Annotated in this window: 56 protein-coding genes (1 of these 56 running past the window's edge); 40 read left to right on the top strand and 16 right to left on the bottom strand. The window is 72.4% G+C overall.

What is annotated here, in order from left to right:
- The first annotated feature begins 754 nt into the window (after positions 1-754).
- The 7 genes from OG294_RS39610 (at position 755) to OG294_RS39640 (ending at position 9,549) form a co-directional block, all read left to right on the top strand.
- Positions 755-961, top strand: a complete 207-nt coding sequence (locus OG294_RS39610) for a hypothetical protein (protein ID WP_327071824.1) — start codon at positions 755-757, stop codon at positions 959-961.
- A gap of 174 nt (positions 962-1,135) precedes the next feature.
- A complete protein-coding gene (locus OG294_RS39615; protein WP_327071825.1) occupies positions 1,136-3,616 on the top strand; it encodes a DEAD/DEAH box helicase in 2,481 nt (826 codons plus the stop codon).
- 224 nt (positions 3,617-3,840) lie between these two features.
- Complete coding sequence (locus OG294_RS39620; RefSeq protein WP_327071826.1) at positions 3,841-4,644, top strand: hypothetical protein; 804 nt, start codon at positions 3,841-3,843, stop codon at positions 4,642-4,644.
- Between the two features lie 597 nt (positions 4,645-5,241).
- On the top strand, positions 5,242-5,751 hold the full coding sequence (locus tag OG294_RS39625; protein ID WP_327071827.1) for a hypothetical protein: 510 nt from the start codon (positions 5,242-5,244) through the stop codon (positions 5,749-5,751).
- The gene (locus OG294_RS39630; RefSeq protein WP_327071828.1) at positions 5,748-6,182 is read left to right on the top strand and encodes a hypothetical protein; all 435 of its coding nucleotides are present in this window, start codon (positions 5,748-5,750) and stop codon (positions 6,180-6,182) included. The genes OG294_RS39625 and OG294_RS39630 overlap by 4 nt, the downstream gene beginning before the upstream one ends.
- Positions 6,183-6,646: 464 nt before the next feature.
- Positions 6,647-7,138 (top strand): hypothetical protein, encoded by a 492-nt coding sequence (locus tag OG294_RS39635; RefSeq protein WP_327071829.1) that lies wholly within the window; start codon positions 6,647-6,649, stop codon positions 7,136-7,138.
- A gap of 50 nt (positions 7,139-7,188) precedes the next feature.
- Positions 7,189-9,549, top strand: coding sequence for an ATP-binding protein (locus OG294_RS39640; protein ID WP_327071830.1), 2,361 nt, complete (start codon positions 7,189-7,191; stop codon positions 9,547-9,549).
- Positions 9,550-9,641: 92 nt separating this feature from the next.
- Here the strand turns inward: OG294_RS39640 and OG294_RS39645 are convergent, their stop codons facing one another.
- Positions 9,642-9,860, bottom strand: a complete 219-nt coding sequence (locus OG294_RS39645; protein WP_327071831.1) for a DUF397 domain-containing protein — start codon at positions 9,858-9,860, stop codon at positions 9,642-9,644.
- Positions 9,861-10,004: 144 nt separating this feature from the next.
- On the opposite strand from OG294_RS39645, the gene OG294_RS39650 reads away from it, so the two are divergent.
- Positions 10,005-10,613 carry a helix-turn-helix domain-containing protein gene (locus tag OG294_RS39650; RefSeq protein WP_327071832.1) on the top strand — a complete coding sequence of 203 codons (609 nt, stop codon included), beginning with the start codon at positions 10,005-10,007 and terminating at the stop codon, positions 10,611-10,613.
- A 196-nt stretch (positions 10,614-10,809) separates the two neighbouring features.
- On the opposite strand, the gene OG294_RS39655 is transcribed toward OG294_RS39650, so the two are convergent.
- The 4 genes from OG294_RS39655 to OG294_RS39670 form a co-directional block, all read right to left on the bottom strand.
- A complete protein-coding gene (locus OG294_RS39655) occupies positions 10,810-11,088 on the bottom strand; it encodes a hypothetical protein (RefSeq protein WP_327071833.1) in 279 nt (92 codons plus the stop codon).
- A gap of 1,737 nt (positions 11,089-12,825) precedes the next feature.
- On the bottom strand, positions 12,826-13,197 hold the full coding sequence (locus OG294_RS39660) for a hypothetical protein (protein ID WP_327071834.1): 372 nt from the start codon (positions 13,195-13,197) through the stop codon (positions 12,826-12,828).
- Positions 13,198-13,515: 318 nt separating this feature from the next.
- Positions 13,516-14,772, bottom strand: coding sequence for a hypothetical protein (locus OG294_RS39665; protein WP_327071835.1), 1,257 nt, complete (start codon positions 14,770-14,772; stop codon positions 13,516-13,518).
- A gap of 80 nt (positions 14,773-14,852) precedes the next feature.
- Positions 14,853-15,050: a hypothetical protein gene (locus OG294_RS39670; protein WP_327071836.1), complete on the bottom strand. Its 198-nt coding sequence runs from the start codon at positions 15,048-15,050 to the stop codon at positions 14,853-14,855.
- A gap of 399 nt (positions 15,051-15,449) precedes the next feature.
- On the opposite strand from OG294_RS39670, the gene OG294_RS39675 reads away from it, so the two are divergent.
- Together OG294_RS39675 and OG294_RS39680 are read left to right on the top strand one after the other, a co-directional pair.
- Positions 15,450-15,698 (top strand): hypothetical protein, encoded by a 249-nt coding sequence (locus OG294_RS39675; protein WP_327071837.1) that lies wholly within the window; start codon positions 15,450-15,452, stop codon positions 15,696-15,698.
- Positions 15,699-15,817: 119 nt separating this feature from the next.
- On the top strand, positions 15,818-16,075 hold the full coding sequence (locus OG294_RS39680; RefSeq protein ID WP_327071838.1) for a hypothetical protein: 258 nt from the start codon (positions 15,818-15,820) through the stop codon (positions 16,073-16,075).
- 354 nt (positions 16,076-16,429) lie between these two features.
- Here OG294_RS39680 and OG294_RS39685 read toward each other — a convergent pair whose 3' ends face one another.
- Positions 16,430-17,719, bottom strand: coding sequence for a replication-relaxation family protein (locus OG294_RS39685; protein ID WP_327071839.1), 1,290 nt, complete (start codon positions 17,717-17,719; stop codon positions 16,430-16,432).
- A 683-nt stretch (positions 17,720-18,402) separates the two neighbouring features.
- On the opposite strand from OG294_RS39685, the gene OG294_RS39690 reads away from it, so the two are divergent.
- The 12 genes from OG294_RS39690 to OG294_RS39745 all read left to right on the top strand — a co-directional run bounded on the left by OG294_RS39690 (position 18,403) and on the right by OG294_RS39745 (position 31,957).
- Entirely contained in the window at positions 18,403-18,603 is a 201-nt protein-coding gene (locus OG294_RS39690) for a hypothetical protein (RefSeq protein ID WP_327071840.1), read from the top strand.
- A gap of 459 nt (positions 18,604-19,062) precedes the next feature.
- Complete coding sequence (locus tag OG294_RS39695) at positions 19,063-19,671, top strand: hypothetical protein (RefSeq protein WP_327071841.1); 609 nt, start codon at positions 19,063-19,065, stop codon at positions 19,669-19,671.
- A gap of 16 nt (positions 19,672-19,687) precedes the next feature.
- Positions 19,688-20,725, top strand: coding sequence for a conjugal transfer protein (locus OG294_RS39700; RefSeq protein WP_327071842.1), 1,038 nt, complete (start codon positions 19,688-19,690; stop codon positions 20,723-20,725).
- A gap of 18 nt (positions 20,726-20,743) precedes the next feature.
- The gene (locus tag OG294_RS39705) at positions 20,744-21,049 is read left to right on the top strand and encodes a hypothetical protein (RefSeq protein ID WP_327071843.1); all 306 of its coding nucleotides are present in this window, start codon (positions 20,744-20,746) and stop codon (positions 21,047-21,049) included.
- Positions 21,046-21,582 carry a hypothetical protein gene (locus OG294_RS39710; RefSeq protein WP_327071844.1) on the top strand — a complete coding sequence of 179 codons (537 nt, stop codon included), beginning with the start codon at positions 21,046-21,048 and terminating at the stop codon, positions 21,580-21,582. Before OG294_RS39705 ends, OG294_RS39710 begins: the two co-directional genes overlap by 4 nt.
- Positions 21,579-24,113: an ATP-binding protein gene (locus OG294_RS39715; RefSeq protein ID WP_327071845.1), complete on the top strand. Its 2,535-nt coding sequence runs from the start codon at positions 21,579-21,581 to the stop codon at positions 24,111-24,113. Before OG294_RS39710 ends, OG294_RS39715 begins: the two co-directional genes overlap by 4 nt.
- Positions 24,110-26,647, top strand: a complete 2,538-nt coding sequence (locus tag OG294_RS39720) for a hypothetical protein (protein WP_327071846.1) — start codon at positions 24,110-24,112, stop codon at positions 26,645-26,647. The genes OG294_RS39715 and OG294_RS39720 overlap by 4 nt, the downstream gene beginning before the upstream one ends.
- Positions 26,644-27,867 carry a C40 family peptidase gene (locus OG294_RS39725; protein ID WP_327071847.1) on the top strand — a complete coding sequence of 408 codons (1,224 nt, stop codon included), beginning with the start codon at positions 26,644-26,646 and terminating at the stop codon, positions 27,865-27,867. The genes OG294_RS39720 and OG294_RS39725 overlap by 4 nt, the downstream gene beginning before the upstream one ends.
- Positions 27,868-27,926: 59 nt before the next feature.
- The gene (locus OG294_RS39730) at positions 27,927-28,388 is read left to right on the top strand and encodes a hypothetical protein (RefSeq protein WP_327071848.1); all 462 of its coding nucleotides are present in this window, start codon (positions 27,927-27,929) and stop codon (positions 28,386-28,388) included.
- Complete coding sequence (locus OG294_RS39735) at positions 28,385-30,565, top strand: ATP/GTP-binding protein (protein ID WP_327071849.1); 2,181 nt, start codon at positions 28,385-28,387, stop codon at positions 30,563-30,565. The genes OG294_RS39730 and OG294_RS39735 overlap by 4 nt, the downstream gene beginning before the upstream one ends.
- Positions 30,566-31,463: 898 nt before the next feature.
- A complete protein-coding gene (locus OG294_RS39740; RefSeq protein ID WP_327071850.1) occupies positions 31,464-31,622 on the top strand; it encodes a hypothetical protein in 159 nt (52 codons plus the stop codon).
- On the top strand, positions 31,619-31,957 hold the full coding sequence (locus OG294_RS39745) for a hypothetical protein (RefSeq protein ID WP_327071851.1): 339 nt from the start codon (positions 31,619-31,621) through the stop codon (positions 31,955-31,957). The genes OG294_RS39740 and OG294_RS39745 overlap by 4 nt, the downstream gene beginning before the upstream one ends.
- Before the next feature lie 370 nt (positions 31,958-32,327).
- Here OG294_RS39745 and OG294_RS39750 read toward each other — a convergent pair whose 3' ends face one another.
- A complete protein-coding gene (locus tag OG294_RS39750; RefSeq protein WP_327071852.1) occupies positions 32,328-32,633 on the bottom strand; it encodes a hypothetical protein in 306 nt (101 codons plus the stop codon).
- A gap of 7 nt (positions 32,634-32,640) precedes the next feature.
- Between OG294_RS39750 and OG294_RS39755 the strand changes: the two genes are divergently transcribed.
- The 12 genes from OG294_RS39755 to OG294_RS39810 all read left to right on the top strand — a co-directional run bounded on the left by OG294_RS39755 (position 32,641) and on the right by OG294_RS39810 (position 44,420).
- Positions 32,641-33,036, top strand: coding sequence for a hypothetical protein (locus OG294_RS39755; protein ID WP_327071853.1), 396 nt, complete (start codon positions 32,641-32,643; stop codon positions 33,034-33,036).
- Entirely contained in the window at positions 33,030-33,992 is a 963-nt protein-coding gene (locus OG294_RS39760; RefSeq protein ID WP_327071854.1) for an ATP/GTP-binding protein, read from the top strand. Before OG294_RS39755 ends, OG294_RS39760 begins: the two co-directional genes overlap by 7 nt.
- A 76-nt stretch (positions 33,993-34,068) precedes the next feature.
- Entirely contained in the window at positions 34,069-34,758 is a 690-nt protein-coding gene (locus tag OG294_RS39765; protein ID WP_327071855.1) for an SAF domain-containing protein, read from the top strand.
- Complete coding sequence (locus OG294_RS39770) at positions 34,758-35,582, top strand: hypothetical protein (protein WP_327071856.1); 825 nt, start codon at positions 34,758-34,760, stop codon at positions 35,580-35,582. Before OG294_RS39765 ends, OG294_RS39770 begins: the two co-directional genes overlap by 1 nt.
- Positions 35,575-37,158 (top strand): CpaF family protein, encoded by a 1,584-nt coding sequence (locus tag OG294_RS39775; RefSeq protein ID WP_327071857.1) that lies wholly within the window; start codon positions 35,575-35,577, stop codon positions 37,156-37,158. The genes OG294_RS39770 and OG294_RS39775 overlap by 8 nt, the downstream gene beginning before the upstream one ends.
- A 2-nt stretch (positions 37,159-37,160) precedes the next feature.
- Entirely contained in the window at positions 37,161-38,078 is a 918-nt protein-coding gene (locus OG294_RS39780; protein WP_327071858.1) for a type II secretion system F family protein, read from the top strand.
- Positions 38,075-38,974, top strand: a complete 900-nt coding sequence (locus tag OG294_RS39785) for a type II secretion system F family protein (protein WP_327071859.1) — start codon at positions 38,075-38,077, stop codon at positions 38,972-38,974. The genes OG294_RS39780 and OG294_RS39785 overlap by 4 nt, the downstream gene beginning before the upstream one ends.
- A 25-nt stretch (positions 38,975-38,999) precedes the next feature.
- On the top strand, positions 39,000-39,203 hold the full coding sequence (locus OG294_RS39790) for a hypothetical protein (RefSeq protein ID WP_327071860.1): 204 nt from the start codon (positions 39,000-39,002) through the stop codon (positions 39,201-39,203).
- A gap of 74 nt (positions 39,204-39,277) precedes the next feature.
- Positions 39,278-39,697, top strand: coding sequence for a TadE family protein (locus tag OG294_RS39795; RefSeq protein ID WP_327071861.1), 420 nt, complete (start codon positions 39,278-39,280; stop codon positions 39,695-39,697).
- Positions 39,694-40,155 (top strand): TadE/TadG family type IV pilus assembly protein, encoded by a 462-nt coding sequence (locus OG294_RS39800; RefSeq protein ID WP_327071862.1) that lies wholly within the window; start codon positions 39,694-39,696, stop codon positions 40,153-40,155. Before OG294_RS39795 ends, OG294_RS39800 begins: the two co-directional genes overlap by 4 nt.
- Positions 40,152-40,649, top strand: a complete 498-nt coding sequence (locus tag OG294_RS39805; protein ID WP_327071863.1) for a hypothetical protein — start codon at positions 40,152-40,154, stop codon at positions 40,647-40,649. The genes OG294_RS39800 and OG294_RS39805 overlap by 4 nt, the downstream gene beginning before the upstream one ends.
- Positions 40,650-40,652: 3 nt before the next feature.
- Positions 40,653-44,420, top strand: a complete 3,768-nt coding sequence (locus OG294_RS39810; protein WP_327071864.1) for a LysM peptidoglycan-binding domain-containing protein — start codon at positions 40,653-40,655, stop codon at positions 44,418-44,420.
- A 304-nt stretch (positions 44,421-44,724) separates the two neighbouring features.
- Here OG294_RS39810 and OG294_RS39815 read toward each other — a convergent pair whose 3' ends face one another.
- Complete coding sequence (locus OG294_RS39815; RefSeq protein ID WP_327071865.1) at positions 44,725-45,366, bottom strand: hypothetical protein; 642 nt, start codon at positions 45,364-45,366, stop codon at positions 44,725-44,727.
- Positions 45,367-45,531: 165 nt separating this feature from the next.
- Between OG294_RS39815 and OG294_RS39820 the strand changes: the two genes are divergently transcribed.
- The gene (locus OG294_RS39820; RefSeq protein ID WP_327071866.1) at positions 45,532-45,957 is read left to right on the top strand and encodes a hypothetical protein; all 426 of its coding nucleotides are present in this window, start codon (positions 45,532-45,534) and stop codon (positions 45,955-45,957) included.
- Positions 45,950-47,785, top strand: coding sequence for a zeta toxin family protein (locus OG294_RS39825; RefSeq protein ID WP_327071867.1), 1,836 nt, complete (start codon positions 45,950-45,952; stop codon positions 47,783-47,785). Before OG294_RS39820 ends, OG294_RS39825 begins: the two co-directional genes overlap by 8 nt.
- Here OG294_RS39825 and OG294_RS39830 read toward each other — a convergent pair.
- Positions 47,749-48,048 carry a hypothetical protein gene (locus tag OG294_RS39830; RefSeq protein ID WP_327071868.1) on the bottom strand — a complete coding sequence of 100 codons (300 nt, stop codon included), beginning with the start codon at positions 48,046-48,048 and terminating at the stop codon, positions 47,749-47,751. The two genes, OG294_RS39825 and OG294_RS39830, sit on opposite strands and share 37 nt — an antisense overlap.
- 216 nt (positions 48,049-48,264) lie before the next feature.
- Here OG294_RS39830 and OG294_RS39835 point away from each other — a divergent pair, with 216 nt between their 5' ends.
- The 4 genes from OG294_RS39835 to OG294_RS39850 all read left to right on the top strand — a co-directional run bounded on the left by OG294_RS39835 (position 48,265) and on the right by OG294_RS39850 (position 51,916).
- Positions 48,265-50,931 carry an ATP/GTP-binding protein gene (locus tag OG294_RS39835; RefSeq protein WP_327071869.1) on the top strand — a complete coding sequence of 889 codons (2,667 nt, stop codon included), beginning with the start codon at positions 48,265-48,267 and terminating at the stop codon, positions 50,929-50,931.
- Between the two features lie 135 nt (positions 50,932-51,066).
- Positions 51,067-51,366, top strand: coding sequence for a hypothetical protein (locus OG294_RS39840; protein ID WP_327071870.1), 300 nt, complete (start codon positions 51,067-51,069; stop codon positions 51,364-51,366).
- Positions 51,359-51,634 carry a hypothetical protein gene (locus OG294_RS39845; protein ID WP_327071871.1) on the top strand — a complete coding sequence of 92 codons (276 nt, stop codon included), beginning with the start codon at positions 51,359-51,361 and terminating at the stop codon, positions 51,632-51,634. Before OG294_RS39840 ends, OG294_RS39845 begins: the two co-directional genes overlap by 8 nt.
- A gap of 78 nt (positions 51,635-51,712) precedes the next feature.
- Positions 51,713-51,916, top strand: coding sequence for a hypothetical protein (locus OG294_RS39850; RefSeq protein WP_327071872.1), 204 nt, complete (start codon positions 51,713-51,715; stop codon positions 51,914-51,916).
- A gap of 60 nt (positions 51,917-51,976) precedes the next feature.
- On the opposite strand, the gene OG294_RS39855 is transcribed toward OG294_RS39850, so the two are convergent.
- The 7 genes from OG294_RS39855 to OG294_RS39885 all read right to left on the bottom strand — a co-directional run.
- The gene (locus tag OG294_RS39855) at positions 51,977-52,195 is read right to left on the bottom strand and encodes a hypothetical protein (protein ID WP_327071873.1); all 219 of its coding nucleotides are present in this window, start codon (positions 52,193-52,195) and stop codon (positions 51,977-51,979) included.
- A gap of 308 nt (positions 52,196-52,503) precedes the next feature.
- Positions 52,504-52,908, bottom strand: a complete 405-nt coding sequence (locus OG294_RS39860) for a helix-turn-helix domain-containing protein (RefSeq protein ID WP_327071874.1) — start codon at positions 52,906-52,908, stop codon at positions 52,504-52,506.
- 61 nt (positions 52,909-52,969) lie between these two features.
- Entirely contained in the window at positions 52,970-53,626 is a 657-nt protein-coding gene (locus tag OG294_RS39865; RefSeq protein WP_327071875.1) for a hypothetical protein, read from the bottom strand.
- Between the two features lie 1,291 nt (positions 53,627-54,917).
- Positions 54,918-55,205 (bottom strand): hypothetical protein, encoded by a 288-nt coding sequence (locus OG294_RS39870; RefSeq protein WP_327071876.1) that lies wholly within the window; start codon positions 55,203-55,205, stop codon positions 54,918-54,920.
- Complete coding sequence (locus OG294_RS39875; RefSeq protein WP_327071877.1) at positions 55,202-55,519, bottom strand: hypothetical protein; 318 nt, start codon at positions 55,517-55,519, stop codon at positions 55,202-55,204. The genes OG294_RS39870 and OG294_RS39875 overlap by 4 nt, the downstream gene beginning before the upstream one ends.
- 63 nt (positions 55,520-55,582) lie before the next feature.
- Positions 55,583-57,010, bottom strand: coding sequence for a replicative DNA helicase (gene dnaB / locus OG294_RS39880; protein ID WP_442789396.1), 1,428 nt, complete (start codon positions 57,008-57,010; stop codon positions 55,583-55,585).
- A 122-nt stretch (positions 57,011-57,132) separates the two neighbouring features.
- Positions 57,133-57,671 carry the 3' portion of a DUF721 domain-containing protein gene (locus OG294_RS39885; RefSeq protein WP_327071879.1) on the bottom strand. Its footprint extends 283 nt past the window's final position, so 539 of the gene's 822 nt are visible here — the last part of the coding sequence; its start codon lies off the right edge, out of view; it ends in the stop codon at positions 57,133-57,135.

A 57,671-nucleotide genomic window follows, 5' to 3' on the forward strand; every position in this document is an offset into this window, starting at 1 on the left:
GGTAACCACGGGCCTTCGGCCCGGGTTGCTTGCGCCTTCGGCGCTGCGCGGGCTTCGCCGCCAAAACTGCCCCGGCCTTCGGCCGGGGGCCACGGGCTCCGCCCGTGGCTGGCCCGCACTGCGTACGGGCGGCCGGCTTCGCCGGCGGATCGGGCTTTGCCCGATCGGTGGGGCGGGGCGCTGCGCGCCCCTGATGGTGGGTCAGTTGCTTCGCTTCACTTCTGAGGTGGTTGTGAAGTACGGGGGCTTGCGGCCCCTGGACAAGTGAGGCCCGGGCGGGGGTTGGCCCGCACTGCGTGCGGGCGGGGCCGGCTGCGCCGGCCGGATCGGGCTGCGCCCGATCGGAAAGGAGAGGCGGGCACTGCGCACCTCTGGGTAGCGGTAAGTCAACTCCGCGCTTCGCCGCGAAGTTGGTTGAGTGTCAGGGTGGAGGGCGGGAGTGGATGCCGGGCTTCGCCCGGGCTGACTGGGGTGGGGCGCTTCGTGCTTGGGGGTGGGTGATGGGTTGTCATGGGCTGGGGTCACTCATTGGGGTGGTGGATAGGCGGGCTTCGCCCGTTCCTTGTGCATCAAAGATAACAGCCCGCTAGACTCTGTGCTGTCAGATGGGCTTTGGTAAAGCCTTCAGCTCGCTGGAATGCACGGTTTCAGTAGAGGATAAATACGGTGGATAAAATATCCTACGGATTCCATCGCGCTCGATCCGCTATACACCGTAAGGTCCAAAAAATCTCCGAAGTATCTCGCCAACCAGGTGGGACAGGCTCGCTGGTGGCAGCGGGAGACCAGTCTGCTGGACTACGGCGCCTTGGCGCAGGAGGAGGCCGACGAGTGGGAGCGAATTGCCGAGCTCGTCCGCGCCGAGGGGCTGGCTGCCTACGACGAGCAGGCCCAGAGTACCAGGACCTTGCAGCGGCGCAGCGGGAGGAAACACGGCGGCTTCGCCGCACCCGCCAGGTAGAGGCCGGACAGCAGCTGGCGGTCGAGGCGGAGCGGCGCTTGGTGACGGTGGCGGCTGATTGGAGGTGGATCCGGAGCGGGTACCGGATTTCCCTTTCGCCGTGAATAGATGAAATATCCCGTACTGGTCCTACTCCCCGGCCACCAGAATTCCAGCTGGAAGGAATTGCCCGTCATGTCTAAGAAGCTTCGTCCTAATCAGGAAGAGGCGTGTGACGCTTCGGTACGACTTCTGACGCTTCCGGCATCGGGTCTGGTGCCGCCGGAGGGGCTGCGGTGTCAGGTCCGGGCCGCGACGGGCTCGGGCAAGTCGCTGACGGCCGTGCACGTGGCCGGGCGGCTGCGCTCGGAGCGGACGCTGGTGCTGGTGCCGTCGTTGCCGCTGCTGCAGCAGACGGTCCAGGTGTGGAAGCGGGAGGGGCACGGCGGGCGGATGGTGGGGCTCTGCTCCCTCAAGGGCAGCGAGCAGCCGGGGATCGCGTGCACCACCGATCCGGTGGAGTTGATCCGCTGGACGGCCGGGCCGGAGCGGGTGACGGTGTTCGCCACATACGCCAGCCTGGGCCTCGGCCACTTGGAGAAGGCGCACCAGGAGGGCTTGGAGCCGTTCTCGCTCGCGATCGTGGACGAAGCCCACAGGGTCAGTGGCCAAGCTGGTCGGCCGTGGGCGGCGATCCTCGACAACACCCGGATCCCCTGTGACCGGCGGCTGTTCATGACGGCCACGCCAAGGCTGTGGGCCGTCAAGGAGCGGGATCGGGAGCGGGCGGCGGCGGCCGACATTGGGTCGGCCGAGCTGATCGCGAGCATGGACGACGAGAGCCTGTCCGCCTTCGGCCCCATCGCCCATGACTATCCGCTCGGGCAGGCGATCTCCGACGGCGTGATCGCCCCCTACCGCATCGTCTGCGTCGACGTCTCGGACCCGGTCCTCCAGGGCCTGGAGCAGCGCGGTGCGCACGAGATGTCCGTGGAGTACCGGGGCGCGCGGCTGGCGGCCCTGCAGACGGCTCTGCTGACCGCTGCCGCCGAGTGGGACCTGGCCCGGGTGCTGTCGTTCCATCTCATGGTTGCGGAGGCGCGGGCGCTCAGCACCGGGCTCCGGGATGTGGCGAAGGTGCTGTGGGAGCAGGACCCGGCGCTGCACGCGGCCCCGGAGCTGATCGGCACGAGCTGGCTGGAGTCCGAGCACACCACCGCCGAGCGGCGCAAGGCACTCGGCGACTTCTCCTCGCTGCTCGCCGACGACGGGCTGCGGCTGCTGCGCTACGTGCTCTCCTCGGTCAAGGTCTTGAGCGAGGGCGTCGATACGTTCGACTGCGACTCGGTCTTCTTTGCGGACGTGCGCGGCTCGATGGTCGACCTGGTGCAGGCCGTCGGCCGGGCGCTGCGGATGCACCCCGGCAGCGGGAAGGTCGCCACCATCGTCGTGCCGGTCATCCTGGGGCCCGGGGAGAGCGGCGCGGAGCTGCTCAGTTCGAAGGCGTTCGACGGGCTCGCCAAGCTGTTGATGGCGCTGCGCTCGCACGACTCCGCCGCCGTGGAGCGCCTGGCGATGCCGCAGTCCGAGACCCGGCCTCCCCGGGAGCCGAGGCACGCCGGCGACCCGGACGAGCGCCGCTCAGGCGAAGCCGGGGAGCAGCTGCTGCAGTTCTCCACCCAGCGCGACCCGGCGCTGATCGCGGCGTTCGTGCGGACCCGGGTGCTGGAGCCGGAGCGGGCCGAGTTCCGGCGGGGCCTGGAGGAACTGCTCGCCTACAAGAAGGCGTTCGGGGACGTGAAGGTCGCCTACGCCTACGTCGCGCCGTCCGGGCACCGGCTCGGGGCGTGGGTGGCCGACCAGCGCCGCTACAAGGCCGCCGGAGTCCTCGACGACGAGCGGGTGACGGAGCTGAACGCGCTCGGGTTCGTCTGGTCCGCATTCGACTCGGCGTTCACCGACAACCTGGCCGCGGTCGCCGGGTACGCGGCCGAGCACGGGCACGCCTGCCCCCCCAATGAGGCCGTGTGGAACGGCCGGCCGGTCGGGACCATCATGAAGAACCTGCGCACCGCCCAGCGGCGCACCGAAGCCCTCCAGCGCCGGGCCGAGGCCGGAGAGACCGGCCTGGACTGGACGGGGGCGCTGACCGCTGACCGCAAGGCCGCACTCGATGAGATCGACCCGGCGTGGTGCCCGGCCTGGTCGGTGGAGTGGCAGCGCTGCTTCGCCCTGGCCTGGCGTCACGTCAAGGACGGCGGCACGCTCGCCGGTGCCGCGCCGGGCAGCGTCGTCGTCCAGGGCGAGGACCTGGCCGGGTGGGCCCGGGCGCAGCAGGTCGGCTGGGACAAGCTCGGCCCGGCCCAGCAGTGGGTGCTGGAGCACGTCCTCGGGATCGCGCCGCTGACCGCCGAGCAGAAGCCAGCGGGGAAGGTCTCGCACGCGGAGAAGGAGGCTCGCAACCTCGCGGCCGCCGCCCAGTACCGGGTCCGCGAGGGGCACCTGAATGTGCCTCGCAAGCACAAGGAGCCCCTGGTCGTGGACGACGGCACCGACGACGGCGCCACCGTGCTGATCAGCCTGGGCCTGTTCATCGCCAACAGCCGCACCAGGCGTGCCGACATCCCCGCCGAACGCGCCGCACGGCTCACCGAGCTGGGCATGCGCTGGGAGTAGGCGGGCGCCGGGGCCGGGCCGTTCAGGGTGCAACACGCCCACTGCAACACGGCCCGGCTGCCCTCCAGAGGTGGCAAAGGCCCAGGCCAGGGGCGCAACACGGCTGCGTTGCACCCCTGTGTTGCAGCCGGGTCCCAGGCGGGGCGGTGCCTGAGCCACCGGCAGGTGCGAAAGCTCGCGCATGGCACCGGAAAACGTCGGAACCTGGTGGGATGATTATCCGCATGAGTGAACAGCGGTCGCTGGATGACATGTTGAGCTCGGCGGAAGGGATGAGCGACGTCGAGCTTCATCGTCTCAAGTGTGAGCGGATTCTCGGGGCCACGGCCATCATGTTGCACGAACGCGGACATACAGATGCCTCGGGTCTGTTGGCCGAAGTGACCTCCTTGGACCTGGACTACCTGGGTGAGGACTGGAACATCACACAGCTCGAAGCCGTCTTCGATGTCGAGCAGCTCCTGGGTGACCGGTTCACTGAGGAGCTGCTAGACCAGATCCGGACCGCCATGGGTGCCGTCGTGGAACGCGGTGGGGAGGCCATTCAGCGTGTCCGGGTCCGGCCGCTGATCCCTCCCGTGAGTGCTGACTGGCGGGCGGATCTGAAGGCGGCTCAGAGCGGTCGGCAGTCCAACCACGCGCGCCGGGTCAGGATCGAGCCTCAGCACCCGATCGAGGATGCATTGCATTTCTCGAACGAGTGGGAGCAGAGGGTCTATCAGGTGCTCAAGGAGCAGCAGGAAGCGCTCCCTGACAACGAGACGCTGGGGATCTTGCCGCTTGCGGCGATGAGGGTGCTTGGGCACACCTACGAGCCGGACCTGCTCATCACCTACCGTGGGCGCGCAGGGATCATCGAGATCGATGGGCCCCACCACAAGGGCCGCCGTTCAGATGACGCCAGCAGGGAGCGGCTGCTTCGCAACGCCGGCGTGAAGCACATTGACCGCCTGGACGTACGGGACAGCACCCAAAAGCCAGAAGTCGAAAAGTTCGTCGCCGACTTTCTAAAGCACTTGGGTGCTTAGACAGCTCGGCACGCACCGCGACGGCCACTGTCGCGCGCAGCTGTCGCGCCCAACCTCACACGCGGGTAAGCGCCCATCCGCGCAGGTCACAGGGCGCGACAGCTCCCAATGCGACAGGGGATCGCGACAGCCCCCGCGACAGCCGCGCTGCACGCCCTGTTCCACCACAATCACGAGTACGGCCTTCGCGTCAAGTCCGGTTTCTCTTGGTCGAGTTCAGGATTACGCGAAGGCCGCTCCCGCGTCCCGTGAACACCCGGACGAGTGATCACCGAGGCCGCTTGTTCGAGCCCGGTGCATAAATCACAAGCTTAATGCGGCTTGCCCGGCACAGAGATGCCGGTGAAGGCCGTGGCCGGCGGCTTGCCCGCTGCTCGTCGAGGGCTTGCCCGGGACCGTCGTAGGGCTTGCCCAGGCGGCGCGGCAACGGCGTGAACCAGGCCCCGGGTGCGCCCCAGCCGACGAATTGCTGTTCGCCTCGGGCGCGAAACTCACCGACGCCACGCACGTTCTCACCGAGCACCGCACCGGTGCGGTGCGCCTTCTTCGCACCGCCGGCGCCCGTGACCGATCCGAGGCGAGCTCTGTTCACCCGGTATGACGATCTCCCGCCTTCCGGCTGCGGCCGGCAGGCCCGACCAGGCCGAGCCCGAGCAACAGGAGCCGGACGACGCTCTGAGCGCAGCCGAGCGCGACGCCCTCGCCCAGGCCGCTGTCACCGGCCAGCACGCCGCCGACTGGATCCGCACCCTCGCCGCCCGTCAGCAGCACGCGGACAACCGGCGGATCCTGGAGCGGTACGCCGATGCCGTCGAGCAGGTGCTGCGCCGCGAGATCATCCCCGGCAGTGAGGGCGAACTGACGGAGGAGCTGCGTTACACCCTGGACGCCTATGTACTGTGTGGCAGCGTCCTGGCCGAGCACCGCCCGGAGCTGACCGCAGCCGAGCGCATCGCGCTGCTCGCGGTCGGCTTCAGTGCCGCGTCCGCTCCGCGGGTCGTCCTCAATGACCTCGCCGGCGACCTGGCGCTGCTGTGCGAGGCCATCGACCAGGCCCTCGCCATCGCCACCATGGCGCAGCCAGCCACCTCCGAGGTGCGGGCGTGAGCCAGGCGGAGGCGGAGGCCAGAACTGAGACGGCGTCGGCGCCGGATGACCTGGTCCGCAAGTACGCCGTCGACCAGCTCGTCCGCTGCCTGCAGGAGAGGCGGCCTGTGCCGGGTGAGGACGCTGGGTGGTGGAGGCGGCACCGTCACGAGCGGTCCCTCAGGCGGCTGCGCCGGGCCACCGATCGCGCGTTCAGGTTCGAGGGCGCGGTGGACGAGGCGTTCCTGCGCTATCTGAAGATTGAGTTGGCGATCCACGTGCTGACCGCCCGCACCGCCGACCAGGCCACGATGTGGCAGCGCACCGAGGGCATTCTGTCGGCCCGCACCCTGGTGGAGCTGCGGGACTTCGTCCGCCGCTCCAGCGGTCGCCCGGACTGGGACTTCACCACCGACCGACAGCGCCCTACGCCGCCGCAGAGCGATGCGTGAATCGGCGGCGGGGCCGGACCACAGACCCCGCCACCGTCACAGCTCCAACACGGTACGGGAGCCGGTGACGTGCCGGACGCGGCCGGAGCGCGGTGGGGGGCTTGCCCACCGTGTATGACTTGAACGGATACTTTGCGAGTCTGGCTTGTGTGACCTGGGGTTGCGACTAATAGTTCGCGAGCCGTTGCGAGCGTTACTTTGCGAGGAGCTGTTCGGCTACAGTAACTCTCTGTGACATCGATCTGTCGCGGTAGTAGTCGTCAGCAGTTTGCTCGACGGCCGACCTGCGGACTCCCGGAGCATGGGCATCACCAGTGAGGGCGAGGAACTGTTCGACCGGTCGACTGTCAGTCAGGACACCGACTGTCAAAGGCCACGGGCTCTCACTCGGTCGCGGTGTGTTCGCGGAGTCGCCCCACGGGGCGCCGCGGCGGGGCTATGGTCGAAGGGGTAGCGCATCGGACGTGACCTTGGGGGCGGGGATGCTGGAGGACGCGCTGGTGGCGTTGGCCACGGCGGGTGGAACGGCTGTGGTCCAGGCGGCGGGGACGCAGGCGTGGGAGGGGCTGCGGGCGCGGGTGGCCCGGTTGCTGGGTCGTGGGGACGGTGAGCGCGAGCTCGTGGAGCTGGAGCGGCTGGACCGCACGGCTGGCGCGCTGCAGGCAACGGAGTCGTCGCAGGCCGAGCGGGTGCGGCTGCGTCAGGAGGCCTCGTGGCAGACCAGGTTCGAGAGCCTGCTCGAGGACCTGGCTGGCGTGGAGCGTGAGCGGGTGGCGGGCGAGTTGCGCGCCCTGGTCCAGGAGCAGGCCGCCAGCGGCGGGGTGACTGCGGGCGACCACGGCGTGGCGGTGGGCGGGAGCGTGGACGTGCGGGCCGATCACGGGTCGGTGGCCGCCCTTCGGGTGGGGGATGTGACGCTGGGAAACCCTTCCCAGCCGGGTCCGCCCCAGGGCTGAGCGCACCCGGCGCCACACCGCCCCAATCCGCCGCCGTTCACCCGGCCGTCTTGGCCGAGCATGGCGGCTTTGCCGTCGGCCACGCCCAGCAGGTCGTCCACTACCACGCAGCATCCCTGGCATCGGATGCCTGGCCGGCGCATGGGCCCGAGGTGCTGGTGCCGCGTCAGCTGCCCGGCGACGTGCCCGGCTTCGTGGGACGCGGGCAGGAGCTTCAGCAGCTGGAGGCGCTGGAGGCCGCCGTACCGGGCAGCGGTGTACGGCTGGTGGTGGTGGCGGGCACCGCCGGAGCGGGCAAGACCTCACTCGCGGTGCGCTTCGCACACACGGTGCGCGCACGCTTCCCCGACGGGCAGCTGTTCGTCAACCTGCGCGGCTACGACCCGGGCCCGCCGGTTGCCCCCGAGGCCGCGCTGGAGCGCTTCCTGCACGCCCTGGGCATCGCGGCAGACGCGATCCCCACCGACGGGGAGGAACGCGCAGAGCTGTACCGCTCATTGCTGGCCGAGCGCCGGGTCCTGGTGGTGCTGGACAACGCCGCAACCGTCGGCCAGGTCCGCCCCCTGCTGCCGGGCGACGCCGGTTGCCTAGTGGTGGCCACCAGCCGCGGACGCCTGTCCGGCCTGTCCGCCCGCGACGGCGCCCACCGCCTCACCCTGGGCCTGCTTACCCAGACCGAAGCCGTCGACCTGCTCACCGTCGCCACCGCCGGCTACCGCCACCGCGACGAGCCCGCCCAACTGGCCGAACTCGCCCGCCTGTGCGCCCGCCTGCCGCTGGCGCTGCGGATCGCGGCCGAGCGCGCCGCCGCCCGCCCCCACATGCCCCTGACCGACCTGATCGCCGACCTGCGCGGGGAATCCTCCCTGTGGGACGCCCTGACCGCCGACGACGACGCGGAGGCAGACGCGGTGCGCTCGGTCTTTGCCTGGTCCTACCGCGCCCTGCCCGCACCCGCCGCACGCGTCTTCCGTCTCCTGGGTCTACACCCCGGACCCGAGTTCAGCACCGCCGCGGCCGCCGCCCTCACCGGCCACACCCTGCGCCAGGCCCGCAACCACCTCGACCTGCTGGCCGGCGCCCACCTGCTGGAGCAGACCGGCCCCACCCGCTACCAGTTCCACGACCTGCTGCGCGCCTACGCCGCGGACCAGGCCCACCAGGACGAGAACCCCGAACAGCAGCACGCGGCCCTGACCTGCCTCGCCCACTGGTACCTGCACACTGCGGATGCCGCTGCCGGCACCGCCCAGACTCGCTTCTCCTCGAAGCTCACCGGGCCGACCGACCCCGCGATCGAGCCGCTCATCTTCTCCGACTACGCGCAGGCGACGCACTGGTACACCACTGAGCGGGCCAACCTGCTGGCCCTCGCGCGGGCCACGGCCGCCGCTGGCCTAGACGAGATCACCTGGCAACTGCCCGCGGCGCTGGACCCGCTGCACGACGCGCACAGCGCACTGGACGACCAACTGGAGACAGCTGAGCTCGGGCTCGCCGCAGCGCGACACCTGGGCGACCGCCGAGCCGAGGCGGCGATGCAGCAGATCCTGGGCTACGCCCACCGCACGAGCGGCCACCTGGAGCTGGCCACCGAGTGCTTCCGCGCGGCCTTTAAGCTCCAACGCGAGCTCGGCGAGCAACTCGGCCTGCTGGAGGCCACCAACGACCTAGGCCAAGCCCACATGGGGCAGCGCGAACTTGACCAAGCCATCGAGTACTTCGAGCAGACCCTCGCGCTGGCCCGCGAACAAGGCCAACAGGGCTGGTGCGCCCTCGCACTGGACAACCTGGCCGCAGCCTACGCCGAGATGGGCCGGCTCGAACGATCGGCCGAACTCGCCGGGCAGGCCTTGGCCCTATGCCGAAGTGCCGGCATCGAACCGTGGCAGCACCTCGACCCACTTCTCAGCCTCGCCCGCGCCTTCCGGGAGACCGGTCAGCTCTCACAGGCCGAGCAGCACCTGAACACGGCTGCCGGCATCCTCGCCGACGGCGTGATGTATCGCTCGCTGGAACTCGCAATGCTGCGCGAACAAGCAGCCCTGGCCCTGGCCCGCGGCGAGAGCGAGCAGGCCCTGGAGACCTACCAGCAGTGCGTGAGCCTCGCCCGGCTCACGGGCACCAAGCGGTACGAGGCGCTGATCTACGACGGAATCGGACAGGCCTTGCAGGATCTCGACCGCGTCGGCGAGGCCGCGGACTTCTACAGGACGGCAGTCGCCCTCGCCCGTCGGCACGCCAACCCCGTCACCGTCGCCACGGCTCTGGCCCACCTGAGCCACGCACTGGAACGAGCCGGGCAGGCCGAGCGGGCACTGGCCACCCGCGCCGAGGCCGAAGCACTGCTCGCCTCGTACACCGACCCGCGGGCCGACGCTCTGCGCGAGAGCCTGCGCCCGCCGCACTGACTGACCGCCAGATCGGGGTCGGGCACGGCGAGGCCCGCCCCTCCTTGGGAGAGGCGGGCTCCAGGAACCCGCTGATCGGGTTGCGCCACTACCTAAAAGGGCATCGCGAACTCGCCGCTGAACATGCCGAGTTCGAACGCCTCCCACTCGCCGCGGGTGAACACCAGCACCGGCCCCTCCTCCTCCCGACTGTTGCGCACCAGTGCGATGCCGCCCACGAACCGGACCTCGACGCAGTTGCTCCCCCCCTTGCAGAAGCTGCTCTTGAACCAGTCCCCACCGTCCTGGGGGAAGGTCTGGGCGATCGTCATCCCGGTCGTCCTCCCGACGTTGGCCGCTCTCTTTTCGCGACCGCCGGAGCAAGCGCACCGCTGAGGAGTATCGTGACGTCAGGGTGATCCTTGGTCACTCACGGTTCACTCATGACTCAGTCGACCCCGGGCAGGGGGACTTGCGTGGACGAGCACAGCGACAGGAACCACGACCAGCGCAAAGACCAGATCCGCATCCGCCAGCGAGGCGAGCCGGGTATCACCCTCGGCCACGAGCCAGAACCCGTCGACGGCCGTGAAACGCCGTTCGGCGCCCCGGACGCGGTGCCCGCCGGGGGCGTAGATCCACTGGCGGCGGCCGCGGCGGCGTTCGCCGCCGAACTGACCTACCGGCGCGCCGACCGCGGGTTGTCGATCCGGGCGCTGGCGAAGGCGATGGGCTTCGACCCGTCCTACGTTAGCCACATCGAGTCCCAACGCCTCGCCCCCACTGAGGAGTTCGCCCGCCGTGCCGACCAGGCACTGGACGCCGCCGACATCTTCTGGCGCCGCTGGCTCGACTACGCCAGGGCCCGGATCCTCACCCGCCCACCACGCTCACTGCCGCCCGTTCACCCGCCACTGGCACTCGGGCAGCCAACCATCTCTCCCGATACGCCGCTCACGTCCAACGCCGCGCCGCAAGCCGAGGCCGGCGACTGCTCAACAGCCGGCCCTGGGCACGAGGTGGACCTGCGTGAGGCTAAGGGCGTGCAGGTCGGCGACAACAACACCCAGCACAACACGTTCTGACAACCCGTCGCGATCGCGAGCAGTGTCGGCTCCTGCCTGGGACATCCGAGTACCGCAGCGGCAGGTCACGGCCGATCAACTTTGGTCTCCCGATCCTGCAATCGAGTGGCTTCGCCCGCCTGGGGATCGCTTCTGGCAGTGCAAATGATCAACCTCGATCACCATTCCGTTGATCTACGAATAACGATGGAGGATATCAAGTGGACATGAAGAATGCCCGGGGCGCGCAGGTGGGAAACAATAACACCCAGAACAACACGTACCCCTCGAAGCCCGCATACCTGCCGGCTATAGCATCAGAGGATTCCTCGGCGACATCGATTGCCACCGGTGACCACTCGATCGTTGCGAACGCGCAGAAGAAGACGAACTTCAAGTTCTCGATACCCTTCTTCGGCCCGCTGCTTGCCACTGCGGCCAGGCATCCGATGATCGCAGGAATCGCAGCTGCCGTCTTCGTCAGCGGAGCCAGCATTGGCGGGACCGTACTTGCCCGACCCGACACGTCACACGCCAGCCAGCCAGGAGCCGCTCTACCCGCCAGTCAGTCTGCGGTCGTGCCACTGAACGCCCGAAGTGCCGAACCATCGACAAGCCCGGCGGCAGCCGTCCCACTGCAAACCGGGCCCGCGTCGCCAACTGCAAGCCGGGCAGCGACCGCGAACGCGCCAGGACTCGGGTTCAGGATGCTAAGCCACAGTCACGGGGGCCCACAATTCGGATACGACTTTTCGCAAATGCCGCCCGTGGCGGCTAGATCTGAGGCAACTGGAATTTCCGTCAGCGGCGGAATGTTTTTATTTGAACTCATCTCATCAAATTCGAGAATCACGCGCTATGAGGGCCGCGAACTCCCCACTGCAGATGATTGCAAGAATTCAGTCAAAGACACCCCCATGAGCTGGGCCTATGCCAGTCCCGGAAATTTGTATTGCTATACTGACCAGTTTGGAAATCCGGGATATATCCTAGTTCGCGATATGGATAGTGAAAGCCTCACAGTTGACACCGTCCGCTTGTCTGACCCTGACCAGGCATCGCGCTCCAGTAGCTCTTCTCCCACCAGTGCTGTGGCCAGATAACAGCAATCTGAGCACCTTGACCGCAGCCCAGGTGGGCGACGGCGTACCTGGCCTGATACTCGCATAGCTACGGCAGGAGGACATATATCTCAGGGTGACGATTGCAATGCTCGGTGATCAGATTTCTGGGATCAAAACAGTCTGACCATCGATGCGGTGCGGCCACTTCGTTTCTCACCTGGCGGCCCATCAGACTGCTGTCGCGGTAAATACCGGATTTACCGCGACAGAGCCCCAAAGCTCCGACCAGCACCCCCACGATGGCCTCGTACGTTCGACCGGGGAGGTGAGGTGTACACATTTACCGCGACAGTGGTGAAGGGGTGGGCCAGAGTGGTGATCGAACAGGCGGCCGCGCCGGAGAGCGGGGGCGTGCTTCGGCTTCCGCGCGCCCGTGTCGTGCCCCTTGCTGCCGGACCGGCAACGTGCCCCGCTGCGATGGACCGATACCTGACCGCGGCCGGCATCTCGAAGGGATCCGCGCGGGTCCACCGGATCCCGCTGAGGAACTGGTGCTGGATGCTGGCCAGCGAGTGGACCCCGACCGGAGTAGCGCATCCGGGCAGCCTAGAGGCCGGGGAGGCATCGCGCTCCAGCTGAGCCGGTGGGTGAGGTGACAGATACCGAGCCGAGCGTGCTTTGTCACCGTGACGGGTTCGTCTGGTGCCAGGCTGTCAGCAGTTTGTCGGCATGGCGGGCCAGTGCTGGCAGGAGGACCGAGTAGGGCGAGCGGGGCTTGTCTCGTCTGAGCCGGTTGGCGAGGTGGATGGTTGCTGACCGCCCCGAAGCAGCAGCCGGTACCCGCCGGTTCTGGCGAGCGCACGGACGAACTTCGCGAAAGCCTTCACCGACTCGCCGACCACCTCGCCGCCATCCCCGCGGCGGACCACGACGACTACCGGCAGCGCCGTCGGCAACACGAGTCCTGGCACCTCAGTGACGACGAGTTCGCCAAACTCGTCGAGCGCTTCGTCACGGCCAACAACCGAAAGCCAACAGCCCCGGCAGACCAACTACACGAGGCCCTCTCCGCACTCATCTGGTCACAGGTCACAGGCAGCGAGCCCAGCCTCGCCCCCCTGCTTCCGCCCGCCCTTCGCGCCACCGGGCCGCAGCACCACCAGAACCGATCAGTCGGTGCCGGGTGGGAACCCGAGGAACTCGGCTGCTTGCTGGGCGTTCATGTCGCCGGCGGCGGCCTGGGCGAGCAAGATCGCGGCCGTACGCCGGAACCTACGCGAGTGGGGTGGGAACGGGCAGTCCGCGTCCGTCCAGAAGATCCGGAACCACTGGTCGGGTAGTTCCTGGGGGATGTTCTCGGGGGCGAAACCGTGGCGTCGTTCGATGTTGAGTTCGAGGAGCGAGGGGATGACCTGGCGCCGTGTCCAGGCTGTGGACGGGTTGCGCGGCTGGGGGCGCCTGCGCAGGGATTGCTGGACGATTGCGCGGCGGGCGAGTGTGGTGTCCCTGTCCAGGACACCGCACACATCGGACCCGATCAAAGCCCCAGCCGAAGAACCCACCCGACCACAGCACCACGGCCACACGCCCCAGCACCGCCAGAGACTGCACATGGCCACTACTCAACGTGACTCGACCGACACCCGGACCGCCACTCGCAAACTACAGCTCACATTCGCAAAGTATCGATCGCAGTCACACCGTGGACCAGGCTTGCCCAGTGGGCTACGCGAGGGGCTTGCCCAGCTCACGGCAGGCTTGCCCGGATCGGTGGCGGGCTTGCCCAGCCGGTGGCTGCCACCGTCCCGGCCCCTGCCGCGCGGGGAGAGTCAGCCTCCGTAGCAGCAGGTTCCGGCCCGCTACGGTGCCAGGCGCTGCGCGAGTGCAAGGCGCAGGAGGGTGAGGGCGTCGGTGGGGTTGGCGGAGAGCAGTGGCTGGTCGTCGGCGGCGTCCACGACGGGGTGGCCGGCGATGAAGGCGATCCAGGCGCCCTGGCCGTCGTGCGCCTCGATCCACCCGGCGGGGCGTCCGTATTGCTCGAGGGCTTGGATGCTCGGGTGGTGGGGCCAGGTGAGGTGGACCAGGCCCTGGCCGAGGGTGTAGGAGCGCTGGGGTGTACCGAGGCCGCGTTCGGTAGGCGGCATCCAGCCGGTGGCCCGGCCCAGCGCGAGGTCCGGGCCGTCGGCGTAGTCCCGGTCCTGGTGCACGTCGGTGTCCGGCAAGCCGTCCGGTCTGGGGGCGTCGGCGAGCACCGTGGCGGTCCGGGTGGGTGGGTTCGGGGCCATGGGGGCAGCGACCGTGGTGGTGAGGAGCGCGGCCTGGTGGACGAGGTGGCCGGCTGGGCCGCGGGGCGCCTGCGGATCGCCAGCTGGGGTGAGGATTTCTCCCCGGGGAGTTACAGGTGTGGCGGCGGGGGGCGTGCCGGTGGGCGCGGTTTCTCCCCGGGGCGGAACGTGGGCCTGGGCGGGCTCTGTAGCGGCCGGGTCGGCGGGCTCGGCCGCGGTCGTTTCTCCCCGGGGCGCAGCGAGCCGCGGTTCGCTGTCGGCTGGGGCCGGGTGGGGTGCGTGTGGCACCGGCTGGGCCCCGGCTGGATCGGTGCCGGGCGCGGGCTCTATTTCCCTTCGGGGAGAAATGGCGGGTTTCTGGGGGGCGGCGTCGGCCGCAGCCGGCTTCGTGAGGCGGCTGTCCAACAGCCTCTCGGCGGCTTCGCGGTGGCGAATGGTCACGAGGTAGGCGACGTGCAGGAGGTCGTCCAGGGCTTGCCGAGCCAGGGCTGCGTCGCCGTGGCGGGCTGCGCGGTCGAGCTGGAGCAGGAAGCGCACGTCGTGCTGGCGGAGCGCCGCGCCGAATTCCAGCAGCTCGGCCGCTTCTTTGTCGGCGGCGAGGTCGGCGGGCAGCGGAGTTTCACCCCGGGGGTTTTCGGTCGCTACGGCGGCCGTCGCGAGCGCGGCTTCCAAGCGCTCGCGCTCCCGCTGGCGGTCGGCCTTCGAGGAGCATGCCTTCGAGCAGTACTTCGGCCGGCGCCCCTTCCCTCTGAGCTCCAGCGGTGTCCCGCACATGGTGCAGGGCGTCGGGGCAGCGAACAGCGTCCCATTTTCACCCGGGGAGAAAGTCATGATCGGGATCGTATCCGGGGGAGAACATCAGTTCTCCCCCGGGGGGAAATATCGTGCCCCGGCGCAGTCCTGGCACCTGGTCAGGTCCTCAGGCCGCCGAGGGCAGTGACGGTCGGCTCCGGTGCCGGGCGCAGCCGGGTGGACGGTGGTGCGGGTGTGCGGGCAGCGGCGAGGTAGGGCGGGATGACCGCGGCCAGGCCGGCTGCGGCCTCCCGCAGGAGCGGGTCCTCGCCGCGGCGGGCCAGGAGGGCCTGGGCGAGGTGGAGCGCGGACTCCACCAGGACGGCGACCGGGGTCTTCTGATGGCGTCGAGCGCGGCCTGCTGGGCGGGCGGATCCGGGTGGGCCGGCGGGTCCGGGGCCGCCGCCGGTCGTGCCCAGGCCGGCTCCTGACGGCCAGCAGGCCGTTGGAGGGCGTCGCCGGCTCCAGGGCCCAGACCGAGGCCGCGCCGGGCGGCCGGGGTGCTGCTCGCACCCGGGTCAACGACGGCAACCGCCCAGAGTGGCGCAGCATCCGGGGTGGGGGCCGTCAGTTGCCGAACGGGGCCGACGCTGGCCACGGCAGGACTGCTGCGCCGGTGCTGTGTGAGGCGCTGGTGAAGGGCGTCGCCTGCGCCCGGGCCACGGCCGGGGCCTGACATGGCACCAGGGCCTCGCCGGAGCCGGGAGAATGGTGCGATGATCTCCCAGCCCCGCGGCCTCCAGTCCCTCATCCCCACCGCTCGCCAGGCGGCCACACCCGGTGAGCGGGCCGCCGCCCAGATGATCCACCTGCGCACCGCCACCGTCCCGGTGCCAGTGCTGGCCGCTGCCGCCGAGCTGATCGCCGCGCAACTGGAGGACCCGGACCCGGTCACCCGGGAAGCCGCCGTCGACGTCCACGCCCGCCTGGTCGCCGCCCTGGACAATGCCGCACCCGGCCGCTGATGTCCGCTGACAGGTGATCTCAGCCGGCCGGCCGCGACGGGCTCGACCCTCACTCCTCGATGGTGAATCAGCAGTCGCCGCCCTGGGTAATCCCCGGGGCACACGGACAGGGAGACCGCATGGATCCGCAGTACACCAGGGATACGTCCTTCAGCCGGTGGCTGGCCGACCGGGCCGCCGAGGCGCAGACGCTCGACGCACTGCTGCCGGACCCCGGGGCAGCGCCCAGCAGCACCGCACGGTGGGCGGCCTGCGAGACGGCCCGGATCCACCACAAGGTCGGCAGCCCGCTCGACCCACCACTCGCCCAGCGGGTCGCCGACCTCCTGCACCTCAGCTTGTGGGACGTCGTGGACGCCTTCCAAAGCGACAGCTGAGCGGACCTCGCCACAATTTGACACGGATACAGGCGCCGAAACACCTTCGCCTGGGAAAACACCCTCTTCGGGATATAGATGACACAACCCGCCACAGTACAAAGCGGGATCTTACGGGCACTCCGGGGAGATCGGGATACAGCCCGAGATACAGACAGAACGGGATGAACAGGTCGTCAGATACGGACCGAGACACAGCCCCACGCGCTAGGACACAGCCCTGTCGACCGCCGCGGTGGTGGCCTGGAGGCCAGCGGCGAGCTCGGCGGCCGACCGGCCGGACCGGGGCGACTTTCTAGGTTAGTGATTTCTTGTGCCGACCTACGCGGAACTGCTACTTCTCCCGATGAGTGATCAGCCAAACAGGCGGCGGCGCTTCTTTTCGGGCTGCTGCTGTTCGGTCTGGTGGCGTTCTTGTCCGGTGTGGGCGGCGGTCCCGTCCTGGCAGGGGGTGCTGTCGGCGGCTTGGATCGAGTCGGCGTGCTCGTCGGGCCAGCGCGCGGGCTGCACCTCGTGTTCGCGTTCCTGGCCCAGCAGGCGCTGCTGCTCACGCCGTTCTTCGTCGCGCTGGTACCAGGCGCCTCTGCCGTCCGGGTCGGCCAGCGCCGCCTCCAGGTCCTGCCAGGCCTGCTGGTGGCCGAACCGGTGCCAGGCCTGGTCTCCGGTCAGGCCCTTGGCGCGCAGGCGGTCCAGGGTGGTGGCCAGGATCGGGATCCGATCGGTGTAGTCGTTGTAGTCGTACTCGTCCCACGCGGTGCCGATGGCGTTGCGGGTGGGCTGGGGCGCCCAGTAGGGGCGTGAGAGCCGCTCCACGGCCTCGATCCGGTTGGCCAGGGCGACGGGGCCCAGCGCCCCGCCGAACACGAGCAGGACGGGCGGCCAGGGCGCTGTGCGCTCCCACCGCGTGGTGGGGGCCGGGCCGTACATCTGCTGCCAGTAGGGGATCTGGCCACCCTCCAGGCCCTTGCTGGTCCTGAGGTAGTAGCGGCGGTAGCGCTCGAACTTGCCCGCGACGGTCTCCGGGCTCATCGTGCCGCGGTCCACCTCGAACATCAGGGCCGGATAGCCGAGCTGAGGGGCGCGCAGCACGGCGTCGGTGATGGCGCGCAGCTTGGGGCCGACCTCGTGAACGGTCTCGGTGGACCAGTCGGTGATGGTGCCGGTGCCGGGTCCGGCGTCGGGGTCGGTGCCGCCTTGCAGGACGGCGATGATGGTCTCGGTGACCATCCGGGTGTGCGGGGCGCCGGTGCGCCCGGCGCCGCGGGCAGTGCGGCCCGGTTCCCGCCCGGTGGGGAGGACTTCGAGAGCGGCTTCGAGGCCGGCGGTGGTCAGGCGCCACAATTTCTCGCGGTCGGCGGTGCGGCCGTCGGCCGCGGTCAGGCCGTGCAGGCCCAAGTCGAGCAGGGCTGCCCGGACCACCTTGTTGCCCGCCGCGTTCGGGCGCACGATGCGCTGCAACTGGTCAGCGGTGGCGACCTTCACCACGGCGAGCGCGGCCAGCACATCGCCGCGCAGCGCCCCGGTCGAGCCGTTCGGGTTCTCCCGCGAACGCGCCCACGAGCGTGCCGCTGGCACAGACTGCGCGGCCGCGGCCTGGTCGTGATGCTGCTGGTCCTCGTCGAGCCGCTGCTGCTGGTCCGTCAACGCCCGCTCCTGTCTCCGGTTCCTGATGCCGTCACCCGGCCCGGCCGGGCCCGCTCGGCGCCGCCAGCCGGCAACCCGATGTCCACCAGCACCTACACGGGCGGACAGAAGGGTTGCCTGGGTCCCGGGAACAGACTGGGCAAGGGGCCTGACCTGCGATGATCCGCCCGTCTGCGCGGAACGATCCGGTAGGGGTTACGGTGCGGGTAACGGTAGTGCTCACGGTACCGCTTGCCCCGGCATTGGTGGCGGGCTGGGCAAGCCTTGACGGCCCGATGCCGGGGCTGCGGGTGGGCGGCGGCCTTGATGCCTGGTCAGTGCTGGCAGTGGGTGCAGACTGCTGCAGGCCGGTCACCGCCAGGGCGGCCAGATCGTCGCCCAGTGGACCGGCATTCAGCTGAGCTGGGGCAAGGTCTGCGTGTCGTTCGTCGACACCCCGGGAGTGTGGGCCTGCGTGGATGTGCACAGCGGCGGGCCTTTGTCCTCTTGACCGAAACTGCGGATCGCCGGCTGGGCGCCGATCTTCGCCGCCCAGATGTGCGGGCCAACTCAGCCACTCAGCCTCAGCGGAATCGGCGGATTCGCCTTCGGCCGGGGGTCCGTTCTGGCATGCTCAGTCGGATCACGCGCCTGGTGTGGAGCTGGGGCTGTCGCGTGGCCGACTGCGGACCTGGGGTGGGGACATGCAGCTTTCCGTCAGCGCGGCCGTGTTCCTCGCGGCCATCATCCTGGTGCGCCTCGCACGGCGCACCGAGGCCCGCAGTCGAGGGGACGAGAAGCTGACCGCGATCACCTGCGTGGTGTTCGGCGTACTGATCGCCTCGACACCGTGGGGGCAAGCGATCTTACGGCTGGTCGGTGTGATGACCCGAGCGACTCACTGAGATCCGCCAGCCAGGGGAGCTCTTCGACGCCGCGGGGCCTGGCGCCACCCGGCCGCCGGCACCTCTACCCCACGGCTATTGCACGGGTAGAGGTGTCTCCTTCCTGCCGGCACGGGCCGTTGCGCGGCGATCGGCGTCCCAGCGCTGCTTGTGGACGGCCTGGCGCGACATCCGGGCGCGCTCACCGATCGCTGCATCGCCGCGGCCCCAGTCGATCGACACACGCGGGTGATTGCCCGCTTGCCCATGGTGGTCCCCGCTTGCCCCGCTGCCGGCGGGGTCGCTTCCACGGGCGGGACCCGGGCTTGCCCAGGCCCCGCACAGGCTTGCCTAAGGGGGCTTGCCCAGGACTTCCAGGGATGGACAAGCCTGTGACCTGCGCCGTTCGTGGTCCGGGCAAGACTTTGGGCAAGCGGGTGTGAGGAGAGTTTGCGGCACGAGATCCGAGAGGAGCGTGCTGTGCTCGACCTGTCCCTGCTTCCCGTTCCCATGCCACTCGGCCTGAGCGCCGATCAGCGCCTGGTGATTCTGGGCGTCATCACCCACCTCGCGGCGGGCGCCGTGTACGTGGCGCTGACCGGACTGAGCGGTACACGGGTGCCGATCCGTCGCCGGGAGATCGGCACCGGGCCGCTGTCGTGCGTCGTGGTGCTCGCGGTCTGGGCCGCCGCCGTGGCGCTGTGGCCGGTGTCGCTGGTGTGCCGGTCGCTTCGGTCGCTTCGGTCGCTTCGCCGCCGGGTCGAGGGTCCCGGCACGGCCCGGGTCCGGGACGAGACCCCGCCACCGCCGGCGCAGGCCCGGGCCGTGCTGATCGCCGGTTCGGTCCCACCGGAGTGGTACTGGCGGGAGTACCGGGCTGTATCGGACGGCCTGGCCGGCCGGCTGCCGTGGTGCACGGCCCGGGCCGGTGCGCTGATGGAGCGTTCGGCCCAGGTCTTCGGTGTCCGCCACCCGTACACCCGCGACGCCTGGGAGCTGCTCGCCCGCGCCGCCCACACCACCATGGCCGTCGAGGTCGAGGGGCTGGACGACGGCGTCTACGTCACCACGCCGCCCGCGGCCGCCTGAGCCGGGGGTGCGGACGATGCGTGGACTTCTTCGACGCCGGACGACGGACACGGTGGAGGATGCCGAGTACCGGGGCGGCGACGTCGCGCTCGGGGACGGCGGCGGGGGCTGGTCGATGTCGACCGGCGCGAGCGCGCTCGGCACGGGGGCCGCGCGCTGGGTGCTGCGGGGCCTGCTGCTGCTCGGCCCCCTGCTGGGCGGCGCCGCGCTGGCCCTGGCGTCGCACCCGGCGGTGCCCGCAGCCGTGCGCCCGCCGGCCGCACCGCCCGCGTCGGCGGCCGGCGGGCAGGGGGCGGCCGGCTTCGCCGAGCAGTTCGTGGCCGTCTTCGTCGCGGCCGGCGACGGCGACCAGGCCAAGCTCGCCTCCTTCTACCCGGGTGCCACCGATCTGCGGCTGGAGGGCGCGCCGGGGCGGCTCGGCGTGGACCAGCTGGTGGTGGCTCGGCTTCGCCAGACCGACCGGGACGTGTGGTCGGTGACGGTCGGGGCCCGCCTCACGCCGGCGGGCGGGGCCGGGTCGGTGCATTACTTCCAGGTGCCGGTCGCCGCCGCGCCCGTGGGGGGCGGGGCGACGGGCTACGTGGCGCTGGGGATGCCCGCCGAGGTGGGTGCGCCCGCGCGGGTCCAGGCGCCGGCGCTGGTGTACGGGCCGTGGCGGCCCGCGCTGCCGGCAGACCCGCTCGCCCAGACCGTGACGTCCGCGCTGTCCGCGTACCTGACCGGGGCCGGTGGCCTGGACCGCTACCTGTCCCCCGGCACCCAGCTGGCCCCTGTCTCCCCCGCGCCGTACACGCAGGTGAGCGTCGATCAGCTCGCTGTCGAGGGCGAGCAGGACGGCTCGCCGCTGACCGTGGTTCCGCCCGGCGGAACGCAGCTGCGGGTGCTGGTGCAGGTGCGCGCCGGCGGCGCGGACGGCGTGCGGGTGCCGCTGACCTACGCCCTGACCTTGCGGGTGCGGGCCGGGCGCTGGGAGGTCGCAGCACTGGACGGCGCCCCGGCCGAGGCCCCCTCCCCCGCTGTTGCCTCCCCCGTTCCTTCTGCCCCTGCTTCCTGATCCGAAAGAGGTTCTGCTGTGCACACCACCGAACTGGCCGGCGGCTGGCTGGTCACGATCGCCGGCCTCGGCACCGACGCGAAGTTCGTCATCTTCACCATCCTGATCCCGGCGATGTGCGGGCTGTTCGTGGTGGTCGTGGGGATGCGCACCCGCTCCCCCGGCCCGACGATCATGGCCGTCATCATGGCCGCGATCGTGTGGGGCCTGTCCTCCTCCATGGGCACCCTGCAGGGCAAGGCGGTCCAGGACATCACTACGCACGACAACGGCAGCCTGACCAGCAGCACCACCAGCGGCACCGTCCAGCGGGGCGACCAGTGAGCGCCGCGGGCGGCGAGGAGCCGGACCTGGTCGGCCGTTGCTACACCAAGGCCCGCTCGGCGCCGCTGCTGGTGGGCGTCGTGCGTGGCGGCGACGGGCGCAGCCTGCGGCTGCTCGGCGGGCCGTACACGATCACCCAGCTCGGGGCGATGGTCGGGGTGGTCGCGCTGCTGGGCCTGTCGCGCCGGGTGTGGGGTGGGCACGGCTGGGTGGATGCGGCCGTGATGGTGGGCGCGCCGTTCGCGGTGGCGTTCGCGCTGCGGCACGTGCACGTCGACGGGCGTAACCCGGTGGCCGGGCTGGCGAGTGTGGCCGCGATGCTGGCCGGCCCGCGCTCGGGCCGCCTGCACGGCCGGGCGCTGCGCGCGCCCCGCCCCGTGCGGGGCCTTCCCCTGGTCGTCCTCGCCCCCCAGGCGGCCGGCGGGCACGCGCCGGCGGCCGCTGCCGCTCGTGTTCCCGGCCCGGTGGTTCCGGTGGCGTCCGGTGTGCAGGCGCTGCTGGCGGCCCGCCCAACCGCGGGGGTGGCGCGGTGAGCCTGCCGATCCGGCACGTGGCCGGGAACATCATCTGGACCACCAGCGGTAGCTGCTGGGCCGTGTGGCGGGTGGCCGCGGCCGGCCTGTCCCACGCCCCGGGCGCGGCCAGGCGCGGCCGGCTGCACGCCCTGGAGTCGCTGGTCAAGGCCATGGTCGGCGAGCCGATGCTGCTGAGCCTGTGCCCGGCCATCGACCCGGTCACCGTGGTGCGCGCCATGGTCGAGGGCGTCGACCTGGACGCCAGTCCCCGGTTCGAGGACCTGGGCCACACCGTGCTGGACCAGCTGGAGCAGTTGGAGCTGACCGGGCGCACCGACTGGCTCGCCGTGCCGCTGCCCGCCCTCTCGCGCCGCGAGGGGGTGCGTCAGATGTGGGGGGCGGCGCGCGCCGAGCTGGAGCTGCAGCTGGGGCTGCTGCCCGCCGCGATCGGCCGGGTCGAGGTCGAGCGCCGCATCGAGCAGGCGCGCCGGCTCCAGGCTTCCTGGCCCTCGGGGGTGACGATGCGCCCGGCCTCCGAGGCCGAGATCCTGTGGATCTACGGGCACAGCGCCCGCCGAGGGCTGGCCGGGCCGTGGCTGCCCGAGGGCGAGGAGCCGGTGCGCGGGCGCGGGCGCACGGTGGCCGCGCTCGGCGAGCTGGTCCTGGCCGAGGGCGGCCTGGCCGAGCAGCCCGGCCGGCGGCCCGCCTCACCGTTCTCCCGCCGTTTCCTCCAGGTGTCCAGCCCGTGGGGCGACTCCTACCAGGCGCTGCTGGCGCTGGCGCAGATGCCGGACGCGTTCGCCCTGCCCGGGGCCGCGTACCTGGCGCAGTTGGACGACGCCAGTTTCCCGGTGGACTGGGCCGCGCGGCTGGTCGTCACGCCGGGGGCCAGGGCCGAGCTGCGGGCGCGGCGGCGGGCGCGGCACCTGCGTGCCCAGGCCGAGGAGTACGCGCACGACCCGGCCGGCCCTCCCGCGTCCGTGGCCGAGCACGTCGCCGACAACGACCAGTTGCGCGCCGAGTTGCTCGGCTCGGCCCAGGAGGTGGAGGTGCGGGCCATGGTCACCCTCGCGGTGTGGGGCGCCACGGCCGAGGTGGCGCAGGCCCGCGCCCAGGCGCTGGTGGCCGCTTTCGGATCGGGTGACTACACGTTCGCGCGTCCGGTCGGTGAGCAGGCCAGGCTGTGGCAGGCGATGCTGCCCGGTTCCCGCACCCCCAGGGTGCTGCTCGGTTACGCGCAGACGCTGCTCGCGCGCGGCTTCGCGATGGCGTTGCCGTGGTGCGGTTCGCGGCTGGGCGATGACCGCGGGGCGCTGATGGGGCTTCAGCTCGCCTCGGGCGGGGTGCGGCCGGTGCTGCACGATCCGGCCCGCGGCCCGCAGGAGGCCAACGCGGGCGCATCGATGGCGTTCCTCGGCGAGCCGGGTGCCGGCAAGAGCGCGGCGATGAAGAGCGCGGCGTTCAACGTGCTCGCCACCGGGCGCCGGGCCGCGCGGCCGGGCAGCCGGGGGCGGGCGGTGATCGTGGACCGCACCGTCGAGGAGGAATGGGTCCGCTTCGCGCGGACCTGCCCCGGCAGCACGCAGGTGATCCGGATCGGCCAGCACGCCGAGGTGAGCCTGGACCCGCTGCGGGTGTTCCAGGACCCCAAGAGCGCGGCCCGGTTCACCGAGTCGTTCCTGACGCTGCTGCTAGGGGTGCGGCCGATGGACCTGGAGGGCGTCGCGCTCTCGGAGGCGGTGGCGGCGGTGCTGGAGCGGCCGGTCCCCTCGATGCGGGCCCTGGTCGCCGAGCTGGCCGCGCGCGGGGCCGGCGACCCGGCGGCCCACGGGCTGGCGCGCAAGCTCGGCGCGGTCGCCCGCAAGGACCTGTCCGCCGTGATCTTCGACGACACGCTGCCCGCCGTGGACACCGCCCGCGCCGATGTGGTCGTGTTCGCCACCAGCGCCCTGCAGCTGCCCAAGGCGGCCGAACTCGAATCCGCCCACCGCATCGAGCGCCTGGAATTCGAGAAGGTCCTGGGGCGCGCGGTGATGTACCTGGTGGCGGCGGTGGCCCGCGAGAGCGTCATGGCCGACAAGCGCGAGTTCGGTGTCGTGGTCGTGGACGAGTGCTGGTGGCTGACCAGCTCGGACGAGGGCCAGGACCTGCTGCTGGAGCTGATCCGCGACGGCCGCAAGCACAACGCCGCCGCCTACGTCGCCTCCCACGACCCGTTCGACATCGGCCCCGACACCGCCAAGGGGTCCGTCATCCGCGGCCTGATCGCCCACCGGCTCCTGTTCCGCCAGAGCGACCGCGACCTCGCCCGCCGGGCGCTGGCCTTCCTGGGCACCGACGCGACCGACGAGACGCTGCTGGACCTGGTCACCGCGGGCCTGTCCCCGATCGACCTGTCCGAGACCGAGCGCGCGGCCCGGGCCGGCGAGTGCCTCTACCACGACCTGGCCGGCCGGATCGGCATGATGCGCATCGTCCTGCCCCTCGATCGGGCGGTGGCCGAGGCGATCCACACCACCCCCGGCGGCGGCTACCAGGTGACGGCATGACCATCAAGGCGCGCCGTGCCTGGGCGCTGCTGCGGCTGCTCGGCGCCACCCGGCTACGGGGCGCACTGCTGGCCGCCGCGCTCGCCGCCACCTTCCTGACCGTCCTGACCAGCCTGCCCGCCCAGGCCGACCCCGCACCCACGCCCGCGCCGGCCGCGGCGGGCACGCCCGCGGTGTCCGCCCAGCCCCCGGCCACCGGAGCGCCGGCACCCAGCCCCGGGCAGCAGGCGCTGCTCCAGCAGGTGCTGCAGGAGCAGGCCGAGACACTGACGCCCGATCAGCAGCAGGCGCAGCTGGCCGCCCGCGCCGACAAGCTGCGCGCACTGCTGCCCGCCCAGGGCGGCGTGCTGTCCGTCTTCAACGTGACCGATGCGAGCGGCATCCCGATCGAGGCCTACACCGCCAGGAGCGACACCGGCGGCATCACCGACTGGGACTTGGGCATCTACAACCTGCTCACCGAGCTCGCGTTCATGATGACCAAGTGGGCGGTGGCGTTCGCCTGCTGGGCGATCGCCTGGGCCTTGTCCTTCGGCCTGGCCAAGATCCTGCTCACCCCCGTCGCGGCGGTCGCCCAGAGCCTGCACACCCGCGTCATCGTGGAGATGGGCCTGCCCTCCCTCGCCCTGTCGGTGTGCGCGCTGGTGTGCGTGGCGCGGATCCTGTTCGGTGACCGCGCCCGCGGCTGGGGGGACGCGGCGCTGAGCCTGCTGCTCGCCGCCCTGACCACCACCTTGCTCGCCTCGCCGCCCACTCTGCTGATGGACAGCAACCACGGGGCGATCGCCGCCGCCCGCGGCCTTGCGCTGGAGGTCGCCGACGCGATCCTGCAGTCCGCGCCCGCTGCCCCGGGCGCACCCACCGCCGCCGACCCCGCCGGGCAGGTCAGCGCCGCCGCGCTGGCCCGCCCGATCACCGACGCCCTCACCACCGCCCTGATCGTCCAGCCCTCCGAACTGCTGCGCTACGGGCAGGTGTTCTCCGGCGACTGCGCCGCCTCCTACAGCACCACCCTGATCTCCCAGCTGGCCTACGACCAGGCCATGAGCGAGCAGATGGCCAAGCTCAAGAAGGCGACCGACGGAATCGCCAACTCCATCCCGCTGGTGGGCGGCGCACTCTCCACCGGCAACGACGCCCTGCTCGGGGCTGCCAGTCAGTGGGCCGCCGACCACTTCGGCACCCCGCCCAGCGCCCAGTTCGAGGCCAGGTGCGTGCACGGTGACGCCGCATCGCAGAAGAAGGCCAGCCTGGACAAGGTCGCCGGTGCCCTCTTCCTGCTGATCGCCGCGCTGATCATCACCGCCCTGATCGCGGCTCTCACCTGGTCGTTCCTGGTCGCCCAGGTCCGGATCGGCTGGGACGCGATCCGCGGCGAGGCCGCGCTCGTCGCCGGCACCGTCCCGGGCGCCGGGCGCGGCTGGCTGTGGGACTGGTGCGCATCCGTCCTGCGCTCCCTGGCGCAGATGCTCACCAGCGTCATCGTCCTGGCGGTGGTCATCGTCGTCGTCCAAGCCCTGCTGACACCCACGCAGGACGACTGGGGCCACGAGCTGACCCTGCGCTTCCTCGCCATCGACATCGTCGCCATCGCCACCTTCCACCAGCGCCGGCGTCTGGCCGAGCGCTCGCGCCAGATCTCCCACGCCTGGCGCACCAAGATGAACGCCGGACGGATCGGCGGCACCCACGGCAGTATCTTCACCCCGCCCGCCCCCACGGCCAGGACCGGGCGGCCGGTGGCCCAGAGCGCCGCCCGCGCCGTGGTCCGCACCGCCATGGCCGGAGTCACCCTCGCATCCGGCAACCCCATCGGAGCGCTCGGCTACGCCCTGCCGTCCTCGATCGGCGCCGTCGCCCTCGCCTCCCGCCTCGCCACCGGCTCCCGCACCCGCCGCGCCCCCATCCCCGCCGCCCGCCCCGCCGGACGCCCCCTGCCCCCACAGCCCATCCCCGCCGAGACCACCGCCCAGCCCGGCCCCGCGCCCCAGCCCAGCACGGAGCCGGCGACCGTGCCCACCCCCGCCGTACCCGCCACCCAACCGGCCACGCCCGCCACCACCCCGACCCCCGCCACGGCACCCGAACCCGAAGCGGCACCCGAGCCGGTCTCCGCCACGACGCCCGAACCGGCACCATCGCCGACGCCGCGTCAGAGCACCGGCATGGCACTGGACTGGACACAGTTCGCCACCGCCACCGGCCGCAGCCAGACGCCCGACCCCACCCCACCGGCTACCACGGCAGCACCAGCCCCCGCTTCGGAGAGCAGCTCAGGCCAGGACATGTCCGAGCGCGTCGCGCAGCTGTGGGCGCGGTGGGCGGAGGTGACCCACGAGGCCAAACAAGCCCTGAAGGCCGACCCCGCGCCCGGACCGGCCCGCACCCCCGCTGCCCGCACCCGCACGGCTGCTGCCGCCCAGAGCCCGCGCCCGGACCGGCCGGCGCAGCCGGCGGCCTCGGCCCAACAGCAGCGGCTGCGCCGGCGCCTGGACCGCGCCGGACGCCGCACCCCGCCCGGAGGCCGCCGGTGAACACCCGTCACCGCGCCTGGCCGCGCCTGGCCGCGCTCGCCTCGCTGCCCGTGCTCGGCCTGCTGCTGCTGTGCGCCATCGCCACCCACGCCGCCAACCTCGCCCAAGCCTCGCAGAACCAGGCCGCCCAACAGCCGGCCTGCCCCGGCGCCGGCGCCGCGGTGGACATCGCCCGGCTCGATCAAGCCGTCACCGCCGTGCTCGCCGGCGCCGGCGCGGCCGCCCCCACTGCCGTCCCAGGCCTGGAGGCGCCCGGCGAGCAGATCCCCAACGCCCGGGCCATCGTGGCCACCGGAGCCCAGATGGGCGTCCCGGCCCGCGGCCAGGTCATCGCGCTGGCCGTCGCCCTCCAGGAGTCCGGCCTGCGCAACCTCACCGGCGGGGACCGGGACTCGCTCGGTCTTTTCCAGCAGCGCCCCTCCCAGGGCTGGGGCACCCGCGAGCAGATCCTCGACCCCGTCTACGCCAGTCAGAAGTTCTACGGTGCACTGCTCGCCGTGCCCGGCTGGCAGCAGCTGCCGCTCACCGTCGCCGCCCAGCGCGTGCAGCAGTCCGCCTACCCGGACGCCTACGCCTCGCACGAGGCGCTGGCCACCGCCCTGCAGCAGGCCATCGCCCCCACCCTGCCCGCGGCCCAGGGCGCACCGGCCACCCCGGGCGCCGCCGGCCCCTCGGCACCCGCCGCCGGGCTGCCGGGCCTGGGCGAGGCGGCAGCGGGTAGCGCCGGGGCGGGGGCCTGCGGCGGGGCCGGCGCTCCGGCGGATCCGTCGGCGGCCGCGGCCGCCGGGCTCCCGGCCGGCTACCAGATCCCCGTCGGTGCGCCCGCTGTGGTGCGCACCGCGATCGGCTGGGCGCTGGGCCAGCTGGGGACCGCGTACCAGTGGGGCGGCGAGTGCACGAACCCGCACGGCTCCGATCCGGCCGGGCGCTGCGACTGCTCCTCGCTGGTGCAGCGGGCCTACGGCGTCGCCGGTATCACGTTGGCGCGCACCACCTACGACCAGGTCGGCCAGGGCGTGGCCGTCCCCACCGATCCGGGCGCGATCGCGCCCGGGGACCTGCTCTTCACCGAGGGCAGCCCACAGGCGCCCGGCCATGTCGGGATGGCGATCGGCCAGGGCCTGGTGGTGCAGGCCCCGCACACCGGGGCGGTGGTCGACGTCCTGCCGATCTCCGGCTTCGGCCAGCTCCTGGCCGTGCGCCGGGTGGTGAACACCTGACACGACCTCCCCCTGCATCCCCGGCCCGCTCACAGCCCCGATATCGAGGAGACCCTCCCGTGCCCCCTGGCCAGCTTCCCGTTCTGGGCGCGCTCCCCGCCGCCCACCCGCTGCTCGCGCTGTCCCCCTACGTGGGGGGCGCCGCCCTCGTCGCCGCCCTTCTGTGGGCCGCCCGGTCCCACCGCCGGCTCCGGGCGGCCCGTGCCGCCCTCGCCCACCGCACCCGGGTGGAGATCGTGCCCACCACCCGGTTCGACCCCTCGCCCGGTGAGGTGGTGCGCTTCGGCCACCACCTCGCCCGCGCCCACTGGGCCGCCGGCTGCGTCCCGGCCCGCGGCGCGGCCGTGCGGCTGCGCTACAGCGCCGACGGCGGACAGATGCGCTGCCTGCTGCAGGGCCCCGCCGAGGCCGCCGCCGTCCTCCAGATGCCCGGCTACGCCGGCGTCGACATCCGTTGTGCCCGCCCCGGGCAGGCCATCCAACCCGTCCGCTTCACCACCAGCCCGAAGGAGACCCGGTGACCACCGTCGACCTGACCAAGCCCGCAGCCCCCACCGAGCAGGCCGCCGAACCGGCCGGCGGGCCGGTGTACACCCAGCGCGTCGAGCTGGTCCTGGCCCTGCCCGACCACAAGCCGCTGGCCGCGCTCGGCCTGACGCCGGATCCGCTGCAGCAGCTCGCCACCGCGCTCGGCGCGGTCAACACCCAGGACGGCGAGAGCGCGGACCTCGTCATCGACCTGGTCCCCGTGCCCGAGCGCACGCTCGCGCGCCGCCGGCGCCGCCTGCTCGCCCAGGCCCGCCGCCAGGGCCCCACCGCCTACGGCGAGCAACTGGCCGGCTCCGGCTGGGGCCTGGCCGGCATCACCTCCTCGTTCCGCTCCGCCTGGAACGGCGGCACCCCCACCGGCGGCCCAGGCGGCGGCGGGCGGGTACCGCGGATGACGGACGCGGCCGCCGCGGTGGGCAAGTTCACCCCCGGCGCGGCCGTGTTCGCGGTGCAGGTGCTGCTGCGCACCCAGGCCCGGCACCCGCAGGCCGCACTCGCCCGCATGCACCAGCTGCTCGCCGCCATGGCCGCGACCTCGGGCGAGAACTACCTCAAGACGCACCGCCCGAAGAGCCGGCGGGCGGTCGCCGACTTCGACCGCCGCTTCGACACCGGGGAGTTCGCCCCGCGGCGCCGGCAGTGGGTCACGGTGCCCGAGGTCGCCGGCTGGCTCAAACCCCCCAGCCGCCACTGCCACGCCTCCAGCGTGGTGCGCTCCGGCGGCCTGGTCCCGCCCGCCCCGGCCACCCTGCCCGTCTACACCGGCCAGGCGGGCCTGGTACCGCTGGGCGCGGTCGTCTACCCCGACGGCATCGAACGGATCGGCGCCGTACCGCAGCGCGACCTGCTGTTCGCACTGAACCTCGGCAAGTCCGGCCACGGCAAGACCGAGCAGGCACTGGTGCAGTGCATCGCCCTCGCCCACAACGGGGCCGGCACCTGGTTCCTGGACCCGCACGGCGAGGCCTGGATCCGGGCCCGGCCCTACCTGGCGCACCCCCAGGTCATGGACCGGCTCTGGCTCATCGACCTGGCCCGGGTCACCGACGAGCAGCAGCCCGTGGTGTCCTGGAACCCGCTGTCGATGGGAGGCAAGAGGGCAAGCGACGTCCAGGACGTGGTGCGGTGCGTGGTCGAGGGCATCGCCGCCGCCCAGGACTGGGGCGACCACGCCCCCCGCGCCCGCACCATCCTCGCCCGCACCGCCCAGGCCCTGGCCCTGCTCAACCTCCAGGCCGTGCGCGCCGGCCAGCCCCAGGCCCAGTGCACGCTGTTCCAGATCAGGTCGTGGCTGACCGACGACGACTGGCGTCTGCCGCTGCTGGCCAAACTGCCCCGCAGCGCACGCGCCTACTGGGAAAACGTGTTCCCCGCCCTCCCGAAGGACGCGACCCCCACCGTCACCTACGCCATCGACCGCCTGGACACCTCGCAGTCGCTGCAGGCGTTCTTCGGCAACCCGCGCTCCGGCTACGACGCCCGCACCGCGATGGACCAGGGCAAGGTCGTATTCGTCTGCCCGTCCGGATCCGAGGCCGACGCCATCGTGAGCTGCCTGCTCATCCACGACCTGCACCGCGCCGGCCTCTCCCGCCAGGACACCCCCCGCAACCGGCGGCGCACCTTCTGGTCGTGGATCGACGAGCTCACCGCCCTGGACGCCTCGTCAAAGGGCTTCCTCGCGGCGATCTGCGAGCAACTGCGCAAGTACGAGGTGCGGCTGACCGGCATGACCCAGATGGCGCTGCGGCTCAGCGCCATCACCCGCCAGGCGCTGCTGCAGAACCAGTCGATCCTGTCCACCTGCGCGGCCGACGTCGACGAAGCCGACTTCGTGGCCAAGCGCTGGGGCGGCCTGGTGGAAGCGGAGACGATCACCGAACTGCCGAAGTACCACTACCTCATGTCCGTGACCCTGGACGGCGTACGGACCACGCCGTTCCGCGTGCGCGGCCTGCCCGTCGAGGAGGTCTTCGCCCACTACAACAACCCGGCCGGCGTTCCCGCCCTGGACGCCGCGATCGACACCAACATGCGCCGCCGCCCCGCCGGCGAGATCCTCGACAACCTGGAGCGACTCGACAACCTGGTCACCGCCCACCACCTGCGCCGGCCCACCGGCGGCCACCCCACCACCCACCGCACCTGACTACCTGACGCTGCCGGGGACCTTGAAGAACACCAGGTTCACCTGACCGATCACCGCGCCCGAAGGCGCCGTCCGGCCCGGCCCAGGACCTCAATCCGGGCGGACCGGACGGCTTCCGCCGCTGGCGCGGTAGCACCGACCTTCCCGCTTTGGCCCCTGCATGGGGGCCAACAGCTACCGCTCGGGCCCCGGCCGGTAGCACCGGCTGAACCGTTCTGGCCCCCGCGCGGGGGCCAGAACGGTTCAGCCCGCCGACCAGAGCCGGGTCGGCGGGCTGAACGGTGGAGCGGCTCAGGCCGACAGGCCGAGGCTGGCGAGCTGGGCGGCGTAGCGCTGGCGACGCTGCTCGCCGACCTTCGGAACCTTGATCTGCGGGACGGCGGCAAGGCGCGTGGCCGAACGGCCGCCGGTGAGCAGCGGGTGCAGCTGGTAGAGGGCGTCCTCGATGGCCCAGGCGAGGCCGATCTCTCGCAGCTCGCGGAAGCCGCGATTCGCGGATGCTGGCTTCGTTCGCGAGGAACAACGTCAACCTCCTGCTACCTCGCTTGTGCTGCCGAAGCGCATCAGCGCCGACCTGTCCGGCGGGCGCGGGCCTCAGCGGTCCCGTGCCGCCACGGCGAACCCGTTAACCTACCGCCAACCGGCTATGGCCTTCATTCCCGAACCACCTGCTGGCCAGGCCGTGTGCTCCGACGGTGCGGTGGCAGCCTCCGACCGGTCCTCTCGCCAGGTGCAGTAGTGGCAGGGGCGTTCGTCGTGACTGATTACCCGTCAGCCCGTTTGTACGCCTCGGTAGGCTCGCGGTCATGCCACCGTCCTACGCCGACGATCCACGCCATCAGCGCCTGGTCGCCCAGCGTGCCTCGCTCACCGCCACCGACCGCGAGGAGGCCACCCCGTGATCCCCAGCCCCCACCGGATGAAGGGCGGCGCGCTGCTGCTCGGCGCCGAGGAGCCCGGGCGGCCCGGCCCGTTCGGGACCTGGGCCGACGCCCCGGAGCCGACCGGAGCCCACGTCGAGGACACCGGCCCCGCCGACCGGGAGGAGGCTCGGTGAGCGAGGAGTGGAGCAACCCGGCATACGTCCCGGCCTACGACATGCTGCTGGAGCTGGAGAAGCGCCTCGACGCCCTGCGGCACGTCGGTCACGCCGGCGGCATCGAACCGCGGGCGACCACCGCCCTGCATGCTGTCCGGCTCGCCGCTGCGATCCTCCAGCCCGTCGTCCCCGGCACCGAGGCGCCGCCGTTCCCCGACGACACCGCCCGGCTGCTGCAGCTGATCGCCAACTGGCGCGACGCCGCGCTCGACCTTGGCGAGTTCGCACCCGCCAGCCCCGTCCTGCGGGTCATCCCCGGCGGCCGGGAGGACCGCCCCGGGTCGGCCGTGTAACGACCGGTCGTCACCTTCGCCGTGCTCCCGGAACCACTCAGGGGCGTCACGGACCTCGTGCACACGGCGCCCGGACCGGAACGTGATGACCCGATCGGGTGAACAGACAGCACGGCCCATCCATCGGCCCGTTGCTGACTGTCGCACCTGACGGATGGTTATATTCCGATTCATCACGAGAACTTCGAATTGCGGCTCCGCAGAGTAGTCGAACTACCACTAGGTGGTAGGAAATTGGCCAAAAATCTCGTAGTGTGACTACGCAGTACCGCTGTGGCACGGCTGTACTGCTGGGGAACTGCACGCCCGTGTCCGGTCCGACCGCCAAGGACGTGTGGGTGACGCAGGACGCGTCTATCCGGTTAGGACATCAAACGTCCGCAAGCCGGCGGAAGGTCACCGGGCTGCAGGCCGCTTTCGGCCAGACAGATGACTCTGGGGGATGGACCATGCACCACAGGACTCGCTCTTCCACTTCATCCATCAGCGCGCGTGCGCTCCCCGCAGCAACTGCTGTCCTCACCGCCGCCGTGCTCCTGACCGCCTGCGGGTCCAGCGCGAAGAAGCCCGTAGCGCTCCCCTCATCCTCGCCGGCCTCACCCTCGTCGTCAGCCTCACCCTCGTCGTCAGCCTCTCCCCCGGCCTCACCCTCCAGCGATCCCACCACAGACGCCACACGCCAGGTGCTGGCGGCGTACAAGTCGATGTGGGACGCCCAGGTCAAGGTCTACTCTCAGGGCGGCTACGACGGCGTGAACGTCGAGCAGTACGCCCAGGACAAGGCCCTGTCCGGCATCAAGGCGACCGAGTTCTACTACCAGCAGCACGGCATGGTCACGGTGGGGGCGCCGACGCTCAGCCCCACCGTGACGGCTGTCGATCTGAGCAGCAGCCCCGCCAGGGCCACCCTCACGGACTGCATCGACGGCACGACCTACTACCCGATCTACAAGGCCACCGGTCAGCACGTCGAGCAGGTTCCCGACTCCCACCGGCACCCGCTGTCCGCGACAGCGGCGATCTTCGAGGGCCGGTGGGTCATCATGACGGGAACCATCGACCGGACCCGGACATGCTGACGCTCCGGCAGCGGCTGGCCGGCGCGGCGCTCATCGCCGTCACCGCTGGTACTTTCGGCACGAGCAGCGCCCACGCGGACGGCGGCGGCGGAGTCGACTGCCCGGAGTGGGTGGTCACGTGCACGGTCACCGCAACAGGCGGGGGTAGTCCCGGCAGTACCGGAACTACGGGCAGCAGCAACACCAGTTCCACCGGCGCCGGCGCGGCGAGCGGCGTGGAGGTCTGCCAGCACGTTGGGCAGGTCGTCCCCTGCTCCGACCCAAAGATGGGCTGGTTCAACGCCTCCGACCAGTGCTACTGGGCGCTGCTCACCCCCCAGCCTCCGGACGACGACCCCGCGTGGAAGAACGCCGACAGCGCGCCCGCCCAGCACAAGCCTGGCGACGGCCAGCTGTACAACGTGACCTGCCCGTTCCCAGGTGAGGAGCTGCTGGGCGGCACCACGTTCAGCGCGACCCCGCCCCCCGGCTTCGGCGGGGCCGCGGCCGTCGACCCTGCGACGGTGGCCCAGCAGATGGTCACGCAGATGGGTCTGCTGGGTGCGGACATCGGTACCGCGCCGCGGCAGGGTGGCAGCGCGTCGCTGGTTGGTCTGCCGGTGTGGCTGTGGAACACGGTCTCGGACAAGACGTGGGGCCCGACCTCGGCCACGGCCTCGGCCGGCGGGGTGACGGTGACCGCGACGGCGCACGTGGATCGGATCATTTGGGCGACCGGTGACGGCACGTCGGTGACCTGCACCGGCCCTGGGGTGAAGTACGACCCCTCGTTCGGTACCCAGCAGCCCGGCTGCGGCCATACCTACACCCAGCCCGGCACCTACGCGATCACCGCGACCAGCAAGTGGCTCGTCGACTGGAGCGCGACGACGGGCCAGCACGGCGAGATCCCGGTGGACCGCACCGCGACCGCCACCGTGAAGATCGCCGAGGCGCAGGCCATCAACACCCAGTGACCAGCCCAGCAATCCCTCGGCGCTGTGTCCGCCCCAGTTCTCTCGCACCTGTCCGTGAAGGAAGAAGAACGTCCTGATGGCACTGATCACCCAGAAGCGGCGCTCGGCCCAGGCCGAGGACCCCGGCAGCCGGCAGAGCGCGGCGCTGCCCATCACCGACAGCTCCCCCAGGCGCAGCCGGCGCCCCGCGCTGGTCGCGATCGGCGTGGCCCTGGCCGCCGTGGGCGGCCTGTCGGGCGCCTACCTGGTCAATTTGGCGGGTGATCGTACCGAGGTGATCGCGGTCGCCCACGACATCCCGGCCGGCCAGGTGATCACCTCCGAGGACCTGGTGCGGGCCTCCATGGTCGCCGATCCTGCGCTGCACCCGGTCCCGGTGGCACGGGCCCACGACGTCCTGGGCAAGACGGCGGCAATGGACCTGCCGGCCGGGTCGCTGGTGACGGACAGGTCGGTGCGGGCCGGGCAGCCCCTGGCCGCGGGCCGGGACACGGTGGGCGTGTTCGCCAAACCGGGGCAGCTGCCCGCCGAGACGCTGCTGCCCGGGCAGGTGGTGACGGTGGTTCAGACCCCGGGCCAGCAGGACGGCACGGGAGCCTCGCCCGCGCAGCCGGCGACGATCAGCGCGGTGATCGTGCAGGTCGCGGCGCCGGATGCGAACGGGGCGCGGGTGGTGGACCTGGCGGTCTCCCCGGTGGACAGCCCGGCGCTGGCCTCCTGGGCGGCCACGGGCCGGGTGGCGATCGTACTGAAGGCGGCGCACTGATGACCGTTACCGCTCTCGTGTCGGCGAAGGGGGTCGGGGTGACCGCCTCGGCCCTGGCGCTGGCCCTGTCCGCGCCCTCGCGCACGCTGCTGGTGGAGGCGGATCCGTCCGGCGGCACGATCCGCAACGGCCGTCTGCAGGGGGAGGTGACCGCGGCGGTCGGGCTGCACCGCCTGGCCGCCGCGCACCGCTCCGGAACCCTGGCCGAGGTGTTCGAGCGGCACCTGGTGCCGCTGGATGCGGCCGGGGACCGGCTGCTGCTGCCCGGGGTGACCGATCCGGCGCAGGCCGCGTCCCTGGCCGGCACGTGGGAGGCCGTGCACGCGCTGGTGCGGGTGATGGAGCAGGACGGCTACGACGTGCTGGTGGATGCGGGGCGGGTGGTGGTGGAGTCCGCGACCGGGCTGAACGAGTCGCTGTCGCCGGCGGTGCTGCTGCGCCGGGCGGATGTGGTGCTGCTGGTGGTGCGGGCGACGGCGGCGTCGGTGGCGGCGGCCGCGCCGGTGGTGAAGGTGCTGCGCGAGGACCTGGACCGTCGCGGTGCGGGGGCGGGTGCGCTGGGGCTGCTGGTGATCGAGCACGGCCCGTACCGGCCCAGCGAGATCGGCGTGCACCTGGGTCTGCCGATCCTGGCCGCTCTTCCTGACGACCCGTCCACCGCCCAGGTGCTGACCGAGGGCGGCAGCCTGCGCGGCAGGCTCTCGCTGGCGCCGCTGATGCGGGCCGGGCGCAGCGCGCACGAGCAGATCACGGTGGCCGCCACCAGGCGCCGCCTGCAGCTGACGCCGCGTGGCGCCCAGGTGGGGGAGGTTTCCCATGTCTGACGTCATGTCACCGCCTCCGACCGGTGCAGGCTCGTCGCGGGCCGAGCGTTTCAAGGACGCGCTGCTGCAGGGGCAGGCCGCCTCCGGGGCCGGGTGGGCCATCGCGCCCCAGCCGGCGCCGGTGCCCGTGGCGGCGCCGCTGGTGCCCGGTCCGGTCCGTCCCCGGGCCGCGGTGCGCTCGGAGCCGGATGCGCAGGTGGGCGGGTTGGCGGTGCCGTACGCGCGGGTGATCGAGCTGCGGCAGCGGGTGGCCGAGCAGCTGGCGCAGGCCTCGGCCGAGAGCCCGGGTATGGGCCTGGCGGACCGCCGGCAGTTGGGGCAGAGCCTGGTGAACCGCGTGGTCGCGGAGTGGGCGACCGCGTATGCGGCTACCGCCGCCCCGCTCAGCGCGCGCGACGAGCAGGCGATTCGGCAGGCGGTGTTCGCCGAGTTGTTCCAGGCCGGCCGTTTGCAGCCCTACCTGGACGACACCGAGACGGAGAACGTCATCATCTCCGGCGCGGACAACGTCACGGTGGACTACCGCGACCGCCCGTCCCAGCGGGTGGGGCGGATCGCGGAGTCGGACGCCGAGCTGATCGAGCTGATCAACCAGCTGGTCAGGACGCAGGGCCAGGGCGAGCGCTCCCTGACCCCGGCCAGTCCGCTGCTCAACACCCGCCTGGCGGACGGGTCGCGGCTGGCGGCGACCGCGTTCGTGACGCCGGTGCCGGAGATCGTGATCCGCCGTCACCGCACCCGCTCCCAGGGCCTTGAGGACCTGCGGGCGTGGGGGACGATCGACTCCACCCTCGCCGCGTTCCTGCGGGCGGCGGTGCTGGCCCGCAAGAACATCGTCGTCGCCGGATCGCAGGGCGTGGGGAAGACGTCGCTCATGCGGGCGCTGGCCCGCGAGATCCCGTCCTCGGAGCGGGTGGTGACGCTGGAGGGCGAGTACGAGCTGTGGCTGCACACCGACCCGGCGGGGCCGACCGTGGTGGCGATGGAGGCGCGCGAGGGCAACGGCGAACGCGGTCCGGACGGACGGGCGGCCGGCGAGATCAGCCTGGACGAGCTGTTCGTCCAGTCGCTGCGGATGAGCGCGCGCCGGGTGATCGTGGGCGAGGTCCGCGGCAAGGAGGTGCTGCCGATGCTGCACGCCATGGGCGAGGGCGAGGGCGGCAGCATGTGCACGCTGCACGCCCGCTCGGCGGAGATGGCGATCGAGCGCCTGGTGATGCTCGCGATGCAGGCCGAGGGCACGCAGATGACCGACTCGTTGGCGTACCGGCTGATCGCGAACGCGATCGACTTCATCGTCTACGTGCGCCTGGTGGACGAGACCGCGATCGGCGGCTCGCGGCACCGGTTCGTCTCCCAGGTGGTGGAGGTGACCGGCGTCGGCGAGGGCGGCCGGCCCTCGCGCCAGCACGTCTTCGGCCCGCGGGAGGAGGCGGGGCGCCGGGAGGTGCGGGCGGTGCCGCTCATGGCCCCGCAGTGCCTGGCGGACCTGGAGCGTGCCGGCTTCGAGCGGCGCCTGCTCCAGCAGCCCTGGGGTGCGTGGGAGCGGCCGCTGCAGGTGGTGATGGAAGCGTGAGCGTGACCTTGACCCCTGATGCCCTGCTGGCCGCCGTCGCCGGCGTGGTGGCGGTGGCCGGCGCCGTGGTCGCCGTCGTCGGCCTGGTCGGCACCACCGCCCCGCCCGTGGCCAGGCCGACCGGCCCGGTGGAGCGCTGGCTGCGCGCCGGCCGCGCCCGTGACGGCGCGGGCCCGGCCGGCCTCTGGTCGGACCGCCGGCTGCTGGCGGCCGGCGCCGCCGGGTGCGGGCTGCTGGTGTGGCTGCTCACCTCCTGGCCGCTGGCCGGCCTGCTGAGCGCCGCCGCCGTCCTCGCACTGCCCTGGCTCACCCAGCCCGGGCGCGGCAGCAAGGAGCAGATCCAGCGCCTGGAGGCGCTGGAGGAGTGGGTGCGGCGCCTGGCCGACATCCACACCGCCGGCATCTCGCTGGAGCAGGCCGTGGCCTCCAGCGGGCGCAGCGCCCCGGCCGTTATCGCCCCGCAGATCGGCCGGCTGACGGCCCGTCTGTCCTCCGGCTGGCAGGCCGGATCGGCCTACCGGGCGTTCGCGGACGAGATGAACGACGCGTCGGTGGACTCCGTCGCCGCGCTGATGATCATGCATGCGGCCGATCGCGGTGCCGGGCTGAGCGCGGCGCTGCGCGAGCTGGCCGGGCAGCTGTCCGAGGAGGTGCTGATGCGCCGCAAGATCGAGGCCGACCGCGAGAAGCCGCGCACCAACTTCCGTGCCGTGTCGCTGATGTGCCTGGGCGCGTTCGGCCTGTCGATGCTGTCGGGCGCCTACGTCAAGCCCTACAGCTCGATCACGGGGCAGGCCATCCTGATCATCCTGGCGGGCGCGTTCGTCGGGGTGCTGGTGTGGATGCGCCGCATGGCCATCACCAAGCCGGCCCCCCGGTTCCTGCCGCCGGCCGACGACGCCCCCGGGGAGCACGCATGATCGTCTCCGCTCCTGCCATCCTGTCCGGCGCCGTCCTGGGCCTGGGCGCCACCGTCACGGCCGCCGGGCTGATGCGACAGCGCCCGGATCTGGGTGACCTGCTGCGCCGCACCGACGCCGGGCGCCTGGAGAACCTGGAACCGCGCGCCGCCGCGGCCCAGTCCTCGGGGTGGGACCGGGCCGGCGCCCGGGTCCTGGCCGTGGTCGGCGAAGGCCCGCTGCGCCTGCCCGGCCAGGAGCTCGACCTGCTCGGACGCACCCCCGCCCAGCACGTCGGCAAACGGCTCTCATTCGCCCTGGTCGGACTCCTCATGCCGTCGGTGACCGTCGCCCTCATCGCCCTGGCCGGCATCGCCGTGCCGTTCACGCCGCCCGCGCTGGCCGCGATCGGCCTGGCCGTCCTGTTCTCCCTCATCCCCAACGTCCAGGCCCGCGAGGACGCCGCGAACGCGCGCCGCGAGTTCCGCTACGCCATCGCCTCCTACCTGGAGATGGTCTGCCTGGAACGCGCCGCCGACGCAGGCCCCTCCGAGGCACTGCGCCGGCCCACCGAACTGGGCCAGGGCTGGGTGTTCGTGCGGCTGCGCGATGCGCTCACCCGCGCCGAGCTCGCCGGCATCCCCCCGTGGGAAGGCCTCAAGCAGCTCTCCGAAGAGCTCGGCGTGCCCGAGCTCGGGGCGCCCGCCGACATCATGGCGCTCGCCGGTGAGGAGGGCGCGGCCGTCTACTCCACCCTGCGGGCCCAGGCCCGCAGTCTGCGCGGCGTCCTGATGACCGACGCCCAGGCCGAGGCCAACGCCGTCTCCGAGAAAATGATCATCCCGGTGACAGCCCTGGTGATCATCATGTCCATCTACATGGCCTTCCCGGCCATCACCAAGATCATGGCCGCCTGAACGGCCGTCACCGAAAGGCTCCACCGTGTTCTCCAACGACAGCACCGTCCAGTACCTGGTCACCCTGCTGCGCGCCCGCTTCGCCGAGCTGCGCGACGTGAAGGAGAAGGACCGCGGCGCCCTGTCCATCGAGATGGCCATCCTGGTCGGCGTCCTGGTCGCCGGCGGCATCGCCCTGGGCGTCTTCCTCGCGGCCAAGCTCACCGAGAAGGAAGGCGCCATCAAGTAGGCCCGGCAGCCTCTTGTCCGCGGGCCACCGGCCCGCCCCCACCAACACCGCTCACCATCGCTTCGGAGGACGCGTTGCCACAACCGCTGCGACCGCTCTCCCGACTGCGCCGCCGGCTCCTGCGCGCCGGTCGGGACAGCGGCGCCCTGTCCCTGGAGCTGGCCATCGTCTTCCCCCTCGTGATGACCGTGATCTTCGCCGCGATCCAAGCCGGCCTCTGGTACCACGCCCGCGACGTGGCCCTGTCCGCCGCGCAGCGCGGCGTGGAGACCGCCCGCGTGCAGGGCTACGGCATCGACCAGGGCATCGCCGTTGCCACCGGCTTCCTCGACCGGGCCGGCGGCAGCATCGACTCACGGACCGTCAGCGGATCCGACGGCGCCACCGTGCGCATCGACGTCACCGGCCGGGTGGACACCTGGATCCCCGGGCTGAGCCTGCCGATCAGCCAGCACGCCAGCGCCCCGCGCGAGCGGGTGACGGCCACCCGATGACCCCACACCCCAAACGCCGCCGCCGACTCGACCGCGACCGCGACCGCGGGGCCCTGAGCCTGGAGGCCGCGATCCTGTTCCCGGTGCTCCTGGCCCTGCTGCTGCTCGTCGTCGCGGTGGGCCGCAGCCACCTGGCCGACAACTCGGTCAGCGACGCCGCGCGCGAGGCCGCCCGCGCCGCCTCGCTGGAACGCGACCCCACCGCCGCCCGCACCGCCGGCACCCAGGCCGCCCAGGCCGCACTGCAGGACCAGGGCCAGCACTGCAGCGCCCTGCAGATCGACGTGCCCACCACCGGCTTCGCCACCGCCCTCGGCACCCCGGCCAGCGTCACCGTCACCGTGCGCTGCACCGTCGACCTGTCCGACCTGACCCTGCCAGGGATGCCCGGCACCACCACCGTGACCGGGGTGTTCACCAGCCCGATCGACCCCTACCGCGCCAGGACCGCCTCATGACCCGCCGCCCGCGCCTGGCCCGCCTCGCCGACCGCCCGCGCCTGGCCCGCCTCGCCGACCGCCTGCGCCTGGCCCGCCTCGCCGACCGCCTGCGCCGCCGCGGCGAGTCGGACCGGGGCAGCATCTCGCTGTTCGTCGTCACCGCCGTCATCGCGATCTTCGCCGTCATCGCCCTGGTCGCCGACGGCGCCGACAAACTCAGCGCCCTCAACCACGCCCAGTCCACCGCCCAGGAAGCCGCCCGGATCGGCGCCGACAGCGTGAGTGCGGGCGCGGCCATCTCCGGCGACGGCATCACGGTGGACCGCAACGCCGCCCAGCGCGCCGCCACCGCCTACCTCCAGCAGGCCGGCGTGGCCGGCAGCGTCTCCTTCGGCAGCGACGGCAGCATCATCGTCGACACCAGCACCACCTTCACCCCGATGTTCTGGCCCACCGGCGGCGGAACTGTCACCGGCCACGCGAGCGCGAAACTCGTCGTCCAGGGAGGCTGACCCTTGCCCCGCACCGCCCCGCCCTCCCGCCTCGGTGCCACCGCCCGCGGCCTGGCCGCCCTCGCCGTCCTGCTCGTCCTGCTCGCGGCACTCCCCCTCGCCCTCACCACGGTCGGGGTCCTGCCCGGGCGCATCCCGTCCTGGCACGACGTCACCACCGCGCTCACCTCCCCCGACACCGGCGTGCTGTTCCTGGGCACCATCACCGTGATCGGCTGGGCCGCCTGGGCCTCCTTCGTCTGCTCCGTCGTGGTGGAGGCGCACGCGCTGCTGCGCCACCGACAGGCCCCGCGCGTGCGCGCCCTGGGCGCCACCCAGCGCATGGCCGCCTCCCTGGTCGCCGGCGTCGTCCTGCTCCTGCCCGCCGGCGGCGCGTTCGCCGACGCCCCCGCGGCCAGCGCCGCGGTCCCCACCACCGCCACCGCGGCCATCACCCCGACACCGGCGGCCAGCGCACCGGTCAGCGGCCACCAGGCGTGGTCCGGGCCGGTCCACCAGGTCGTGCGCGGAGACACCCTGTGGGACCTCGCTGAGCACTACCTCGGTTCCGGCACCCGCTGGCACGACATCGCCCAGCTCAACACCGGCATCCGCCAGGCCGACGGCACCGTCATGACCAGCGACGTCCTGGACCTGCAGCCCGGATGGACCCTGCGCCTGCCCACCGACGCCCGCCCCGACCCGTCGACCACTCCCCCCACCAGCACCACCGATGCCGCCGGCCCCACAGCCGCGGCCGCACCGACCACCGCCACCGGTGCTTCGACGGTCACCGTGCAGAGCGCCACCGAGACACCCTGGAGCGTGGCCGTGCGCACCCTCGGCGACGGCAACCGGTGGCCCGACATCGCCGCCCTCAACGCCGGCCTGAACCTGCTGACACCCACCCAGCACCTGCCCCAGGGCACCGTGCTCACCCTGCCCGCCGACGCCCACCCCAGCCCCGCGGCCAGCAGTACCCAGCTCGCGGCCACGCAGGCGACCGGCCACGACGCCGGCCCCGCGGCCTCGGCCGCACCGGCCCCGGCCGCCCCTCAGACGGTGACGGTCCGCCAGGGCGACAGCCTCACCGCGATCGCCCAGCAGCACCTCGGCGACGGCAACCAGTGGCCGGCCCTGTGGGCCGCCAACCGCGGCGAGCAACTGCCCGACGGCGGCCGCTTCACCGATCCGGACCTCGTCTACCCCGGCCAGGTCCTCGACCTGCCCGCCCAGGCCGCACCGAGCACCCCGCCCGCGGCCCCCAGTACCCCGACCACCCAGCCGACCATCCCACCCGCCGCCGCACAGCCCGCCCCGACCACTCCGGCCGCCCCGGCCGCTTCGTCCGCGGGACCGGTCACCCCGGCACCGGAGCCGAGCACCCCCACCACCCCCTCGCCCGCCGCCGACCTGCCCGCCGCGCCGGCCCCCAGCACCGTGCCCCTTCCCTCCCCGACCGGCGCCCAGATCCTGAAACCGGCCCCCACACCCGCCGCCCACACCGAATCGAGCCGCATCGCACTCGCGCCCGCCGAAGCCTGGCTCGGCGCGGGCGCACTGGCCGCCGCCCTGCTCGGCACCCTCGCACTGCGCCGACGCCTGCAGCAGCGACGGGTGCGCCCCGGGCGGCACATCCCCCTGCCCGACGGCCAGACCGCCGCCACCGAACAGGGCCTGCGCACCGCCCAGCGCCCGGCCGCCTTCGACCTGCTCGACCAGGCGCTGCGCACCATGGCCCTGCACCTGACCGCCATCGGCCGCCCCCTGCCCGCGGTGCAGGCGGTCATCGTCACCGGCAGCCGCCTCGAACTGCACCTCGCCGACGACTGCGGCGCCCCGGTGAAGCCGTTCACCGCGGCCGGACGCCCTACCGTGTGGGCGCTCGGCGGCGGCGCCGACCTGGCCGACGCCGACGACCTCCGGGCGATCGACACCCCCTACCCGGCGCTCGTCTCGCTCGGCTGGACCGCCCAGGGCCACCTGGTCCTCATCGACCTGGAACAGCCCGGGCACCTGCACCTGACCGGCCCCACCGCCCGCCACGTCCTCCAGGCCCTGGCCGTGGAGCTGGCCACCACCCCCCTCATCGGCCACCTCGACATCACCGTCCTCGGCGACGCCGCCCCGCGCCTGGAGGACGCGGTCCCCGAGCGGGTCGAGCGCACCGATACCGCCCGTGCCCTGGCGACCCTCGGTGCCCGCGCCGTCGGGCAGCGCCGCGCGCTCACCGCCGCCGCGGCCACCAGCCCGCGCGAGGTACGCCTGACCGACGAGGCCGGCGACTCCTGGACCCCGCAGATCCTGCTGGCCGCCCACCCGGGCGACGACGAGGCCACCGAGCAACTCGCCGCCGCGGTCCTGGAACAGCCCCGCCCGGCCGCCGCCCTCGTCACCGCCGGCACCGCCCCAGCGCCGGGCGACGGCTGGACGCTGGCCTGCGCCGGGCCGGACACCCCGCTCGTGCTGCCCGGCTCCGGGCTGACGATCCGCCTGCAGGGCCTGACCGACGAGCACTACGCCGACGCCATCGACCTCCTGGCGCTCGCCGCCAGCACCGCCGACGTTCCCGCCCCGGCCTGGATCCGCGACCGCGACCGCGACCTGGACGCCCCAGCCCCAGCCCCGGCTACGGCCACGGAGGAGACGGGCGGGACGGAGCCGGTCGAAGAGGACACCACGACGGACACCGCCACGCGGGCCGAGGACGACGGGCTGCCCGCCGAGTACGCCGACCTGGAACGCGACGCCCTCACCGAGGACGTCACGCCCGAGGAGGCCGACACCGAGCCGGCGGCCGCGACACCCCTCGCCCCACCGACCCCCACCCTGGCCGAGGCCTCCCGCCCCGGGCCCTCACTCGCCGACATCCTCGCCGAGGACGACGAGCACACCAAGGCACTCCCCCGGCCCACCGAAGAACACCCCGTCCCGGCCCCGGCTCCGGTCCGGGGCCCGGCGTCGGTGCCGGTCCGGGGCCCGGCGTCGGTGCCGGTTTCGCAGGCCGTGTCGCTTCCCGAGCCGGCCGCGGGTCCTGACGGCCCGTCCGTGCTCCTGCTCGGCCCGCTCAGCATCGAGGGCGCGGCGGGCACCATCGGCTCCAACCGGCGCCGGGCGGCCACCGAGCTGATCGTCTACCTCGCACTCAACCCCGGGGCCGACCACCACGCGGTGGACGAGGCGCTGTGGCCGGGCCAGATCACCAGCAGGAACGTCCGCAACAGCCTGACCTCCCGCGCCCGGAGCTGGCTGGGCACCGCCCCCGACGGCACGCCGCACCTGCCGCACTTCCAGGACACCCCCGACAACCGCTACCGCCTGGCCCGCACCGTCACCGTCGACTGGGACCAGTTCCTGCGCCTGGCCCGAGCCGGCCACGCCGACCCCGGCGAGGACGGCACGCTCGCGCTGCGCCACGCCCTGGCCCTGGTGCGCGGGCGCCCCCTGGCCGCCACCGACCCCGGCCGCTACGCCTGGGCCGAACACGCGATCCAGGGCATGATCAGCGAGATCACCCACGCCGCCCACGAGCTGGCCACCCGCTGCCTGGAGACCGGCGACATCCCCGGCACCCTGTGGGCCGCGCGCCGCGGCCTGCTCGCCGGCGAGGACAACGAGATCCTCCACCGGATGGTCTTCCGCGCCCACCATGCCGCCGGCGACACCGACGCCCTCCATACAGCCATCGCCCACCTGCGACAGGTCAACGAGGAGATCGGCGACGTCGACATGGACGCCGAGACGATCGTGCTCCTCCAGGAACTCATGGGCCGCCCGGCCCGGGCGCGCTGAACACCCACGACCGCGAGATCGAGGACGCCTCACCCGACCGGTAGCCGCCAGCCGTCCCAGCCCGGCGAACCGCCCGACGGCGGTCCGGACACAGAAGACACAACAGATACAGGCACACCCCTCCACCTGGGCAAACACGGCCCTCGGGACATAGGTGACACAGGGCGAAACAGGCATAGCGGGGCATCCTGGCGGGGCGGAACACAGCCGTGACACAGGGCGCGACACAGCCCCCACCGGCCCGGCCGCAGAGCGGAGCACCACCCGCCGCCGTGCCCCCGTCCCCCGTTCGGGCCGGGGCGGGCTATCGGACGCGGGTTCCCTGCTGCATGACCTTTGCCGTCGTCTTCTCCCAGGCGCGTTGGGCCGCGTCGTTGCGCCGCCAGTAGAGACGGTCGCCTTCCCTGGGCGCGCGCAGTTCCTTCAGGGCCGCTTCGAGGTGCGGCTGCAGTTCTTCCGGCTTCTCGAAGTCGAGCATCTCGAGGATGCCGTCGTAGACGAAGCGCGCGAACTGGTCACCGGGGTCGCCTTCCACCGTCAGGTAGACCGTCTGGAAGCCGATGAGCGCGGCGGATGTGCCCCGGCGGCGGCCGCGGACTTCTTCCCCGTGAACGCTCTCCTGAGTGCGCGGTGCCTTCGGGGTGGCGAAGAACGGGCAGACCAGCGCGGAGAAGATCATGCAGGCACGGTGCCCCGGCGCGTCGAAGCGTGTGCAGCGGTTGTGCCGGATCACGGGCCCGATCTCGTCTTCGGCGAACAGGCGGTACTTCGCCTCCGTGGGCGGGATCTTGAAGCCGCAGATCGCGCAGCGGCTCTGGGCCCACAGCGAGCCGCCCCGGTGGAAGTTCTGCCGGGCCAGATCGGGTTCGCCCGCGGTCCACGGGTTCTCGGCCGGCACCGGGTAGCCGCGCGGGTCGCGTGGCAGGCCTTCGATGTAGCTGGGCACAGCGGGAAGTGAGATCACGAAGGCCAGCCTGCCGGACGGCCTGGGGCGTCGTCAGTGAAATCCGCAGACCCGCCTGCTCGCTGCGGAGCGGGGCAAGGTGTGCCGCCGTGCCCTCCGGGATGATAAGAAGTACTCGGCTTATTGAATACTTCTTACGGGGCTGCCGTGAACACCTTCGACGATGAGCTGGCCGAACTACATCGACGCCGTGCCAAGATCCACGCTTCCTTCTACGCCAAGGTGGCCGCCGCGAAGGAGGAGTGCGACGCCCAGCTCGCCGCGGTGGACAGCGAGCTCGCGCTCTGGGCGGACGCGGACCAGTCCATCCCCTGCCTGGTCCGCAGGACCCCGGGCCCGGACCACACCGTGTACCACTCCTACGACGCCCCGTGCGGACGCGTACGGGACCGCTCCAACTTCGAGGTGGTCCAAGAGGTCCTCGCCGCCCAGACCGGCGACTACCACTACGAGCTGAGGCGGTGCAGCGCCTGTGGGTGGCAGGAGGCGGCAGCCATCCACGCCCGCAGGATCGCCGACAGCGTGGCGGGCGACGGCACACCGCAGCCGCACACGGAGACGACCGGTGAATGATGCCCCGTCGTCAGCGCTGTCCGACACCGAGAGCCGCAGGGCCCTGACACAGGCCATCCTTCCCGCCTGGACCCGGCACGCCACGACGCAGGTCCGTCCGGTGGTCGTCATCGTGGCCGGCCCTCCAGGAGCCGGGAAGACCGAGATCGCCGATCTCGTGCAAGCGGTGCTCGCGCGGCGCGGAGGCGCCGTGCGCATCAGCGCCGACCTCTACAAGCGCGAACACCGCGACTACGCCGACCTGCTGGCAGCCGACGTGCGCACGGCCGGGGTGATGGTCCGCGCCGACACCCGGCGCTGGCAGGCCGAGGTGGAGGAGCACGTCCGCGAGCAGCACTTCGACGCCGTCGTCGAGTCGGCCCTGGCGGATCCTCTGGCCTTCCGTGCTGACGCGCGGGCCTACCGGCGCTCCGGGCACCGGATCGAGGTGGTGGCCCTGGCCACGGCGCACGCGTGGTCCCAGCTCGGTGTCCTGGACCGGTCCGTCGAACAGGCCCTGGCCACCGGCACGGTGCGCTTCGTCTCCTGGGAGAACCTCGACGGCTGCGCGGCCGCCCTGCCGCAGACGCTGGCGACCATCGAAGCCGAGCACCTCGCGGACCGGGTCACGGTGGTGCGGCGCGGCGGGGAGGTCCTCTACAGCAACGAACTCATCGACGGGGTGTGGCTCCGAGCGCCAGGCGCTGCCCACGCGGTCACCGCCGAGCACGGCCGGCCCTGGAGCGCGGTCGAGACGCAAGCGTTCAGGGCCACCACTGCGCGGGCCGAGGTGCGCCTGCACACCGGCGCCGTGCCGCAGCACCTGCGCCTGGCGGTGCAGGCCGACGCCGAGCGGGCCGCGGCGCTGGCCGAGCCGGTGCGCCGTATCGCCCAGCCGCGCCGCGAGCCGCCGGGCGTGGACTACCACCGGCTCTCCCACGAGGAGCACGACTGGATCTGGGAGAACCTGATCCTGGACGACCTCGGCGAGATCACCTCCCACGCCCGGCCGGTCACCGTGTACGTCATGGGCCAGCCCGGGGCGGGCAAGACCAGGGCCACCCAGATGGTGCTGCGCGCGCTGCGCCGGCGCAGGCCCACCTGGATATCCGGCGACCACTTCAAGGCGAACCACCCGGACTACGCGCGGCTGCTGCGCGAGCAGCCGCGCACCGCGAGCTCCCGCATCCGCGCGGACTACAAGGCATGGCAGGCGAAGGCCGAGGAGTACGTCCGCGCCCGCGGCGGCGACGCCGTCATCGAGATCGCCCCCGGCAGCGCCCAGGAGTTCCTGGCCGACGCCGCTCGCTGGCGCCGCTCACACCGCGTCGAGCTCATGGTGCTGGACGTGCGCACCACCGACAGCCGCCAGGGCACCGCGATCCGCTACGCCCAGGCCAACCGCGGCCACCTCCCGGCCCGCTTCACCACCACGGCGGGTCACGACCGGTGCGCGGACGCCGTCCTGGACTGCGTCCGGGCGGCCGAGCAGGAGGCGGCGGTGGACCACATCACCGTCGCCCGGCGGGGCGCCACCGCCGTCTTCCGCAACGAGCTCGACGCCGACGGCCACTGGATCGGGCCCATCGGAGCGGCCCGCACCCTGGCCGCCGGACGTCTGCGGCCCTACACCGAGCAGGAAGCCGTCCAGTTCCTCGCCCTGCAGCGCGAGCTGCGCGCCGCGCTGCCGCAGTACCGCGCCGAAGTCGACGCCATCACCCGCCAGGCGTGGCCACTGCTGCCAGTTCACCTGCAACCCCGGCGCCTGGGCCGCACCACGGTCCTGGCCCTTCCGGCCCGGCGCACGCCGCTCTACGGGCCGGTCAGCTCGCTGAGCCTGGCGTCGTAGAAGGTCTGGATCCGGGCGAGCTCCCGCTCGTCCGCATCCGCCAGGCCCAGCTGCTCCGCCCGGGCGGCCTTCCGCTCGGCCAGCAGCTGCCCCAGGCGCTGCGTGTCGGGTGCAGGCCGCCGGCGCTCGGCATGGATCTGCTCGTTGTAGAGGGCGAGGACCTGCTGCAGGACGTCGTGCGCGCTCTCGAAGCTGATGCCTGAGGGGCCGTCGGAGGCAGCGGGGCCGTCGGCGGCATCCGCCGCCTTCGCGGGATCGTGCATGGGGAACCACCTTGGGGTCGGGGCGGGCATTGCGCTCATTCTCCGCGCCCCGGCCCCGCTGCCCCGCGGCGGCCTCGCCGAAGTCCGGCGCCAACGCCGGGCCGGTGACCTGGCCTTTTCGGCAAGGCGCCGCCGACGGACCCGGTCGGGGCCTAGGGTTGATGGCAGGTCAGTTGATCTTTGGGGGTTGTGGTGGCTGGTCGGGATCTGCGAGCCGTGTTCGGTACCAACGACCGGTCGCTGACCGCGGACGAGGCGTTCACCAACCGCCAGCACCAGTGGGCGGTCCTGACCGCCGCCCTGGACGAGCACCTGCGGCGCATCGGTGAGAGCGGCTTCGACGTCCAGGACCTGGAGTCCGGCCGGAACAACGTGATCACCTACTTCGGCGTGGGCGGCGTCGGGAAGACCACGTTGTCCCGGCGCCTGGAGGCCGCCCTGACCGACGGCGAGCAGCGGCCCGCCCAGTGGGGTGAGCAGACCTGGCCGGGCACCCGGATCCTGCCGGTGCGCATCGACCTGGCCCGCACCACGGGCATCGACTTCGAGCGCGTCGTGCTGACCATCCGCCTCGCCCTCGCCCAGCGCCTCGGCAAGCCCATGCCGGCCTTCGACATCGCACTCACGCGGTACTGGAACACCGTTCACCCGGGCGAGCCCCTGGAGGAGTACCTGCAGCGCACCGGCTTGGCCGGCCGGTTCGGCAAGATGCTGCCCGGCCAGGTCCAGTCCGCGATCGGCGAGGTCGCCCAGCAGCTGGCCCTGCCCGGCTGGGTCGGCTCCGCGGTCGGCCGGCTGACCACCACGCTGGCCCACGAACTGCGCCAGCGCCACCAGAAGGCCCGCTCCCTGGCCGGCTGCACCCGCCTGGCGGACCTGCTGGAGGTCGACGCCGACCTCGACTCGCTCAGCTACTACCCGCACCTGCTCGCCTGGGAGCTGTCCCGCCTGCCCGCCAAGCACCGCACCGTGCCGGTGATCCTGCTGGACACCTTCGAGGACGTCGGCGACCGCACCAACCGCGACCTAGAACGCCTCATCCAGCGCCTGGTGTGGATGATGCCGAACACGATGTTCGTCATCACCGGCCGCAACCGCCTGCAGTGGGCCGACCCCGCCCTGAGTGGCCAGCTCGACTTCGCCGGGCCCTCCGCCTGGCCCGGCCTGACCGGCCACCAGGTCCCGCACGCCCGCCCCGTGCCTGGCCCGGCCGCTGGACACGCGGGTCGGCAGATCCTGATCGGCGACTTCTCCGACCAGGACTGCGACGACTATCTGGTCCGACGTTTGACCCAGGACGGCCGCCCGCTCATCGGCGCTGAGGTCCGAGGCGTCATCACCGCCCGCTCTCACGGCTTGCCGCTGTTCTTGGACCTGTCGGTGTTGCGCTTCCTGGAGATCCGCCGCTCCGGCCGCCAGCCCGAGCCAGGCGACTTCGACGTCGACTTCCCCGTGCTGGTCGCCCGTACCCTCCAGGACCTCAGTGCGGACGAGCGGCACGTCCTGCGGGCCGTGACCCTGCTGGACGCCTGGGATGTGGACCTGGCGACCCGGGCGGCCGGCCTGACGCATGAGGCGCCCGCGCTGCGCCTGGTCGAACGGCCGATGGTCCGCGAGGACGAGTTCGCGCTGTGGCCCTTCCACCTCCACGAGGTCGTACGCTCCACCATCCGCGGCGCGGACGACCGCACCGACGACCGCTGGTCACCCCAGGACTGGCACCGCGCCGCCCAGCGGGCCCACGCCGCGCTCGGCGAGCAGTGGACCAACAACCCGACGGCAGGACGCCAGCTGCTCGTCGGCTGCCTTCGCCAGGGCCTGGCCCTGGCCCGCGACCACCGCCTGGAACTCGGCTGGCTGACCGACGCTGCCTGGGCCTACGTCGGTGACTCGATCTGGGAACCGCTCGCCCCGCCCACCGGCGAGCAGCCGGTCCCGGACTCGCCGCGCACCCCCGCCGAGGCCCTGGTCGAGACCCTCAGCACGCTCACCCGCCGCCAACACGAGCACCGCGAACGCACCGTCGAGCGCCTGGGCGCCGTCCTCGACAGCCGCCTGCTGCCCGAGGACCTCACCGACCTCGCCCTCTACTACCAGGCCAAGGCCCAGCGCGACCTCGGCCGCAGCGCCGACTCCCGCCAGGGCATGGCCCAGGTCGCCGCCGGCACCACCCGCCTCGCCCCGGCCGCCCGCCGCGGCCTCGCACACCTGGCCCGCCTGGCCGGGGACTTCCCCACCGCGCTGGCCACCGCCCAGTCCCTGGGCTGGGAGGGCCGTCACCAGCGGGTGCTGGGTGACCTGTGGTGGCCCCAGGCGGAGATGGACCAGGCCGCCGCCGCGTACGAGGCCGCCCGAGCCGAGGCCGAGCAGCACGCGGCGGCCGGGGAGCGCGCCACCTGCCAGGCCCAGCTCGCCCTCGTCTGCGCGTTCGCCGACCCCCACCGGGCCGGCGACGAGATCGCCCTCGCCGAGCAGTTCCTCGCCGACCTCGACCTGCGCGCCACCACTCTCACGGTCCGCATCGCGGCCCTGATCCGCGACGCCGGCACCACCGACACCGGGGTCGAGGACCGCGCCGCCGCTCTGCACACCGACATCCACAGCGCCGGGCTGCGCTCCGTCAAACCGTTCCTGGGCCTCGCCGTCTGCTTCCACTACGCCGTCCTCGGCGCCGACGACGAACTGACGGCCGCCGCCGTGCGGCTGGACCAGCTCACCCAGAACAGCGACTACGCCTACTACGTGGACATCGCCCGTTTCATGGCCGACCTGCCACCGGAATTCCTCTCCGGAGTGCGCTGGCTCGACCGCGAGGACAGCGTCCGAGCCCGGTGGCGCACCCTGGTCACCACCCGGCAGGACCTGCTGCGCGGCGCGCCGTAGACCGGCGACGCCGGTCCCGGGCCACGATTCCCGGCAGTGGACCGCTCCACGGTCGGGGGCACACGATCAAGGCGACCGCTGACCGCGCGGCGGGCCGCAGCCGATACGGTGGTCGGTGAGAGCAGGAGGAGCCACATGAGCGTCCACGCCGTACACCACCACCCGCCGCAGCCGCGTGTCCCGCGGACCCCGGACGGCATCGCCGCCGCACTCAGCGGGGCCCGCCGGATGGAGTTCTACCGCGAGCTCGGCCAGGCCGACATCGACCGGGCCGAACAGGTACTGAACCGCTGGTGGTGCGAGGCGGAGATGGACGCCGACCCCGAGCAGGACCGCATCATCGCCGCCGCCCGCGCCGGCACCCTGCCCACCACCACCATGGCCGACGTCGTGCGGCTGCGCCGCGAGCGGGGCGAAGACCTGCCGGGTGAGTGAGGAAGAGCCGGACGACCTGTGGCCGGTCGAGCCATCCGAGGCCGTCCAGGACGTCCTGTCCGACCCGAACCTGTCCGTCGACCTGTTCTCGGCGATCGTCGCGCTGACCGTCGCGATCGCCGAGGACCCCTGGCTCGAGGCGAGCACCGCCCGCGACAGCGCCGGCGACTGGCGCAGGCTCCCGATCCCCCACGGACGCGGCCTGGTCGAGTACGTCATCGACGCCGGCAACCACGTCGTGCGACTGACCCGGGTCATCCCGCTCTGACACGCGGGTAGGGCCCGGCGGCTGCGCGGACCGGGTCGAGATGACGGCCTGTCAGTGCCTGCTGGAATGCTGCCGGCCATGGATGACCACGGCCTGTGGGGCGGCTCCGCTGACGGGGCACTGGCACTGCTGCTGAGGACTGGCTGGACGGATGTCCACCCGGGCACACTGCGGATCGAGGAGAGTCTCTTCGGCCGCGTCTTCTGGGCCGTCGACCTGGACGACCGGCCCCTCACCGGCTACCTGGCCGAGGTCTCCAGCATCCGCGGCACCACCATCTGACACCGGAGCCCCGCCCGGGCTATCGCCCGTACGCACTGCGGGGCCCACTGCTCGCACGGGTCAGATCTGCCGGTCCGGATCGGAGAACGTCAGACCGCCGGCGCCCAGGGCACGGCGGGCAGGCCGGGGAACCGGGGCGTCATCACCGGGCGGCTGGCGGAAATCCGCGCCCTGCTCGATCGGCAGGAGTCGGCGCCCACCGGACTGGGCAGGCACCAGTGCGTCGGCGACGGGCTCGGAGAATGCGGGCAGCCCAAGGCTGCGGCGGTCAGCGGTCATGATCCCAGTCTCGCAGCCGAGCTGGCGGAGCAGGGCCAAAGCACTATCACTGCTGATAGTGGTCCGGCCCTGGCCCCAGGAAGGTTGGGCCGGTGTTTCAGATCTCCAGAACAGAGCGGTTAAGCCCCTGCTACCACTCACTGTCGTCTCGGGGCGGGCCGGCCCTGATGGTCTGTTGTTCTGACCTGGTGGAACAGCACTGAGGCCCGCCGAAGCGGGCCTCAGTGTGGGCTGCGCCCGACGCCGGGCGGTGTGGGTGCAGAACGTTTCAGAGACGCAGAACGTTGCGGTTAATCCTGTGCTACCGGTCAGGCGGGCAGGCTCTCCGTCTGCCGGCTGTAGCGCTGGCGCCGGGCCTCGCGCAGCGACTCGGGATCGGACACGACGATCTCCGGGACGACCGCCAGGCGGTCCGCCATCTTGCCTCCGGTGAAGACGGGGTGGAGCTGGTAGAGCGCGTCGTCGATCGGCCAGGCGAGCTTCGTACGCTCCAGGGCCCCGACGGCGTTGTTCACCGACGGGTGGGACAGGGCGAGCAGCTTGCCCATGTCCCGCTGGCTCAGGTTCACGGTGCCGAACTCGGGATCGAACCGGGCGAGGAACAGGTTCAGCAGCCGGTGGGCGCTGGCGGTCAGGTCGACCAGGGAGAGCACCTCGAACACTTCCCGGTTGATGACCGCCGGCGCCGACGGAAGCGGGGCGATGTACGCCATGGTGCTGGTCCTTCCTGATCTCGGGGCTGCCGTGGCCGGCCGCCCGCGTGCGGACTGGGCCTCAGACGGCGGCGGAGCGCTTGGGCTGAGCCGTCCGGCCGGACGCGCGCTTGATCGGCACTACGTTCCCCCCCACCGCGGCCTGCTTTGCCTTCTTCGCCTCGTCCTTGGCGGCGGCGCGGATCTCGCGCCACTGCGCCGGGTGGTCGGGGCCCGGCAGCAGGAAGGTGTCGCCGACGGCGTCCAGCCACTCCTGCTGCACCCTCTCATGATCCCCCGAACCGATGGCGACCGTCAGGAAGGGGTTCAGCTGGAGCAGGCCCCGCCCGGCCGGGCGGATCCAGGGCAGGGAGGAGAAGTACTGCATCGCCTCGGAGACCGTGGCGGGCGACAGGCCGGTGCGGGACTGGAGGTCGCGCTGGGTGGTGCGGACGTAGCCGGGGGTGTTGGGGCGCTTCGGGGTGCCGGAGCCCATCCGCTGGAGGGAGAGCACCTTGCACCAGGTCTGGAACCAGCCGCCCGGGGCGCGCAGGCTGCCGAGGACCTCCAGCATGATCCGCGCGTCGGTGACGTAGCCGAGGACCGGGTCGCCGAGCGAGTCGTAACCGGACTCGAACTCGCGGGACTTGACCGTCTGCACGCGGACGATCACGTTGCCCTTGCGGTCGAGCTCGGTGATCACACGCTGACCCTTGGCGGGGAGCAGGCGGTCGGTCATCGCGGCACCCATCTCTGATCATGAACGGAACGATCAAGACGGTAGCACAGGCTTAACCACGCTGTTTCAGATTTCCAGAACGACACGGTCAAGTCGGTGCTACCGGGTGACTGATGCCGCACGGGGGTCGGAGCCGGGTCGGGCGGGGAAGGTTTGTTTCAGAGACGCCTAACACCAGCGATCCCTCGTGTTACAGATCTCTGAAACGTTCCTTGCTGGATAAGTGCAGGTCAGAGGCCATTTTAGCGGATCTGCTTCTCATCAGTGACAGGAACCCACCGTCGTAACGCGCGCAACACGAGGTGCCGAGCGCCCCCGCACTGCGCCTGCCGCTGGCGACTGGGGGCCTCCGGCGGGCCGACTGCCTGTGCCGCTGCCGCCGCCCGGGCCGGGCTCCGAGGCCGGCCTGCTGGAAGGTCTGGGCCGGGGTCACTGCGCCAGTCATGGAAGTCCGGCTGCCGCCGGACCCGGGCCTTGACGGCCCTTTCCATGCCTACGAGTTCCGGTGGCTGGCGCCCGGGCCCTGCCGCTCCTGGCCCCGCGCCCTGACGGTCGGGTGCGGGCCGCCGGAGGTTCCCGCGAGCACTCCAGGGTCGTGCAGGTGGGCAGCAAGGTGTTCGCCAGGTGGGTGGTGACGTCGGCACCGGCTCGGTGGGCAGGCAGGCCCCGGTAACTCGGTGCAGGCCGGACCGGCAGGCGGCCCCGCCCAGTACGGACACCGGCCCGCCTCCTCGATGGCAACTGCCCAGTGCCGGACCGTCCACGGTCCGGCCGGTGCGGTGACGGGCCGACGGCGGGGCCGGCCACGGCCCTGACGGCGGATCCGGCGGCGCAGGGCAGGCGGCAGGATGGCGGGTCCAGCGCCGCCGGGCGCTGGCCACGGGTGCGGGGGCGGAGCACGCCGCGCCCAGCCACCCCCGCGGCTGTGGTCCGCAACGATCGCTCAGTTGCCGCCCGTTCCCGGTCTGGCCGGCAGGGCAGGTGGCGCGCGCTGGGGGGGTGGGGAAGATCGAAGGGGCGGGATGGACTCATGGTCCATTTCCGGGATCGTGGTGTCCCCCAAGATGGACCATGAGTCCATCCCCCACTGGGTGGCGAACCCCGCCTTCACGTACATGTGACGTGATCCCAGGGTCACCTCACATGTACGTGAAGCTCATCAGGGCCTGAGCTACCGGGCGGGTCCCGGCCGACGAGGGGCGGAAGGTTGCGGGCATACGCTGATGGCCGGGCCCTTCACGTCGACGAGCGTGAGGGGCCCGGCCATCTCCGGGGTAGTGCTGATGCGGGGTCAGGGCCCGGCGATCACCCAGGTCACGAAGATCGCGGACATGCCGGGGTGAAATCTGTAAACGACGCTGATGCGGTCGCCGGAGTCGGCGGCCGGGTCGGTGCGGGCGGTGTAGTCGTCGACCTCGGGGTCGGTGCCGCCGGGCACCGGGATGCCGAGCCGCGGGAAGACCGCCAAGCGCTCGATGAGCTTCTCGACCGCATCCAGCTCGCCGGGGCGCAGCGTGGCAAGGGCCTGCTCGGCGGCGGCGGAGAGGAAGACGTGCAGCGGCTCGGGCTGGTCGGTCACCGGTCGCCGCCGGCGGCGCGGAGCCGGGCGAAGACGTCGGCGGCCGGGGTCCACTGCTTGCCGCCGATCGGCGCGGCGAGGGAGGCCATGGCCTCGGTGGTTGTGCGCAGGGTCAGGCGGTGGCGGTAGGTGGCGATGACCTCGGCAACGGCGGCCAGGTCGCCGATCGGGGAGGAGTCGAGGGCGGCGGCCAGGTCCCGCTCGAACAGGTCGCGGTCGCCGGGCAGGCCGTAGCGGGACAGGGCGGTGCGCAGCTCGTGGAGGGTGGCTGGCCGGGGCGCGGCCGCGTCCTGGTGGTCGGGCTGGATGGTCACCTGGGCCTCCTTCGTGGTGGCGGCCGCCGTTGGTGGCCGCATGGTTGACGGTAGCGGGTGCGGCTACGGGGTGGTGTCGGCGCTGGTCTCGTCCGCAGGCCGGACGTCTTCTTCGTCGGCCTGGTGGGGGACGAAGCCGTGGTCGCCCGGGTCGGTGAAGGCCGAAATCGTGGGGTGGAAGGCGACGGTGATGATGGCGGTGGGGCCGTTGCGGTGCTTGGCGACGATGAGGTCGGCTTCGCCGGGCCGGTTGTCGGGCACGTAGGCGTCGTCGCGGTGGAGGAGGACGACCAGGTCCGCGTCGTCCTCGAGGGTGCCGGAGTCGCGCAGGTCGTAGATATGGGGGCGTTTGTCGGCGCGCTGCTCGGGCGCGCGGTTGAGCTGGGAGAGGGCGATGACGGGGACCTGCAGTTCCTTGGCGAGGAGCTTGAGGCGGCGGCTGACCTCGTTGACGTCCTCGTATCGGCTGCCGTACTTGTGCCGGCCGTGGTCGAGGAGCTGGACGTAGTCGACGACGATGAGCTTGATGCCGTGCTGGGCCTTGAGGCGCCGGCTCTTGGAGCGGATCTCGGCGAGGGTGAGGTTCGGCGCGTCGTCGATGAACAGCGGGGCGGAGGAGACCTCGGGCATGCGGGTGGCGGCGCGGGTCCAGTCCCGGTCGGTCATGTTGCCCGAGCGCATGTGGTGCAGCGGGACGCGGCTCTCGGCGGAGAGCAGGCGCATGCCGATCTCGTTGCGGCCCATCTCGAGGCTGTAGATCACGGCGGGCAGGCCGGTTCGGAAGGAACAGGCCCGCAGGATGGTGAGCGCGAGGGTGCTCTTGCCGTGGGCGGGCCGGCTGCCCAGGACGATCAGCTGCCCGGGGTGCAGTCCGTTGGTCAGCGCGTCCAGGTCCGAGAGGCCGGTGGGCACGCCGGCCGGGGCGCCGATGTACGAGCCGATGCCCTCGACCTCGTCGAGGACGCCTTCCATGACGTCGGCCATCGGGCGCGCCCCGACCCAGCTCGGACTGTGGCCGGCGGTCACCGCGTGCACCTCGGCCTGGATCGCGTCGACCAGGTCGGTAGTGGGGGTGTCGGCGTAGGCGAGGCGGTCGATGCGCGTTGCCGTCTCGATCAGCCGACGGCGCAGCGCCTTGTCCTCCACCAGCGTGGCCAGGGTCTCGGCTTCGGCGGTGCTGCGGACCATGTTGACGAGCTTGTGCAGGTAGTCCCGGCCGCCGGCCCTCGCCAGCAGGCCCTGCTCGGTCAGCTTCCCGGCGACCTTGATCGGGTCGGTGGACTCCCCGGCCGCGTAGAGCTCCAGCACCGCGTTATAGATGAACTCGTGGGCTACCCGGTAGAAGCTGGCAGGGCGCAGGATCTCGACGACGTCGGCGACCGCGTCCTTGGAGCGCATCGTCGTACCCAGGAGCAGCTGCTCGGCACGCAGGTCGTGGGGCACCTCGAAGGCCGGGCCAGCGCCGTCCGGGTCCTGCTCGCTCACGCGCATCCACCTCGCTGCTGATCTGCTGCGGCCCAGGCCGGGGCCGGCGAACGGGTTGTCGCGGCCACCTTGTCGCACCGCCGCGCGGTTGTCCCGGCTTTCCCCGAACGAGCGAGGCCAGCCGCGGCTCACGCCGCTCCGGCCTGCGGCGAGGCCGGGCGGGCAATGCGCAGCGGGATCGCCCCGGCCCGGGTGGCGCGGGCGACGGCGAGGGCGGCTCGGTGGCGTTCGCGCTGCTGGCGGGCGTGCTCGTTGGTGTCGGCGGCCGGGGCGTCCTCAATCGCGGGCCGGTGGGCGTCCTCGGGTTCCCGCAGCCGGTTGTAGTGCTCGCGCAGGATCGCCTCCCGGCCGGCGGCGGCCTCATCAAGTGCGGCCTGGCGGGCGGCGGCGTCCTCGCGCATCCGGCAGCGCAGGTCCTGGTAGGCGGTGTGGCCGGCAAGCGGGAGCCGGGCCGGCTGCGCGGCGGGCCGGTCGTCGCGGCGGGCGGGCCGGTCGTCGGGGTCCTGGTCGTGCTGCACCGCGGGGGCGGGGCCGACGCGGACGTCGATGGCCCGGACGGTGCCGGGGCGCAGCTGGTCGAGGTCGGTGAGGATGCGGCGCAGGTGCAAGCGCAGCTGGGCGGCCCAGGCCGGGGAGTCGGCGACCACGCGCAGGCGGCGGGTGGTCG

The sequence above is a fragment of the Kitasatospora sp. NBC_01302 genome, assembly GCF_035976515.1.
Classification (GTDB): Bacteria; Actinomycetota; Actinomycetes; order Streptomycetales; family Streptomycetaceae; genus Kitasatospora.

What these genes read in the sequence shown, in the direction of transcription:
- OG294_RS39615 (WP_327071825.1), top strand. Translation starts at nt 1,136, where the DNA reads ATGTCTAAGAAGCTTCGTCCTAATCAGGAAGAGGCGTGTGACGCTTCG.
- OG294_RS39620 (WP_327071826.1), top strand. Translation starts at nt 3,841, where the DNA reads ATGAGTGAACAGCGGTCGCTGGATGACATGTTGAGCTCGGCGGAAGGG.
- OG294_RS39625 (WP_327071827.1), top strand. Translation starts at nt 5,242, where the DNA reads ATGACGATCTCCCGCCTTCCGGCTGCGGCCGGCAGGCCCGACCAGGCC.
- OG294_RS39645 (WP_327071831.1), bottom strand. Translation starts at nt 9,860, where the DNA reads ATGACGATCGCCCAGACCTTCCCCCAGGACGGTGGGGACTGGTTCAAG.
- OG294_RS39655 (WP_327071833.1), bottom strand. Translation starts at nt 11,088, where the DNA reads ATGCTGGCTCCGCTGACGAAGACGGCAGCTGCGATTCCTGCGATCATC.
- OG294_RS39665 (WP_327071835.1), bottom strand. Translation starts at nt 14,772, where the DNA reads ATGACTTTCTCCCCGGGTGAAAATGGGACGCTGTTCGCTGCCCCGACG.
- OG294_RS39675 (WP_327071837.1), top strand. Translation starts at nt 15,450, where the DNA reads ATGATCTCCCAGCCCCGCGGCCTCCAGTCCCTCATCCCCACCGCTCGC.
- OG294_RS39680 (WP_327071838.1), top strand. Translation starts at nt 15,818, where the DNA reads ATGGATCCGCAGTACACCAGGGATACGTCCTTCAGCCGGTGGCTGGCC.
- OG294_RS39690 (WP_327071840.1), top strand. Translation starts at nt 18,403, where the DNA reads ATGCAGCTTTCCGTCAGCGCGGCCGTGTTCCTCGCGGCCATCATCCTG.
- OG294_RS39700 (WP_327071842.1), top strand. Translation starts at nt 19,688, where the DNA reads ATGCGTGGACTTCTTCGACGCCGGACGACGGACACGGTGGAGGATGCC.
- OG294_RS39720 (WP_327071846.1), top strand. Translation starts at nt 24,110, where the DNA reads ATGACCATCAAGGCGCGCCGTGCCTGGGCGCTGCTGCGGCTGCTCGGC.
- OG294_RS39760 (WP_327071854.1), top strand. Translation starts at nt 33,030, where the DNA reads ATGCTGACGCTCCGGCAGCGGCTGGCCGGCGCGGCGCTCATCGCCGTC.
- OG294_RS39765 (WP_327071855.1), top strand. Translation starts at nt 34,069, where the DNA reads ATGGCACTGATCACCCAGAAGCGGCGCTCGGCCCAGGCCGAGGACCCC.
- OG294_RS39770 (WP_327071856.1), top strand. Translation starts at nt 34,758, where the DNA reads ATGACCGTTACCGCTCTCGTGTCGGCGAAGGGGGTCGGGGTGACCGCC.
- OG294_RS39775 (WP_327071857.1), top strand. Translation starts at nt 35,575, where the DNA reads ATGTCTGACGTCATGTCACCGCCTCCGACCGGTGCAGGCTCGTCGCGG.
- OG294_RS39785 (WP_327071859.1), top strand. Translation starts at nt 38,075, where the DNA reads ATGATCGTCTCCGCTCCTGCCATCCTGTCCGGCGCCGTCCTGGGCCTG.
- OG294_RS39800 (WP_327071862.1), top strand. Translation starts at nt 39,694, where the DNA reads ATGACCCCACACCCCAAACGCCGCCGCCGACTCGACCGCGACCGCGAC.
- OG294_RS39805 (WP_327071863.1), top strand. Translation starts at nt 40,152, where the DNA reads ATGACCCGCCGCCCGCGCCTGGCCCGCCTCGCCGACCGCCCGCGCCTG.
- OG294_RS39830 (WP_327071868.1), bottom strand. Translation starts at nt 48,048, where the DNA reads ATGCACGATCCCGCGAAGGCGGCGGATGCCGCCGACGGCCCCGCTGCC.
- OG294_RS39840 (WP_327071870.1), top strand. Translation starts at nt 51,067, where the DNA reads ATGAGCGTCCACGCCGTACACCACCACCCGCCGCAGCCGCGTGTCCCG.
- OG294_RS39850 (WP_327071872.1), top strand. Translation starts at nt 51,713, where the DNA reads ATGGATGACCACGGCCTGTGGGGCGGCTCCGCTGACGGGGCACTGGCA.
- OG294_RS39855 (WP_327071873.1), bottom strand. Translation starts at nt 52,195, where the DNA reads ATGACCGCTGACCGCCGCAGCCTTGGGCTGCCCGCATTCTCCGAGCCC.
- OG294_RS39860 (WP_327071874.1), bottom strand. Translation starts at nt 52,908, where the DNA reads ATGGCGTACATCGCCCCGCTTCCGTCGGCGCCGGCGGTCATCAACCGG.
- OG294_RS39865 (WP_327071875.1), bottom strand. Translation starts at nt 53,626, where the DNA reads ATGACCGACCGCCTGCTCCCCGCCAAGGGTCAGCGTGTGATCACCGAG.
- dnaB (WP_442789396.1), bottom strand. Translation starts at nt 57,010, where the DNA reads ATGCGCGTGAGCGAGCAGGACCCGGACGGCGCTGGCCCGGCCTTCGAG.